Annotated in this window: 51 protein-coding genes and 1 pseudogene (2 of these 52 only partly in view); 33 read left to right on the top strand and 19 right to left on the bottom strand. The window is 71.0% G+C overall.

Annotation, left to right across the window (positions count from 1 at the left end):
• The 3 genes from M2165_RS07520 to M2165_RS07510 form a co-directional block, all read left to right on the top strand.
• Positions 1-51, top strand: partial view of a YraN family protein gene (locus M2165_RS07520; RefSeq protein WP_280814044.1) — the 3' end only. The gene continues 315 nt to the left of window position 1, outside the view; the window shows 51 of its 366 coding nt (coding positions 316-366); its start codon lies beyond the left edge, outside the window; it ends in the stop codon at positions 49-51.
• An 89-nt stretch (positions 52-140) separates the two neighbouring features.
• Positions 141-755, top strand: coding sequence for an SIS domain-containing protein (locus M2165_RS07515; protein WP_280814043.1), 615 nt, complete (start codon positions 141-143; stop codon positions 753-755).
• On the top strand, positions 752-1,522 hold the full coding sequence (locus tag M2165_RS07510) for a BON domain-containing protein (protein WP_280814042.1): 771 nt from the start codon (positions 752-754) through the stop codon (positions 1,520-1,522). The genes M2165_RS07515 and M2165_RS07510 overlap by 4 nt, the downstream gene beginning before the upstream one ends.
• Before the next feature lie 52 nt (positions 1,523-1,574).
• Here the strand turns inward: M2165_RS07510 and M2165_RS07505 are convergent, their stop codons facing one another.
• The 3 genes from M2165_RS07505 to M2165_RS07495 form a co-directional block, all read right to left on the bottom strand.
• Entirely contained in the window at positions 1,575-2,483 is a 909-nt protein-coding gene (locus M2165_RS07505; RefSeq protein ID WP_280814041.1) for an NAD(P)-dependent oxidoreductase, read from the bottom strand.
• A gap of 161 nt (positions 2,484-2,644) precedes the next feature.
• Complete coding sequence (locus tag M2165_RS07500) at positions 2,645-3,781, bottom strand: PilT/PilU family type 4a pilus ATPase (RefSeq protein ID WP_280814040.1); 1,137 nt, start codon at positions 3,779-3,781, stop codon at positions 2,645-2,647.
• Between the two features lie 14 nt (positions 3,782-3,795).
• Positions 3,796-4,839 carry a type IV pilus twitching motility protein PilT gene (locus M2165_RS07495; RefSeq protein ID WP_280814039.1) on the bottom strand — a complete coding sequence of 348 codons (1,044 nt, stop codon included), beginning with the start codon at positions 4,837-4,839 and terminating at the stop codon, positions 3,796-3,798.
• 50 nt (positions 4,840-4,889) lie between these two features.
• Here M2165_RS07495 and M2165_RS07490 point away from each other — a divergent pair, with 50 nt between their 5' ends.
• Positions 4,890-5,576, top strand: coding sequence for a YggS family pyridoxal phosphate-dependent enzyme (locus M2165_RS07490; RefSeq protein WP_280814038.1), 687 nt, complete (start codon positions 4,890-4,892; stop codon positions 5,574-5,576).
• 36 nt (positions 5,577-5,612) lie between these two features.
• Here the strand turns inward: M2165_RS07490 and M2165_RS07485 are convergent, their stop codons facing one another.
• Complete coding sequence (locus M2165_RS07485; protein ID WP_280814037.1) at positions 5,613-6,080, bottom strand: Lrp/AsnC ligand binding domain-containing protein; 468 nt, start codon at positions 6,078-6,080, stop codon at positions 5,613-5,615.
• Positions 6,081-6,168: 88 nt separating this feature from the next.
• On the opposite strand from M2165_RS07485, the gene M2165_RS07480 reads away from it, so the two are divergent.
• The 13 genes from M2165_RS07480 to M2165_RS07420 all read left to right on the top strand — a co-directional run bounded on the left by M2165_RS07480 (position 6,169) and on the right by M2165_RS07420 (position 20,022).
• Entirely contained in the window at positions 6,169-9,144 is a 2,976-nt protein-coding gene (locus tag M2165_RS07480; RefSeq protein WP_280814036.1) for an L-glutamate gamma-semialdehyde dehydrogenase, read from the top strand.
• 113 nt (positions 9,145-9,257) lie between these two features.
• Positions 9,258-10,532: a Glu/Leu/Phe/Val dehydrogenase gene (locus tag M2165_RS07475; protein ID WP_280814035.1), complete on the top strand. Its 1,275-nt coding sequence runs from the start codon at positions 9,258-9,260 to the stop codon at positions 10,530-10,532.
• A gap of 37 nt (positions 10,533-10,569) precedes the next feature.
• Entirely contained in the window at positions 10,570-11,217 is a 648-nt protein-coding gene (locus M2165_RS07470; protein ID WP_280814034.1) for a nucleoside/nucleotide kinase family protein, read from the top strand.
• Between the two features lie 90 nt (positions 11,218-11,307).
• Complete coding sequence (locus M2165_RS07465) at positions 11,308-11,940, top strand: DUF2242 domain-containing protein (RefSeq protein WP_280814033.1); 633 nt, start codon at positions 11,308-11,310, stop codon at positions 11,938-11,940.
• A 91-nt stretch (positions 11,941-12,031) separates the two neighbouring features.
• Positions 12,032-12,547, top strand: a complete 516-nt coding sequence (locus tag M2165_RS07460) for an RDD family protein (protein ID WP_280814032.1) — start codon at positions 12,032-12,034, stop codon at positions 12,545-12,547.
• Positions 12,548-12,567: 20 nt separating this feature from the next.
• A complete protein-coding gene (locus tag M2165_RS07455; protein WP_280814031.1) occupies positions 12,568-13,269 on the top strand; it encodes an RDD family protein in 702 nt (233 codons plus the stop codon).
• Positions 13,266-14,273 (top strand): stage II sporulation protein M, encoded by a 1,008-nt coding sequence (locus tag M2165_RS07450; protein WP_280814030.1) that lies wholly within the window; start codon positions 13,266-13,268, stop codon positions 14,271-14,273. The genes M2165_RS07455 and M2165_RS07450 overlap by 4 nt, the downstream gene beginning before the upstream one ends.
• A complete protein-coding gene (locus M2165_RS07445; protein WP_280814029.1) occupies positions 14,263-14,994 on the top strand; it encodes a hypothetical protein in 732 nt (243 codons plus the stop codon). The genes M2165_RS07450 and M2165_RS07445 overlap by 11 nt, the downstream gene beginning before the upstream one ends.
• A complete protein-coding gene (locus M2165_RS07440; RefSeq protein WP_280814028.1) occupies positions 14,981-15,766 on the top strand; it encodes a DUF4129 domain-containing protein in 786 nt (261 codons plus the stop codon). Before M2165_RS07445 ends, M2165_RS07440 begins: the two co-directional genes overlap by 14 nt.
• On the top strand, positions 15,763-17,052 hold the full coding sequence (locus M2165_RS07435; protein WP_280814027.1) for a DUF4350 domain-containing protein: 1,290 nt from the start codon (positions 15,763-15,765) through the stop codon (positions 17,050-17,052). Before M2165_RS07440 ends, M2165_RS07435 begins: the two co-directional genes overlap by 4 nt.
• A gap of 13 nt (positions 17,053-17,065) precedes the next feature.
• A complete protein-coding gene (locus tag M2165_RS07430) occupies positions 17,066-18,061 on the top strand; it encodes a MoxR family ATPase (protein ID WP_280814026.1) in 996 nt (331 codons plus the stop codon).
• Positions 18,062-18,089: 28 nt separating this feature from the next.
• Positions 18,090-19,454 (top strand): DUF58 domain-containing protein, encoded by a 1,365-nt coding sequence (locus M2165_RS07425; protein ID WP_280814025.1) that lies wholly within the window; start codon positions 18,090-18,092, stop codon positions 19,452-19,454.
• 49 nt (positions 19,455-19,503) lie between these two features.
• Positions 19,504-20,022, top strand: a complete 519-nt coding sequence (locus M2165_RS07420) for a DUF805 domain-containing protein (protein ID WP_280814024.1) — start codon at positions 19,504-19,506, stop codon at positions 20,020-20,022.
• Between the two features lie 9 nt (positions 20,023-20,031).
• On the opposite strand, the gene rocF is transcribed toward M2165_RS07420, so the two are convergent.
• The 4 genes and pseudogenes from rocF to M2165_RS07400 all read right to left on the bottom strand — a co-directional run bounded on the left by rocF (position 20,032) and on the right by M2165_RS07400 (position 25,065).
• Positions 20,032-20,946 carry an arginase gene (rocF, locus tag M2165_RS07415; RefSeq protein ID WP_280814023.1) on the bottom strand — a complete coding sequence of 305 codons (915 nt, stop codon included), beginning with the start codon at positions 20,944-20,946 and terminating at the stop codon, positions 20,032-20,034.
• Positions 20,943-22,997, bottom strand: coding sequence for a prolyl oligopeptidase family serine peptidase (locus M2165_RS07410; RefSeq protein ID WP_280814022.1), 2,055 nt, complete (start codon positions 22,995-22,997; stop codon positions 20,943-20,945). Before M2165_RS07410 ends, rocF begins: the two co-directional genes overlap by 4 nt.
• Positions 22,998-23,055: 58 nt before the next feature.
• Positions 23,056-24,319, bottom strand: a pseudogene (locus M2165_RS07405) (branched-chain amino acid ABC transporter substrate-binding protein).
• 71 nt (positions 24,320-24,390) lie between these two features.
• A complete protein-coding gene (locus M2165_RS07400; protein WP_280814021.1) occupies positions 24,391-25,065 on the bottom strand; it encodes a TetR/AcrR family transcriptional regulator in 675 nt (224 codons plus the stop codon).
• 85 nt (positions 25,066-25,150) lie between these two features.
• Between M2165_RS07400 and M2165_RS07395 the strand changes: the two genes are divergently transcribed.
• From M2165_RS07395 to M2165_RS07380, 4 genes are all read left to right on the top strand, one after another.
• Positions 25,151-26,788, top strand: coding sequence for an AMP-binding protein (locus tag M2165_RS07395; RefSeq protein ID WP_280814020.1), 1,638 nt, complete (start codon positions 25,151-25,153; stop codon positions 26,786-26,788).
• Positions 26,789-26,801: 13 nt separating this feature from the next.
• Positions 26,802-30,104: a carboxyl transferase domain-containing protein gene (locus M2165_RS07390; protein ID WP_280814019.1), complete on the top strand. Its 3,303-nt coding sequence runs from the start codon at positions 26,802-26,804 to the stop codon at positions 30,102-30,104.
• 66 nt (positions 30,105-30,170) lie between these two features.
• Positions 30,171-31,496 carry a GDSL-type esterase/lipase family protein gene (locus M2165_RS07385; protein WP_280814018.1) on the top strand — a complete coding sequence of 442 codons (1,326 nt, stop codon included), beginning with the start codon at positions 30,171-30,173 and terminating at the stop codon, positions 31,494-31,496.
• A gap of 120 nt (positions 31,497-31,616) precedes the next feature.
• Positions 31,617-31,994 (top strand): YXWGXW repeat-containing protein, encoded by a 378-nt coding sequence (locus M2165_RS07380; RefSeq protein WP_280814017.1) that lies wholly within the window; start codon positions 31,617-31,619, stop codon positions 31,992-31,994.
• 152 nt (positions 31,995-32,146) lie between these two features.
• Here the strand turns inward: M2165_RS07380 and M2165_RS07375 are convergent, their stop codons facing one another.
• From M2165_RS07375 to M2165_RS07365, 3 genes are all read right to left on the bottom strand, one after another.
• Positions 32,147-33,097 (bottom strand): DUF2846 domain-containing protein, encoded by a 951-nt coding sequence (locus tag M2165_RS07375; protein WP_280814016.1) that lies wholly within the window; start codon positions 33,095-33,097, stop codon positions 32,147-32,149.
• 153 nt (positions 33,098-33,250) lie between these two features.
• Positions 33,251-34,096 carry a formyltetrahydrofolate deformylase gene (gene purU / locus M2165_RS07370; RefSeq protein ID WP_280814015.1) on the bottom strand — a complete coding sequence of 282 codons (846 nt, stop codon included), beginning with the start codon at positions 34,094-34,096 and terminating at the stop codon, positions 33,251-33,253.
• Positions 34,097-34,144: 48 nt separating this feature from the next.
• Complete coding sequence (locus M2165_RS07365; RefSeq protein WP_280814014.1) at positions 34,145-34,486, bottom strand: LuxR C-terminal-related transcriptional regulator; 342 nt, start codon at positions 34,484-34,486, stop codon at positions 34,145-34,147.
• Between the two features lie 226 nt (positions 34,487-34,712).
• On the opposite strand from M2165_RS07365, the gene M2165_RS07360 reads away from it, so the two are divergent.
• From M2165_RS07360 to M2165_RS07350, 3 genes are all read left to right on the top strand, one after another.
• Positions 34,713-35,189 carry a hypothetical protein gene (locus M2165_RS07360; RefSeq protein ID WP_280814013.1) on the top strand — a complete coding sequence of 159 codons (477 nt, stop codon included), beginning with the start codon at positions 34,713-34,715 and terminating at the stop codon, positions 35,187-35,189.
• Positions 35,190-35,263: 74 nt separating this feature from the next.
• A complete protein-coding gene (locus M2165_RS07355) occupies positions 35,264-37,207 on the top strand; it encodes a YadA-like family protein (RefSeq protein WP_280814012.1) in 1,944 nt (647 codons plus the stop codon).
• A 122-nt stretch (positions 37,208-37,329) separates the two neighbouring features.
• Complete coding sequence (locus M2165_RS07350) at positions 37,330-38,664, top strand: aminotransferase class III-fold pyridoxal phosphate-dependent enzyme (RefSeq protein ID WP_280814011.1); 1,335 nt, start codon at positions 37,330-37,332, stop codon at positions 38,662-38,664.
• On the opposite strand, the gene M2165_RS07345 is transcribed toward M2165_RS07350, so the two are convergent.
• Positions 38,648-39,487: a ChaN family lipoprotein gene (locus M2165_RS07345; protein ID WP_280814010.1), complete on the bottom strand. Its 840-nt coding sequence runs from the start codon at positions 39,485-39,487 to the stop codon at positions 38,648-38,650. The two genes, M2165_RS07350 and M2165_RS07345, sit on opposite strands and share 17 nt — an antisense overlap.
• Before the next feature lie 58 nt (positions 39,488-39,545).
• Here M2165_RS07345 and M2165_RS07340 point away from each other — a divergent pair, with 58 nt between their 5' ends.
• Positions 39,546-40,610 (top strand): AbrB family transcriptional regulator, encoded by a 1,065-nt coding sequence (locus M2165_RS07340; RefSeq protein ID WP_280814009.1) that lies wholly within the window; start codon positions 39,546-39,548, stop codon positions 40,608-40,610.
• A gap of 69 nt (positions 40,611-40,679) precedes the next feature.
• On the opposite strand, the gene M2165_RS07335 is transcribed toward M2165_RS07340, so the two are convergent.
• Together M2165_RS07335 and M2165_RS07330 are read right to left on the bottom strand one after the other, a co-directional pair.
• Entirely contained in the window at positions 40,680-40,991 is a 312-nt protein-coding gene (locus M2165_RS07335; protein ID WP_280814008.1) for a DUF3567 domain-containing protein, read from the bottom strand.
• A 108-nt stretch (positions 40,992-41,099) separates the two neighbouring features.
• Positions 41,100-42,287, bottom strand: coding sequence for a DUF3108 domain-containing protein (locus M2165_RS07330; protein ID WP_280814007.1), 1,188 nt, complete (start codon positions 42,285-42,287; stop codon positions 41,100-41,102).
• 142 nt (positions 42,288-42,429) lie between these two features.
• Here M2165_RS07330 and M2165_RS07325 point away from each other — a divergent pair, with 142 nt between their 5' ends.
• The gene (locus M2165_RS07325) at positions 42,430-43,500 is read left to right on the top strand and encodes a fumarylacetoacetate hydrolase family protein (protein ID WP_280814006.1); all 1,071 of its coding nucleotides are present in this window, start codon (positions 42,430-42,432) and stop codon (positions 43,498-43,500) included.
• Positions 43,501-43,636: 136 nt separating this feature from the next.
• Positions 43,637-44,404 carry a M48 family metallopeptidase gene (locus tag M2165_RS07320; protein ID WP_280814005.1) on the top strand — a complete coding sequence of 256 codons (768 nt, stop codon included), beginning with the start codon at positions 43,637-43,639 and terminating at the stop codon, positions 44,402-44,404.
• Between the two features lie 15 nt (positions 44,405-44,419).
• Here M2165_RS07320 and M2165_RS07315 read toward each other — a convergent pair whose 3' ends face one another.
• Positions 44,420-45,205, bottom strand: coding sequence for a LuxR C-terminal-related transcriptional regulator (locus M2165_RS07315; protein WP_280814004.1), 786 nt, complete (start codon positions 45,203-45,205; stop codon positions 44,420-44,422).
• A 96-nt stretch (positions 45,206-45,301) separates the two neighbouring features.
• Between M2165_RS07315 and M2165_RS07310 the strand changes: the two genes are divergently transcribed.
• From M2165_RS07310 to M2165_RS07300, 3 genes are read left to right on the top strand one after another with little or no spacing between them, the layout of a single operon-like run.
• The gene (locus M2165_RS07310; protein ID WP_280814003.1) at positions 45,302-47,029 is read left to right on the top strand and encodes an FAD-dependent monooxygenase; all 1,728 of its coding nucleotides are present in this window, start codon (positions 45,302-45,304) and stop codon (positions 47,027-47,029) included.
• On the top strand, positions 47,026-47,244 hold the full coding sequence (locus M2165_RS07305; protein ID WP_280814002.1) for a hypothetical protein: 219 nt from the start codon (positions 47,026-47,028) through the stop codon (positions 47,242-47,244). The genes M2165_RS07310 and M2165_RS07305 overlap by 4 nt, the downstream gene beginning before the upstream one ends.
• Before the next feature lie 19 nt (positions 47,245-47,263).
• On the top strand, positions 47,264-48,238 hold the full coding sequence (locus M2165_RS07300; protein ID WP_280814001.1) for a tripartite tricarboxylate transporter substrate binding protein: 975 nt from the start codon (positions 47,264-47,266) through the stop codon (positions 48,236-48,238).
• Between the two features lie 29 nt (positions 48,239-48,267).
• On the opposite strand, the gene M2165_RS07295 is transcribed toward M2165_RS07300, so the two are convergent.
• Entirely contained in the window at positions 48,268-49,494 is a 1,227-nt protein-coding gene (locus M2165_RS07295) for a hypothetical protein (RefSeq protein WP_280814000.1), read from the bottom strand.
• Complete coding sequence (locus M2165_RS07290; RefSeq protein ID WP_280813999.1) at positions 49,491-49,904, bottom strand: VOC family protein; 414 nt, start codon at positions 49,902-49,904, stop codon at positions 49,491-49,493. The genes M2165_RS07295 and M2165_RS07290 overlap by 4 nt, the downstream gene beginning before the upstream one ends.
• A gap of 63 nt (positions 49,905-49,967) precedes the next feature.
• Between M2165_RS07290 and M2165_RS07285 the strand changes: the two genes are divergently transcribed.
• The 3 genes from M2165_RS07285 to M2165_RS26105 all read left to right on the top strand — a co-directional run bounded on the left by M2165_RS07285 (position 49,968) and on the right by M2165_RS26105 (position 52,697).
• A complete protein-coding gene (locus M2165_RS07285) occupies positions 49,968-51,236 on the top strand; it encodes a TraB/GumN family protein (protein WP_280813998.1) in 1,269 nt (422 codons plus the stop codon).
• An 11-nt stretch (positions 51,237-51,247) separates the two neighbouring features.
• Positions 51,248-51,637, top strand: coding sequence for a hypothetical protein (locus M2165_RS07280; protein WP_280813997.1), 390 nt, complete (start codon positions 51,248-51,250; stop codon positions 51,635-51,637).
• A 151-nt stretch (positions 51,638-51,788) separates the two neighbouring features.
• Positions 51,789-52,697 carry a copper chaperone PCu(A)C gene (locus tag M2165_RS26105; protein ID WP_348541046.1) on the top strand — a complete coding sequence of 303 codons (909 nt, stop codon included), beginning with the start codon at positions 51,789-51,791 and terminating at the stop codon, positions 52,695-52,697.
• Between the two features lie 6 nt (positions 52,698-52,703).
• Here M2165_RS26105 and M2165_RS07265 read toward each other — a convergent pair whose 3' ends face one another.
• Together M2165_RS07265 and M2165_RS07260 are read right to left on the bottom strand one after the other, a co-directional pair.
• Positions 52,704-54,458 (bottom strand): phospholipase D family protein, encoded by a 1,755-nt coding sequence (locus tag M2165_RS07265; RefSeq protein WP_280813996.1) that lies wholly within the window; start codon positions 54,456-54,458, stop codon positions 52,704-52,706.
• Between the two features lie 85 nt (positions 54,459-54,543).
• Positions 54,544-56,173 carry the 3' portion of an ATP-binding cassette domain-containing protein gene (locus M2165_RS07260; RefSeq protein ID WP_280813995.1) on the bottom strand. The gene runs 269 nt beyond the window's last position, so the window shows 1,630 of its 1,899 coding nt (coding positions 270-1,899); the start codon falls outside the window, past its right edge — the gene reads right to left on this strand; the stop codon is at positions 54,544-54,546.

Genomic DNA, 56,173 nt, shown 5'->3' with positions numbered 1-56,173 from the left:
CTGGTGGAAGAGCGCATCACCTGGCTGCAGGGCGCCTTCGACGCGGGTTGAAGCGGGGACGCCGCGGGGAACCGAATGCGGTTGCGCGGCTCCACAAGGCGAACGTCTTGTTTCACGGCCCCCCGGTATCATCCCGCCCCATGCTCGAGCAACGGATTCAGCAACATTTCATCGACAGCGCCGACCTCAAGTACCAGGCCGGTCCGGTTCTCAGTAAATCCATTTCGCAGGCGATGCAGGCCATCCTGGCCTGCGTGACCAGCGGCGGCAAGATCCTCGCCTGCGGCGCGGGCGTGTCGGGCCTGCTCGCGGCGCAGTTCGCCGCGCATTTTGTCGGCCGCTTCGAGCGCGAGCGGCCCGAGCTGGGCGCGATCGCGCTGCCCGGCGACAGCCATGATCCGGCGGCCGACACCGCCGGTGCCGTCGACGCAGACCGCTTCGCGCGCCAGGTGCGCGCGCTCGGCCAGGCCGGCGACGTGCTGCTGGTGCTCAGCGCGAGCGGCCAGTCGGCCGCGGTGCTCGCGGCGGTGCTGGCCGCGCACGAGCGCGACATGACGGTGGTGGCGCTGCTCGGCAATGCGGGCGGCGGCGGCACCGGCGGGGCCGTCGGCCGCGCGCTGCGCGAGACCGATGTCCAGATCGGCGTGGCGCACGAGCGTGCGGCGCGCATCCACGAAGTCCACCTGCTCGCACTGCATTGCCTGTGCGACGGCGTGGATGCCCAGTTACTCGGAGAACAGGAAGCTTCCACATGACGACGACGACACCGTTCCAACGCCTTGCCATCGCTTTCGCCGCCGGCGCCGTGCTGACGGCCGGGCTCTCGGCCTGCGTGCCGCTCGTGGTCGGGGGGGCCGCGGCCGTGGGCGTGGGCATGGTGGCGACCGACCGCCGTAGCTCCGGCGCGCAGCTCGACGACCAGGGCATCGAGCTGCGCGCGGCCGCGCGCGTGCGCGAGATCGCCAACGACCAGATGTACGTGAGCGTGACGAGCTACAACCGCCAGGTGCTGCTCACGGGCGCCGTCGGCAGCGAGGCCGACCGCCGCCGCGTCGAGGACGTGGTGGCGCGCGTGGACAACGTGCGCTCGGTGGTCAACGAGCTCACCATCGGCCAGCCCAGCACCTTCCAGGACCGCTCGAACGACGTCTTCATCAGCGGCAAGATCAAGGCCTCGCTGCTCGATGCCAAGGACATCTTCGCCAACTCGTTCAAGGTGGTGACCGAGCGCGGCGTGGTCTACCTGATGGGCATCGCCACGCGGCGCGAGACCGACCGCGCGACCGAGATCGCGCGCGGCATCTCGGGCGTGCAGAAGGTGGTGCGCGTGGTCGAGATCGTGACGGAGACCGAGCTCGCCAATCAGGCGCAGCGCGGCGGCACCGGTTCGGTCCCGCCGCCGTCCTCGTCGTCGGGCTCGCGCGTGCCGCTGCCGCCGATGGAGCCGCTGCAGCCCGCGCAGCAGCCGCCGCAGCAGCAACCCGCCCCGAGCGGCGGCGTGGTGACCTCGCCCGTGCGCTGACGCCGGCCGGTCGCCCCCACGCCACAAAGCCCGCTGTCGCGGGCTTTGTTTTTTACTTGAGCCGCGTGATCAGGCTCGAGGTGTCCCAGCGCCTGCCGCCGGCCTGCTGCACGTCGGCATAGAACTGGTCGACCAGCGCGGTCACGGGCAGGCGTGCGCCGTTGCGCTTGGCTTCGTCGAGCACCAGACCCAGGTCCTTGCGCATCCAGTCGACCGCGAAGCCGTAGTCGAACTTGCCGTCGATCATGGTCTGGCCGCGGTTGTCCATCTGCCAGCTCTGCGCGGCGCCCTTGCCGATGACCTCGAGCACCAGCTTCATGTCCAGCCCCGCGCGCTGGCCGAAGGCGATGGCTTCCGAGAGGCCCTGCACCAGCCCGGCGATGGCGATCTGGTTGACCATCTTCGCGAGCTGGCCGGCGCCGCTCGCGCCGAGGTGCGTGACCGCGCGCGCGAAGGCCGCGACCACCGGCTTGACCTGCTCGAAGCTCTGCTTGTCGCCGCCGCACATCACCGTGAGCGCGCCGTTCTGCGCGCCGGCCTGGCCGCCCGAGACCGGCGCGTCGATGAACTGCGCGCCGATGCCGAGCGCCGCGTTCGACAGCTCGCGCGCCACGTCGGCCGAGGCGGTCGTGTGGTCGACGAACACGGCGCCCTTCTTCATGCCCGCGAAGGCGCCGTTGGGGCCGAGCACCACGGCGCGCAGGTCGTCGTCGTTGCCCACGCAGCAGAACACGATGTCGGCGCCGTCGGCCGCTTCGCGCGGGGTGGCGGCATGGCGGCCCGGCGCGCCGAATTCGGCGACCCAGGCCTCGGCCTTGGCGGGCGTGCGGTTGTAGACCGTGACGGCATGGCCCGCCTTCGCGAGGTGGCCGGCCATGGGCCCGCCCATGACGCCGAGCCCGAGGAAGGCGACGGTCTGCGCGGGGGTGGATTCGTAGGTGCGGGTGTTGATGCTGCTCATGGGCATGAGCTTAAGCGCATTGATGCGCAGGCGAAAGCGCAGAGCCGAACGCAGAGGTCGCGAAGGTTTCGCAGAAGTCGCAGAAGAAACAAAGAAGTCGATCTTCTTTTCTGCGCCTTCTGCGCGCTTTTGTCTTCCTTCTGCGTTCGGCCGTCCGGCTTTCAGACGATCGCGAAGTGCTCGGTGCCCGCCGAGAGGTCGGTCGAGCGCGCGCGCTGGCTGTTGAGCTTGATCTGCAGCCGCAGGTCGTTGGCCGAGTCGGCGTTGCGCAGCGCGTCCTCGAAGCTGATCGAATGGCTCTCGAACAGGTCGAACAGCGCCTGGTCGAAGGTCTGCATGCCGAGGTTGCGGCTCTTCTTCATGATCTCCTTGATCTCGCCCACCTCGCCCTTGAAGATCAGGTCGGAGATCAGCGGCGTGTTCAGCAGCACTTCCACCGCCGCCACGCGGCCCTGGCCGTCCTCGGTCGGGATCAGCCGCTGCGAGACCAGCGAACGCAGGTTCAGCGACAGGTCCATCAGCAGCTGCGCGCGGCGTTCCTCGGGGAAGAAGTTGATGATCCGGTCCAGCGCCTGGTTGGCGCTGTTCGCGTGCAGCGTGGCCATGCAGAGGTGGCCGGTCTCGGCGAAGGCGACCGCATGCTCCATGGTCTCGCGGTCGCGGATTTCGCCCATCAGGATCACGTCGGGCGCCTGGCGCAGCGTGTTCTTGAGCGCGGCTTCCCAGCTGTCGGTGTCGATGCCGACCTCGCGCTGCGTCACCACGCAGTTCTTGTGCGGATGCACGAATTCGACCGGATCCTCCACCGTCACGATGTGGCCGAAGGAATTCTCGTTGCGCCAGTCGATCATCGCCGCGAGCGTGGTCGACTTGCCCGAACCCGTGGCGCCGACCAGGATGCAGAGGCCGCGCTTGGTCATCGACACTTCCTTGAGCACCTGCGGCATGCCCAGGCCGTCGATGGTCGGCAGCTTGGCGGGAATGGTCCGCAGCACCATGCCGACCTTGCCCTGCTGCACGAAGGCGTTCACGCGGAAGCGGCCGATGCCGGTCGGCGAGATCGCGAAGTTGCATTCCTTGGTGCGCTCGAACTCCGCCGTCTGGCGGTCGTTCATGATCGAGCGCGTGAGCGCCAGCGTGTGCTGCGCGCCCAGTGCCTGCTGCGAGACCTTGGTGACCTTGCCGTCGACCTTGATCGCGGGCGGAAAATCGGCGGTGATGAACAAGTCGCTGCCGTTGCGGCTCACCATGAGCTTGAGCAGGTCATTGATGAACTGGCTGGCTTGATCGCGTTCCATGATGAGGGCGCCTGTTATCCGGGGAAGTTCTCGGGGATTTTCGCCTTGCTGCGTGCTTCCGCGGCCGAAATGGCATTGCGGCGGACGAGGTCGGTGAGGTTCTGGTCCAGCGTCTGCATGCCCGAGCCCTGGCCGGTCTGGATCGCCGAATACATCTGCGCCACCTTGGCCTCGCGGATCAGGTTGCGGATGGCCGGCGTGCCGAGCATGATCTCGTGCGCCGCCACGCGGCCCTGGCCGTCCTTGGTCTTGCACAGCGTCTGCGAGATCACGGCCTGCAGCGACTCCGACAGCATCGCGCGAATCATTTCCTTCTCCTCGCCCGGGAACACGTCGATGATCCGGTCGATGGTCTTGGCCGCCGACGAGGTGTGCAGCGTGCCGAACACCAGGTGGCCGGTTTCGGCCGCGGTCATCGCGAGGCGGATGGTCTCCAGGTCGCGCAGCTCGCCCACCAGGATGGCGTCCGGGTCCTCGCGCAGGGCGGAGCGCAGCGCGTTCGAGAACGACAGCGTCATCGGCCCGACCTCGCGCTGGTTGATCAGGCACTTCTTCGACTCGTGCACGAACTCGATCGGGTCCTCCACCGTGAGGATGTGGCCGTACTCGTTTTCGTTCAGGTAGTTGATCATCGCGGCCAGCGTGGTCGACTTGCCCGAACCCGTCGGGCCCGTCACCAGCACCAGGCCGCGCGGCTTGAGCGCCAGATCCGCGAAAATCTTCGGCGCATTGAGCTGCTCGAGCGTGAGGATCTTCGACGGAATCGTCCGGAACACCGCCGCCGCGCCGCGCGCCTGGTTGAAGGCATTCACGCGGAAGCGCGCGAGGCCGTCGATCTCGAACGAGAAGTCGACCTCCAGGAACTCTTCGTAGTGCTTGCGGTGGGTGTCGCTCATGATGTCGTACACCATCGCATGCACCGCCTTGTGGTCGAGCGCGTCGACATTGATGCGCCGCACGTCGCCGTGCACGCGGATCATCGGCGGCAGGCCGGCGGACAGGTGCAGGTCGGAGGCTTTGTTCTTGACGCTGAAGGCCAGCAGTTGGGTGATGTCCACGGGGTCCTCGATCGGGTTCGGTGACGTTTTGATACGATTCTTGGGCGATTATGACGATGATTGGCGACGACCTCCAGCAAGTAAAGAACCGGATCGCAAAGGCCTGCGCCGCCGAGGGGCGCAGCGCTTCCGAAGTCCGGCTGCTGGCGGTGTCGAAGACCTTCGGCCCCGAGGCCGTTCGCGCCGCTTTCGAGGCCGGGCAGCGGGCCTTCGGCGAGAACTACGTGCAGGAGGGGCTCGAGAAGATCGAGGCGCTGGCCGACCTGCGCGACCAGCTCGAATGGCACTGCATCGGCCCTCTGCAGAGCAACAAGACGCGGCCCGTGGCCGCGAATTTCGACTGGGTCCACAGCGTCGACCGGTTGAAGATCGCCGAGCGCCTTTCCGACCAGCGTCCGGCCGGTTTGCCGCCGCTGCAGGTGTGCCTGCAGGTCAACGTCGACGGCGGTGCCAACAAGTCCGGCGTGCCGCCGGAGGAGGCGCTGGCGCTCGCGCGCGCTGTGGCGGCCTTGCCACACCTGACGCTGCGCGGCCTCATGGCCATTCCCGAACCGGCGCCCGATTTCGCCGCGCAGCGCGAGGTCTGCTTGCGCGCGCGCGCCGTGTTCGACCAGATCCGCGCCGCCGGCATCGCGCTCGACACGCTCTCGCTCGGCATGAGCGGCGACCTCGAGGCGGCGGTCAGCGCGGGCAGCACCATGGTGCGCATCGGCACCGCGATCTTCGGTGCGAGATAGGCACGTCCCCGGTCTTCCTGGCGTGCAGGATCCTCATCACACCCCCAGCGGCAACCGCGCGCTGCTCTTGACCTCTTCCATCACCGCGTAGGTCCGCGTCTCGCGCACGCCCGGCAGCTGCCACAGCACCGTGCCCGCGAAATCGCGGTAGGCCGCCATGTCGGCCATGCGGGTCTTGAGCAGGTAGTCGAAGCCGCCCGCGACCATGTGGCATTCCATGATCTCGTCGCGCACCTGCACCGCGGCCTTGAACTGGTCGAACACGTTGGGCGTGGTGCGGTCGAGCAGCACTTCGACGAACACCGTGAAGCCGCGTCCGAGCTTCTGCGGATCGAGCCGCGCCTCGTAACCCTGGATGAAGCCCTCGCGCGTGAGCCGCTGCACCCGCGCCAGCACCGCGGTGGGCGAGAGCGCCACCGCCTCGGCCAGCTTGAGGTTGGTGATGCGGCCGTCCTGCTGAAGAATCTTCAGCAGCCGGAGATCGATGCGGTCCAGGTCGAGCATTGGAGAATTATCCGGTTGGGACTTCGATTTTTGGCAAAAGATTCGTCATATGTCGAAAGACCATAGGGGATACCACCAAGGAGCCGCCATGCATCTGCCCATTCCCTACCGCCCGGAGGCCGAAGTCGTCGCCGACCGCCTCGCATCGCTCGAAGGCGCACTCGACTGGGCCGCCGCCGCGGCCGCCGCCACGCCCTGGGTGGAGGCGGTGCGCCGGCATCCGCCGCCGTTCTGGGCCGTGGAAAGTCTGCTGCGCGAATACCCGATCTCGAGCGCCGAGGGCCTGGCACTGATGCGGCTGGCCGAGGCGCTGCTGCGCGTGCCCGACGCGGCCACCGCGATCGCGCTGACGGCCGACCAGCTCGGCCGCGCCGACTTCGAGGGCTCGGCCGATTCCACGCTCTCGCGGCTGTCCTCGGCCGCGATCGCGATGTCGAAGAAGTTCCTGCCCGAAGGCGACCATCCGCCCGGCCTGATGGCCAAGCTCGGTTCGCGCACCGTGGTGGCGGCCACGCTGCGCGCGGTGCAGTTGCTCGGGCGGCAGTTCGTGCTCGGCCAGACCATCGCCGAGGCGCTGGGCGAGGCCCGCGCCGCGCACCGCAGGCAGCAGGCGCTGCGCTTCAGCTACGACATGCTCGGCGAAGGCGCGCGCACCGACGCCGATGCGCTGCGCTATCTCGAGAGCTACGCGCAGGCCATCGCCGCGATTGCGGCCGGCGCCGACGCGGGCGGCGCGCCCGAGCGCAACGACGGCATCTCCATCAAGCTCAGCGCGCTGCACCCGCGCTACGAGGAGGCGCAGCGCGAGCGCGTGCTCGACGAACTGGTGCCGCGCGTGTGGCGGTTGTGCCAGCTCGCGGCCGCGGCCAACCTCAATCTGACGATCGACGCGGAAGAGGTCGACCGGCTCGAACTCTCGCTCGACGTGTTCGAGGCGCTGGCCGCGCGCGTGGCGGCCGAGGCGCCGCAATGGCGCGGCTTCGGCCTCGCGCTGCAGGCCTACCAGACGCGCGCGCTCGAACTGATCGCGCATGTCACGGCGGTGGCGCGCCGCCATGGGCTGCGGCTGATGTGCCGGCTCGTGAAGGGCGCCTACTGGGATGCCGAGATCAAGCGCGCCCAGGAGATGGGCATGCCCCACTACCCGGTCTTCACGCACAAGCACCACAGCGACGTCAGCTACCTGGCCTGCGCCCGCGCGCTGCTCGTGGCGCCCGATGCCGTTTATCCGCAGTTCGCCACCCACAACGCCGGCACCATCGCCGCGATCCTGCAGATGGCCGAGGCGGCCGGCGCGCCCTTCGAGCTGCAGCGCCTGCACGGCATGGGCGAGGGCGTCTACCGCGAGGTGATGAAGCACACGCGCGCCGCGGTGCGCGTGTACGCCCCGGTGGGCCAGCACCGCGACCTGCTGGCCTACCTGGTGCGGCGCCTGCTGGAGAACGGCGCCAATTCGTCCTTCGTGAACCAGCTCGGCGACGACGCGGTGCCGGTGGGCGAGCTGCTGAGTTCGCCGCTCTGGCTCGAAGCCGACAACCCGGCCCTGCCGCTGCCGCCCGCGCTCTACGGCCCCGCGCCCGCGCGGCCCAACAGCGAGGGCGTCGACCTCGCGGTCGAATCGATGCGCGCGCCGCTCTTCGCCGCGCTGCGGACGGCCGTGGTGCCGCAGGTGGCCGAGGCCGACCCCGTGCGCGCGCCCGAGGCCGTGGCGGCGAGCGCCGCCGCCTTCCGCCGCTGGCGCGAGACGCCCGTGGGCGTGCGCGCCGCGATGCTGCGGCAGGCCGCCGATGCCTTGCAGCACGCGCTGCCGCACTTCTGCGCGCTGCTCGTGAAGGAAGCCTTCAAGACCTGGGGCGACGCCGTCTCCGAAGTGCGCGAGGCGGTCGACTTCCTGCGCTACTACGCCGAAGAGGCCGAGCGCATCATGCAGCTCGTCACGCTGCCCGGCCCCACGGGCGAGCGCAACGAACTGCGCCTCACCGCGCGCGGGCCGTGGGTCTGCATCAGCCCGTGGAACTTTCCGCTCGCGATCTTCATGGGACAGGTGGCGGCCGCGCTCGCCACCGGCAACACGGTGCTCGCCAAGCCGGCCGAGCAGACGCCCGGCGTCGCGCGCGAAGCCGTGGGGCTGCTGCATGCCGCGGGCGTGCCGGTGGACGCGCTGCAGTTGCTGCACGGGCCGGGCGAGACGGTGGGCGCCGCGCTGGTCGGCGCACCGGGCGTGGCGGGCGTGGTGTTCACCGGCTCGACGCAGGTGGCGCGCATCATCCACCGCGCGCTGGCCGCGAAGGACGGCCCCATCGTGCCGCTGATCGCCGAGACCGGCGGCATCAACGCGATGCTGGTCGACTCGAGCGCGCTGCCCGAGCAGGTGGCCGACGCGGTGGTGCAGAGCGCCTTCCGCTCGGCCGGCCAGCGCTGCTCGGCGCTGCGGCTGCTGGTGCTGCACGAAGGCATCGCCGACGCGGTGATCGAGATGATCTGCGGCGCCGCGCGCGAGCTCGCCACGGGCGATCCGGCGCTGCTGTGGACCGACGTGGGCCCGGTCATCGACCGCGAGGCCGCCGACAACATCCGCCGCCATCTCGCGCGCCTGGACGCGGCGGCGAAGCGGCTGCTTCCCGAGGCGGGCGGGGCGGCGCCTGCGGGCAACCTGATCGTGCCGCATGCCTACGAAGTCCCGTCCATCGACGGCGTGACGAGCGAGATCTTCGGCCCGGTGCTGCAGATCGCGCGCTGGGGCAGCGGCGCGCTCGCCGATCCCGCGGCGGTGATCGAGCGCATCAACGCGCTCGGCTACGGCCTCACGCTCGGCATCCAGACCCGCATCGACTCGCGCGCCCAGTCGCTGGCGGCGCGCGCGCACGTGGGCAACGTCTACGTCAACCGCAACATCATCGGCGCGGTCGTCGGCGTGCAGCCCTTCGGGGGCGAGGGGCTGAGCGGCACCGGACCGAAGGCGGGCGGCCCGCACTACCTCTACCGCTTCTGCGCCGAGCAGACGCTCACGGTCAACACCACCGCGGCCGGGGGCAACGCGGCGCTGCTGAGCGCCGTGGCCTGAGGCGGGGGCGCCAAACCTCTCTTGCATAACCGTCTTCGCGGCGTGCATAAGAGATGGCGCGGCGGGCGCGAGGGGTCTATCGTGGCGGGCATCCGTTCAACCAAGGTACTTCCATGAGTGAAAAGCTCTCCTTCGTCAACCCGACCGCCAACAGCCCCTGGGGCACGTACCTCTCGCAGGTCGACCGCGTGGTGCCGTACCTCGGCCCGCTGGCCCGCTGGGTCGAGACGCTCAAGCGTCCCAAGCGCGCGCTGATCGTCGACGTGCCGATCGAGATGGACGACGGCACCATCGCCCACTTCGAGGGCTACCGCGTGCAGCACAACATGAGCCGCGGCCCGGGCAAGGGCGGCATCCGCTTCCACCCCGACGTCACGCTCGAGGAAGTGATGGCGCTGTCGGCCTGGATGACCATCAAGACCGCGGCCGTGAACCTGCCCTACGGCGGCGCCAAGGGCGGCATCCGCGTCGATCCCAAGAAGCTCTCGCAGCAGGAGCTCGAGAAGATCACGCGCCGCTACACCAGCGAGATCGGCATCATCATCGGCCCGCACACCGACATTCCCGCACCCGACGTGAACACCAACGCGCAGATCATGGCGTGGATGATGGACACCTACTCGATGAACGTCGGCGGCACCGCCACCGGCGTGGTCACCGGCAAGCCGCTGCACCTGGGCGGCTCGCTCGGGCGCGTCAAGGCCACGGGCCGCGGCGTGTTCGTCACCGGGCGCGAGGCGGCGCGCCGGCTCGGCCTCGACCTGCGCGGCGCGCGCATCGCGGTGCAGGGCTTCGGCAACGTGGGCTCGGTCGCGGCCGAGCTCTTCGCCGAGGCGGGCGCCAAGATCGTCGCGGTGCAGGACCACACCGGCACCATCGTCAATCCCAACGGCCTCGACCTCTCCAAGCTGGTGCCGATCTCGCGCACCGACGGCGTGGTGGGCTTCAAGGCCGGCGGCGACATCGTGCCCAACGAGGACTTCTGGAGCGTGGCCTGCGACATCCTGATTCCGGCCGCACTCGAAGGCCAGATCACCGCCGAGCGCGCCAAGACCACCACCGCCAGGCTGGTGCTCGAAGGCGCCAATGGCCCCACCGTGCCGACGGCCGACGACATCCTCGCCGAGCGCGGCGTGCTGGTGGTGCCCGACGTGATCTGCAACGCCGGCGGCGTGACCGTGAGCTACTTCGAATGGGTGCAGGACTTCTCGTCTTTCTTCTGGGACGAGGACGAGATCAACGTGCGCCTCGACCGCATCATGATGAACGCGCTCAACCAGATCTGGGACACGGCCGACAAGCACAAGATCACGCTGCGCACCGCCACCTACGCGGTGGCCTGCGAGCGCATCCTCATGGCGCGCCAGGAACGCGGCCTCTACCCCTGAGCCCGCAGCCCCGACGCGGCTTGGTACGCTCGGGGCGATGCATTCCGCTCTTCCCGCCCTTCCTCTTCCGGCCGACAGCCGCGCGCGCCTGCAGGCCTTGATGGCCGGCGGCGGGCGCCGGCTGCTCGGGCTCGTCGGCGCACCGGGCGCGGGCAAGTCGACGCTCGCGGCCGCGCTGCTGCAGGCGGTGGGCGCCGAGCGCGCGCAGGTCGTGCCGATGGACGGCTTCCACCTTGCCAACGTCGAGCTGCAGCGGCTCGGCCGCGCCGCGCGCAAGGGTGCGCCCGACACCTTCGATGCCGCGGGCTACGTGGCGCTGCTCGCGCGGCTGCGCGCGCAGCAGGAGGGCGACCCGATCGTCTACGCGCCCGAGTTCCGCCGCGAGATCGAGGAGCCGATCGCCGGCGCGATCGCGGTGCTGCCGCAGACGCGCCTGGTCATCACCGAAGGCAACTACCTGCTGCACGACGAAGGCGCCTGGGCCGGCGCGGCCGCGCTGCTCGACGAGGTCTGGTACGTGGACATCGACGACGCGCTGCGCGAGGCGCGCCTGGTCGCGCGCCACCAGCAGTTCGGCCGCAGCGCCGAGGCGGCGCGCGAGTGGGTGGCGCGCACCGACGCGCCCAATGCGCGGCTGATCGCCGCCACGCGGCACCGCGCGCACCACGTGCTGCGCTGGGCCTGAGAAAAATCGCGGGCGCGCCGGGAACGCGGACCGCACCGCCACGCTCGAAGGCTCGCCGGCGCCCGAGCGCCGGTTAGGATTCGCCGCGCCATGCCGACCATGCTCTCCCGCCATTCCCTTCTCGTGCTCTGTCTTTCTTCCGTGCTGCTGCTCGCCGCCTGCGGCAGCGCCTCGCGCCGCGTGGCGTACGACACGGAAGAATTCGACTCCACCACCACCCACACCCGCACCTATGCGGCCACCGAGGCCCAGACCTGCGAGGCCGCGCGCCGCGCGCTGCTGAGCCAGGGCTACATGGTCAACGCGGCCAACGCCGACCTCGTGACCGGCCGCAAGAACTTCCAGCCTGCGCCCGAGGTGCATGTGGAGGTCGAGTTCCGCGTGGTCTGCGCCGGCGAGGGCGGCCGCTCCGGCCGCAAGAGCACCGTGGCCTTCGCGACCGCGCTGCAGGACCGCTACGGCATCAAGAAGGTCAACAACTCGGCGAGCCTGGGCGTGGGCGCGATCGGCTCGCTCTCGCTGCCGTTCGCGGGCAGCGACGACGCGATGGTCAAGGTGGCGAGCGAAACCCTGACCGACGAGCGCTTCTACGACCGCTTCTTCACCCTGCTCGACCGCTTCCTGCAGGGCGGCGGACCCGACGCGCCGCCCGACGTGCCGGCCGAGGCGCCGCCCGGCCCGGCCACCAGCTTTCCGGTGCCGCCCTCGCCGAACCGCGGCTGAGGCGGCCGCGCAACGGGCGCGCGCGGTGTCCCCGAAATTGAAAACGCCCCCACTAGAATGATCGAAAACCAAACGATCCGGAAGAGGGGCCATGCAAGGGCAATCGGAGGACGCGCGCTATGCGCCGCCGCAATCTCGCGTCGAGGATGTGGTGCAGCCGGGCGGGCAGCCCGTTGAACTCGCATCGCGCGGCAAGCGCTTTCTGGCGGCCATGCTCGATGGCGGCATCGCCGTCGGCGTGATCTGGCTGCTCTCGGTGTTCACGCCGCTCGATCTCTGGGCGGACGACGGCCGCAGCCTCTGGGCGCCCCAGGTCGAAGGAGCCCTGGCGGGCTTCCTCATCTACCTCGCGCTGCACGGCTACCTGCTGGCCACCCGCGGCCAGACCCTCGGCAAGGCGGTCTTCCGCATCCGCATCGCGCGGCCCGACGGCACCAGGCCCTCGCTCGGCCGCATCCTCGGCCTGCGCGAGAGCCTGCAGTTCCTGACCGCCGCGATCCCCGCCGTGGGGCAGATCTTCGTGCTGGTCGACTGCCTCTTCATCTTCCGTGCATCGCGCCGCTGCCTGCACGACGACATCGCCGACACCGTGGTGCTGCGGGCCTGAGAAGGCCGGCGACCTGCCTCGTGCGTCTCGACACGCTCCACACCGCCGAAACGCCCGAGGGCATCGCGCTCTCGCTGCGCCCGGCCGGGCTGGTGGCGCGCGGGCTCGCCTACCTGATCGACTTCGGCATCCGGCTCGGCATCTTCATGGCGATCTCGATCACCGTCGGCCTGCTCGGCAAGATGGGCGCCGGCATCCTGCTCATCAGCTACTTCTGCCTCGAGTGGTTCTACCCGGTGCTGTTCGAGCTCACGCGCGCGGCGGCCACGCCCGGCAAGCGGGTGATGGGGCTGCGCGTGGTCATGGATTCCGGCCTGCCGGTCACGCCCGCGGCCTCGCTCACGCGCAACCTGCTGCGCGCGGCCGATTTCGTGCCGGCCTTCTACGGCGCCGGCATCGTGTCGATGCTCTGGCGGCGCGACAGCAAGCGGCTCGGCGACCTGGCGGCCGGCACGCTGGTGGTGTTCAGCGACCAGGTGAGCCTGCACGGCGAGGTGCCGGTGGCCGAGCCGCAGGCGCCCGCGCGCGCGCTGTCGGCGCGCGAGCAGGCGGCCGTGGTGTCCTGGGCCGGCCGTGCGCGGCGGCTCACGCCCGAGCGGCTGGACGAGCTCGCGCGCCTGGCCGAACCGGTGCTCGGGCCCGGCGTGCACGGCGCCAGCGCCTCGCAGCGGCTGCTCGGCGTGGCGCAATGGGTGCTCGGCCGCCGCGGAGGCGCGCGATGACGCCGCTCGATTTCGAGGCCGCCTACGCGCCGCTCTGGGCCGAGCTCGAAGCCGTGGTCGCCGCGGCCGAGACCCGGCGCAGGTTCGACGGCGCCCGCCTGGCGACCCTTTACCGCCGCGTGTGCGAGCACCTCGCGCTGGCGCAGGCCCGCGCCTATCCGATCCACCTGACGCAGCGGCTCGAAGGCCTGACGCAGAGCGCCCACCGGCTCATCTACCGCCGCCACGACTACGGCCTCGCGCGCCTCGGCCGGCTCGTGCTGGTCGACTTCCCGCAGGCGGTGCGCGCCCACCGCGGCTACCTGCTCGCGGCGGCGCTGCTGTTCCTGGTGCCGCTGCTCGCGGCCGGCTGGGCGGCCTGGCGCGACCCGGGCTTCATCCTGCACCTGCTCGACGCCGGCGAGGTGCAGCAGTTCGACGGCATGTACGGCGACCGCAGCGAGGCCCTCGGCCGCACGCGCGACGCCGGCGACGACTGGCAGATGTTCGGCTTCTACGTGATGCACAACATCGGCATCGGCTTCCGCTGCTTCGCGGCCGGGCTTTTCGCGGGCGTCGGCAGCGCCTTCGTGCTGGTGTTCAACGGCACGCAGATCGGCGCGGTCGGCGGCTACCTGATCGGCGCCGGGCATGCGCGCAACTTCCTGTCCTTCGTCGTCACCCATTCGGCCTTCGAGCTCACCGCCATCGTGCTCGCCGGCGCCGCGGGCCTGCGGCTCGGCCATTCCTGGCTCGCGCCCGGACGCCACACCCGGCTGGAGGCGCTGCGGCTGGCCGCGCGGCATGCGGTGGTGGTGGTCTACGGCGTGGTCGGGCTGCTGCTGGTGGCCGCGGCGGTCGAGGCCTTCTGGTCCTCCGCGCGCTGGATCACGCCGGCCGTGAAGTACGGCGTTGGCGGCGCCTGCTGGGCGCTGGTGCTGGCCTACCTCGGCTGGCAGGGCCGGCCGCGCGCGGCGGCCGATGCCGCCGCAAGGCCCGCCGCCGGGGGGCGCCATGCAGGTTGACGGCCTCGCGATCGTGCTGCGTCCACGGCCGATGGCCGAGGCGGCGGACCTGGGCGCCACGCTGGTGCGCCGCCATGCGCGCTCGGTCTGGGGCACCTACCTGCCGGTGCATGCCGTGGTGGTGGCGCTCGCGCTCTGCACCGTCGAGATCGCCGGCTGGCTGCCCGGGCTCGTGATCTTCTGGCTCAAGCCGTGGCTGGACCGCAGCCTGCTTTTCGTGCTGTCGCGCGCGGTGTTCGGCGAAGGCACGCGCTGGCGCGACCTGTGGGCGCGGCGGCGGCAGGTCTGGGGCGGCCAGTGGCTGCGCACGCTGCTGTGGCGCCGCTTCTCGCCCTGGCGCTCGTTCACGCAGGCGATCGACCAGCTCGAAGGCCAGCGCGGCAGCGCACGCCGCAAGCGCCGCGCGCAGCTGCTGCACGGCCGGCGCGGCGCGGCCGGCTGCATGCAGCTGGTGTTCGCGCATGTGGAAATGGCGCTCTACCTCTGCGTGATGTCGCTGCTCGTCTGGTTCGCGCCCGAGGGCGATGCGCGCGAGGTCATGAACTGGCTGCTGGCGTCCGAAGGCACGGTGGAGAGCCTGCTCGTCGCCACGGCGTACGCTCTGGTGGTCGGCCTGCTCGAGCCGTTCTACGTGGCGGCCGGCTTCGCGATGTACCTGAACCGGCGCGTGGAGCTCGAGGCCTGGGACATCGAGCAGGAGTTCCGGCATGGCTTCCGCTGACCTCCGGCGGCGCCTGGGCGCCGTCGTGCTCGCCGCGCTGTGCGCATGCGGCGCAGCGGCGGCCGCCGCGGCCGCGCCCGATCCGCTGCCCACGCGCGAGCAGGTGCGCGCCGCGGCCGAGCGCCTTCGTGCCGATCCGCACATGCCCGGCACCAGGACCGAGAAGAGCCTGCGCTTCAAGCCGCGCGACGAGGACGAGGACAAGAAGAAGGCCGACAGCGACGCCGGCAGCCTCGACTGGCTGCGCGACTTCGCGAAGACCGTCGCCGAAGGCGCGCGCTGGCTCATCTGGGGGCTGGCCGCGCTGGCCTTCGCCTGGATCGTGGTGCGCATCCACCGCTGGATGCGGGTGCGCGCCACCGGCGGCAGGCCGCGCGGCGAAGCCCTGCCGAGCCACGTCGGCAGCCTGGACATCCGGCCCGAAACCCTGCCCGACGACATCGGCAATGCGGCCGCCACGCTCTGGCAGCGCGGCCAGCATCGCGCGGCGCTGTCGCTGCTGTACCGCGGCGCGCTGTCGCGCATCGTGCACCTGCACGGCGTGCCGGTGCGCGCCGCGAGCACCGAGGACGAATGCGTGGCGCTCGCCGCGCCGCGCCTGGCGCCGGGGCCGCAGGCCTTTCTCGCGCGGCTGGTCGGCGCCTGGCAGCTCGCGGCCTACGGCGGCCGGCTGCCGGCCACCGCCGACGTGCTGGCGCTGTGCGCCGGGTTCGCGCAGAACCTCGGCGCGCCGGCCGAGGCTCCCCCCGCGGCAGACGGGGTGCCCGCGTGAACGCCTGGGTGGTCCGCATCGCGGTGGTGCTGGCGCTGGGGCTCGCCGGCGCCTGGCTGGTGTCGGCCACCGAGTGGGCCGATACCGAGGTGCCCACGCCCGCGAGCGGCGAAGCGCGCACCAATCTGCTGTACGGCGTGCAGGGCCTGCTGCGCGAGCTGGGCGCGAAGGTGGTCAAGCGCCAGAGCCTGGACGCGATGCCGCCGCCCGATGCACGGCTGGTGCTCGCGTCGCGGCACTGGGACATGTTCCCGGAGCGCGCCGGGCGCCTGCGCGCCTGGGTCGAGGAGGAGGGCGGCCACCTCGTGATGCCCGCCCATCTGCTCGACGACGACATGCTCGACAGCTGGGTGCCGCTGGCCGAGGTCGACTGGACGCGCGTCGGCAGGAAGAACAGGAAGGGCGACGACGCGGATGACGAGGCGCCGCAGGACGAGGCCGACGAAGCCGACGACACCCCCGCGCCGCCGAAGACGCCGCAGGCCCTGCGCGGCAAGCGCGAGAAGGACGGCGACTGCCACGAGGTCGTCGAACCCTATGCGCTGCCCGCGAGCTTTGCGGGCGGCCGCGTGTTCCGCCTCTGCGCCGCGTACACCACCCGGCAGTACCTGCCCGCGGACGAGGACGAACTGCCGCTGTGGGCGGTGGAGGCGCCGCGGGGCATCGAGGCCATCCGCGTGCGCGTCGGCCGCGGCTCGGTCACGGTCATGCCCTGGGGCGTGCTCCACAACCGGAACCTGCTGCGCGGCGACAACGCGCTGTTCGCCGCGGCCGCGCTGCAGGCCCGCGCCGGCAGCGAGGTCTGGTTCGTCACCGAGGAAGCGCGCGAACCCTTCCTGAAGTGGCTCTGGCACCAGGGCTGGGTCGCGATCGTCGCGGGCCTGCTCGCGCTGGTGGCGGCGCTCTGGCGCGGGGCCGTGCGCTTCGGGCCGCTGGCGCCCTCGGCCGGCACGCACCGGCGCTCGATGGCCGAGCAGGTGCGCGGCACCTCGGCCTTCCTGAACGTCCACGGCAACGGCGCGCTGCATGCCGCGCAGGTGCGCGCGCTGAACGAAGCGGCCGCGCGCCATCTGCGGCATCACGCGCAGCGCAATGCCGGGGCACGCGCAGCCGCGATCGCGCAGGCCACGGGGCTGCAGGCGGCCGCGCTGGAGCGCGCGCTCGCCACGCGCGCGCGCAGCCCCGAGGCGATGGCGGTCGACCTCGAACTGCTCGAGACCGCGCGCCGCCGGCTCGAGGCCGGTGGCCGCGCACCGTCGTCGCCTTCTTCTTCCTCCTCATCCTGAACCGAGAGAACCCATGCAAGCCATCTCCCCCGAAGAACTGACACGCGCCTCCCAGTGGCTGCAGGCGCTTCGCGCCGAAGTCGGCCGGGCCGTGGTCGGCCAGCTCGAAGCGGTCGACCAGACGCTGGTGGCGCTGGTCGCCTCCGGCCACGTGCTGATCGAAGGCGTGCCGGGGCTCGGCAAGACGCTGCTCGCCCGTGCGCTCGCGCAGGCGATGACGCTGCGCTACGCGCGGGTGCAGTTCACGCCCGACCTCATGCCCTCGGACATCACGGGCCATTCGGTGCTCGATCCCTCGCAGCGCGGCGACGGCGGCATCGGCACGCTGCGCGTGCACCAGGGGCCGGTCTTCACCAACCTGCTGCTGGCCGACGAGATCAACCGCGCGCCGGCCAAGACCCAGAGCGCGCTGCTCGAAGTGATGCAGGAATACCAGGTCACGCTCGAAGGCCGGGCGCTGCCGCTGCCGCGGCCCTTCATGGTGATGGCCACGCAGAACCCGATCGACACCGAAGGCACCTACCCGCTGCCCGAGGCGCAGCTCGACCGCTTCCTGCTGAAGATCGACATCGGCTTTCCGAGCCATGCGGAAGAGAACGCGATCGTGCAGCTCACCACGCTGCAGCGCGCGGGCAACCAGTTCCCGCTCGAAGCGGTCACGCCCTGCCTGGACGAGGCGCAGGTGGTCGAGCTGCAGCGGCTCGCCTGCCTGGTGACGGCCGACGCGCGCGTGATCGACTATGCCGTGCGCATCGCGCGCGCCACGCGCGACTGGCCGGGGCTCTCCTCGGGCGCCGGCCCGCGCGGCACCATGGCGCTGGTGCGCGCCGCGCGCGCCGCCGCGCTGATGGCCGGGCGCGACTTCATCACGCCCGACGACGTCGCGCGCCAGGCGCTGCCGGCGCTGCGGCACCGCGTGATGATCTCGCCCGATGCGCAGCTCGAGGGCGCGAGCGTCGACGGCCTGCTGCGCGCCGCGCGCGACAGCGTCGAAGCGCCGAGGCTATGAGCCCGCCGATGAAGGGAGCGCGCCTTCGATGACGCGCGTCGTTCCCGTCCCCTCGCGCGCGCTGGTGTGGGTGCTGGCGGGCGCGGCCGTGGCCGCCGTCGCCGCGCTGCTGCTGGGCGTGCCGGTGGAACGGGTGGCGCAGGCGGCCGGGGTGGCGCTGGTGCTCGGGCTCGCGGGCGCGGGCTTCGATCTCTGGCGCAGCTGGCGGCTCTGGCGCGCGGCGCCGCTGCGCGTCGAGCGCACGCTGCCGGGCGCCTTCTCGATCGGCGTGCCGACGGTGCTGACGCTGGCGCTCGTCAACGAGGGCGCGCATGGCTGGGAGGTGTCGGTGTTCGACGGACTCGATGCGCACTTCGCGTTCGAGGGCCTGCCGCAGACGGTGACGGTGCCGCCGGCCTCGCGGCGCGTGCTGCAGTACACCGCGACCGCCACGCTGCGCGGCGTGGCGCAGTTCGACGCCACGCAGATCCGCTGGCGCACGCGCGCGGGCTGCTTCGAGCTGCGGCAGACGCTCGGTGCGCCGCGGCGCGTGCGGGTGTATCCCAACTTCGCGGCGCTCGCGCGCTATGCGTGGCTCTCGGGCGACCGGCGCCTCGCGCAGATCGGCATCAAGACCTATGCGCAGCGCGGCCTGGGCACCGACTTCCGCCAGCTCGCCGACTACCGCACCGGCGATTCGCTGCGGCACATCGACTGGAAGGCCACGCTGCGCCATCGCCGCCCGATCGTGCGCGAGTACCAGGACGACCGCGACCAGTGCGTGTTCTTCCTGCTCGACTGCGGCCGCCGCATGCGCGCCGACGAGACCGGCACCGCCGAACAGGCCGGCAGCCATTTCGACGAAGCGCTCAACGCGCTGATGCTGCTGAGCTACGTGGCGCTGAAGGAGGGCGACGAGGTCGGCGCCATGACCTTCGGCTGCCCGCTCGCCGAACGGCGCGACTTCGCGCCGCGCAAGGGCACGGCCACGCTCAACGCGCTGATGAACCGGCTGCACGACATCCAGCCCGGTGCCACGCATTCGGACTACCTGCTCGCGGCGCAGCGGCTGCTGCAGGTGCAGCGGCGCCGTGCGCTGGTGATCGTGCTGACCAACTTCCGCGACGAGGATGCGGCCGAGCTGCGCCCCGCGGTCAAGCTGCTGCGCCGCAACCACCTCGTGCTGGTCGCGAGCCTGCGCGAGCGCGTGCTCGGGCGCATCGCGCGCCAGCCGCTCGCGCAGGCGAGCGATGCCGTCGAGGTCGCGGCGGCCCATCTGTTCGAGCAGTCGCGCCGCGACGCCTTCGCGCGCGTGGTCGGCAACGATCCGCTGTCGGTCGACGTCGAGCCCGCCGGCCTGGCGGTGGCGTTGGTGAACCGCTACCACGCCGTCAAGCGGGCTGGCCTTCTTTGAGTCGCACTGTTCAAATCCCTTCCCATAACCAACCCCGAGGAGTGAGCCCATGTCATCAGAGCAAGCAATCAATCCCTACGCCGCGCCCGGCGCCACCGTGGCCGACGTCTACGAAGACAGCGCGGGCGTGCAGCCCGTGAAGCTGTGGTCCGCCAAGGGGCGGATCGGGCGGGTGCGCTTTCTGGCGTACATGTTCTATTCGTACGCGCTGTTCATGCTGGCGGCCATGGTGCTGGGCGGCGTGATCGGCTTCACCGGTTTCAAGGGCGGCGAGGCGGCGATCAGCATCATCACCCTGGTGCTCGCGATCCCGTACCTCGTGTTCTACGTGCTGACCGGCATCCAGCGCTCGCACGACATGGACTGGTCGGGCTGGACGCTGCTGCTGGCGCTGATTCCGCTGGTCGCGCTGATCTGGATCTTCAAGCCGGGCACGCAGGGCAGCAACCGCTTCGGCGCGCCGCCGCCGCCGAACACGCTCAGCGTGATCATCGGCGCATGGCTGCTGCCGGCCATCGCCATCGTCGGCATCATCGCCGCGATCGCGCTGCCGGCGATGCAGCGCTGAGGCCCGTCTTCAGCGCACCAGCGTCGACTTGCCGAACAGGCTCTCGATCAGCTCGACGGCCACCTCGGCCGTCTGGTTGCGCACGTCGAGCGCCGGATTGAGCTCCACCACGTCCACCGAGCCGAGGCGGCCGGTGTCGGCGATCATCTCCATGCACAGCTGCATCTCGCGGTAGGTCGGCCCGCCGCGCACGCCGGTGCCCACGCCGGGCGCGATGCCGGGGTCGAGGCAGTCGAGGTCGAAGCTCACGTGCAGGTGCGTGTCCTCGTCCACGTCCTGCAGCGCCTCGGTCATGGTGGTGCGCATGCCGTGCTCGTCGATGTGGCGCATGTCGAACACATGCAGCCCGAGCGTGCGGATCGCCTCCTTCTCGTCGGCATCGACGCTGCGGATGCCGATGAAGCGGATCGCGTCGTGCTCGATCGCGGCGCGCTCGCCGCTCCAGCCGGTGAGCACCGCGGGGCCATGGCCCAGCAGGCACGACACCGGCATGCCGTGCAGGTTGCCGCTCGGGCTCGTGGTCTCGGTGTTGACGTCGGAGTGCGCATCGAGCCACAGCACGCGCAGCTTGCGGCCGCGCCGGCGCGCATGCCAGGCCACGGCGCTGATCGAGCCGATCGCGAGGCAGTGGTCGCCGCCCATCATCAGCGGCAGGTGGCCGGTGCCGAGTGCGCTGTCGACCGCGGCATAGACCGCGCGGTTCCAGGCGATCACCTCGTCGAGATGGCGCAGGCCGTTGGCCGGCAGCGTCCACGGCGTGGCCGGCCCGGCGAGGTTGCCGCGGTCGATCACCTGATAGCCCTGCGCCGCCAGCGCGTCCGGCAGGCCCGCCACGCGCAGCGCGTCGGGCCCCATGCCGGCGCCGCGCACGCTGGCGCCCACGTCGGTGGGCGCGCCGATCAGTTCGAGGGTGGTGCCGTTCATGCCGTTCGCCCGATGTGCTGCCAGAGGTACATGTAGCCCAGCGCATCCATGAAGGCCGCGGCCTTGTTGTCGGCCGCCGCGCTGTGGCCGCCTTCCATGTTCTCGTAGAACGCGACGTCATGGCCCATGGCCGCGAGCTTCGCGTACATCTTGCGCGCATGCACCGGCCCCACGCGGTCGTCGCGCGTGGAGGTGGTGAAGAGCGCGGGCGGATAGGCCTGCCCGGGCTTCGCGTTCTCGTAGGGCGAGAAGGCCTGGATCCAGGCCCATTCCTCGGCCACCTCCGGGTCGCCGTATTCGGCGATCCACGAGGCGCCGGCCGACAGCTGCGTGTAGCGCCGCATGTCGAGCAGCGCCACCTCGCTCACGATCGCGCCGTAGAGCTGCGGATAGAGCGTGAGCATGTTGCCCATCAGCAGGCCGCCGTTGCTGCCACCCATCGCGCCCAGGTGCCGGGGCGAGGTGATGTTGCGGGCGAACAGGTGCTCGGACACGGCCGCGAAGTCCTCGCAGGTGCGCAGGCGGTTCTGCTGCAGCGCGGCCTGGTGCCAGCGCGGGCCGTACTCGCCGCCGCCGCGGATGTTGGCGACCACGTAGACGCCGCCCTGATCGAGCCAGGCGCGGCCGATGCTGCCGCTGTAGCTCGGCTGCAGCGAGACCTCGAAGCCGCCGTAGGCGTACTGCAGCGTCGGGTTGCGGCCGTCGGCCCGCAGGTCCTTGGGCGCGATCTCGAAATAGGGCACGCGCGTGCCGTCCTTCGAGGTCGCGAAATGCTGGCTCACGCGGTAGCGCGAGGCATCGAAGAAGGCCGGGCTGTCCTTGAGCGGCTCGGGCTCGCCGCGCCCGATGGTGCCGATGTAGAGCGTGGTCGGCTGGAGAAAGCCGCTCACCGTGAGGAAGTAGTCGTCGTTCTCGTCCTCGTCGATGCCGCCGGCCGCGATGGTCGAGAGCGCGGGCGCGCCGCCCAGGCGCTCGCGCTTCCACGGCTGCTGGCCGGGCTGCGGCGTGAGCACTTCGAGTTCGTTCACCACGTCGCGCATCACGTTCAGGATCAGGTGGTGGCGGGTCCACGAATGGCTGTCGAGCGCGGTGGTGTCGCCGGGCTCGAACAGCACCGTCAACTCGCGCCGGCCGGCCATGTAGTCGTCGAAGCGGGTGGCCACCAGCGAGCCCGGCGCGTAGGTGGCGCCGCCCACGGTCCAGGGGCTGCGCGGCTCGACGAGCATCCACTCGCGCGTGATGTCGATGTTCGCATCGTCGGGCACGTCGACCTTCGCCAGCCGGCCGTCCGGCGCGCGCAGCCAGGTCTCGCTGTCGTAGAAGTCCATCTGGCGCGAGACGAAGTCGCGCTCGAAGCCCGGCGTGGTGTCGCGCCATGCGCTGGCCATCATGTCGTCGGCGCCGGCCTCGTACACCGTCGCCGCGCTCTCGAGCGGCGTGCCGCGCCGCCATTCCTTCACGATGCGCGGATAGCTCGAGGTGGTCATCGAGCCGGGGCCGAAGTCGGTGGCCACGTAGAGATGGTCGATGTCCTTCCATGCCACGCTGCTCTTGGCCTCGGGCAGCGCGAAGCCGTCGGCCACGAACTGCCTGTGTTCGAGGTCGAACTCGCGCACCACTTCCGCATCGGCACCGCCGCGCGAGAGCGAGACCAGGCAGCGCTTGTACGCGGGCTGCAGGCACTGGGCGCCGTGCCAGACCCAGTTCTCGCCTTCGGCCTCGGCGAGCGCATCGAGATCGATCACGCATTCCCATTCGGGCTGCGGCTTGCGGTATTCGGCCAGCGTGGTGCGCCGCCACAGGCCCTTCGGGTTCTTCCTGTCGCGCCAGAAGTTGTAGAAGAACGGCCCGATCTTGCGCACCATCGGAATGCGGTCGTCCGCGTCGAGCACTTCGAGGATGCCCTCGGCCATGCGCTCGAAGGCGGGCGACTGCGCATAGCGCTGCACGGTCTTGGCGTTGTGCGCGCGCGCCCAGGCGAGCGGCTCGTCGCCGTCGATGTCCTCGAGCCAGAGGTACGGGTCGGACGGTGTGGAAGCGTTGGCGGTCATGCGCCCAGTGTACGAAGCCTGGGCGAAGACGGCATGACCACCCGGGTCCGCGCCGTGGTCAGCCGCCCGGCCGCTGCATCTTGCAGTCCGTGCCCTGGGCGAGCTCGTTGCCGGTGTAGACCGCGTCGGTGCGGAAGCCGTAGTCGGTGCCTTCCCAGCCCGTCCTGACCGCCTTGCCATCGACCGGCGCGATGGTGTTGACCACCTGCGGCAGCAGCAGCTGGTGGTCCTCGGCGCGCATGCGCACCGGGCCCACCACCGAGTCGAAGCGCATGTCCTCCAGCGCATGCGCCACCTTGACCGTGTCGGTGCTGCCGGCTTTGTCGATCGCGGCGGCCAGCATGCGCGGCGTGAGGTCGATGCGCGGCGCGAGGAAGTCCTTGCCGGTCTTGGCCTTGTAGGCCTTGGCGAGCGCATCCGCGCGCGGCGTGCCGGCCTGGCCCGGATGCCATTCGGCGACCCAGGTGAGCTGCCCCGTCTTGGCCTGCGACACCGCGAGCACCGTGCCGGGCACCGAGCCCGCGCTGTGGTTGAAGTAGCGCAGGTTGTGGCCCGCATCGCCCGCGGCCTTGAGCAGCAGCGTCATGTCCTGGCCCCAGTTGCCGGTGATCACCGAGTCGGCGCCGCTCTGGCGGATGTTCGCGATGTAGGGCGAGAAGTCCTTCACGCGGCCGATCGGATGCAGCGTCTCGCCGACGAACTGCACGTCCGGCCGCGCCAGGCCCACGAGCTGCCGGCCGTAGCTGGCCCACTGCTTGCCGTGCGCATAGTCCTGGTTCAGCAGGTAGACCTTCTTCACGTCGGGCGTCTTCTTGATGTAGTTGGCCAGCGCCTTCATCTTCATCGCGGTGTTGGCCTCGGTCTGGAAGTGCCAGAAGCTGCAGCCCTTGCCGGTCATCTCGGGATCGATCGACGAGTGGTTCAGAACGATCAGCTCCTTGCCCGGGTTGCGCTGGTTCCAGCGCGCGACCGACTGCACGAGCGCGGTCACCACCGACGAGCCCGAACCGCCCGTGACGATGGCCTTCGCGCCCTGGTCGATCGCCGCCTGCAGCGCGCTCTGGCTCTCCTGCGCCGAAAGCTTGCTGTCGAACTGCAGCAGCTGCAGCTTCGTGCCGCCGAGCACGCCGCCCTTCGCGTTGATCTCCTCGATCGCGAACTGCGTGTGCATCAGCATCAGCTCGCCCACGCTTGGCGAAGGGGCCCGAGAGCGGATCGATGTAGGCCACCTTGTAGGTGGCCTGCTGGGCCTGTGCGGTGGCCGCAAGGCCGAGCAGGGCGGTGAGGGCGAGGGGCGCGAGGCGCGCGGTCTTCGGTGTCATGTCTGTCCGTCTCCGATGTCGTTGTGAAAACTTTCGCGACAGCGCCGCCGCACGCGCGGCTTCTCTTCGCTTCAGCGCGCCGCCGGCACGCGCAGGCCGATCACGCGGCTCGCGAGCCTGGTGAGCTCGGCCACCACCTCGTCGGGCGAAAGCCGCCCGCCCGGCTGGTACCAGCTGAAGAGGAAGCCCGGCAGGCTGCAGGCGGCGAGCGCGGTGATCTTGGTCTCGTTGAAATCGAGGTCGCCGTCGCGGCGCGCCTCCTCGAGCAGCGGACAGAGCAGGTCGTAGAAGTGGTGCGCGAGCTTCTTCTGCGCCGCGATGTATTCGGGCCGGTAGACCTGCGGCTCGCGGTAGGGAAAGAAGGCCGCGGGATGGTGCGTGATGGTGGCGCGGATCAGGCGCTCGATGCCTTCGAGCACCTTCTCGCTCGCGCGGCGCGGATCGCCGGCCGCGAAGTCGAGCGCGGTGAAGCAGTCGACCGCGGGCCGCCACGAGAGCACCTCAAAGATCTCCTGCTTGTCGCGGAAGTAGTAGTAGACGAAGGGCTTGGTCACGCCGAGCGCGCGCACGATCTGCGCCATCGTGGTGTTGGCGTAGCCCTGCGCCGCGAACAGCTGCGTGGCCGCCTGCAGGATGCGCTCGCGCTGCACGTCGGTGCCCTGCGTGGCGGTGCGCTGGCGGCCGGTGCCCTGGGGCATGTCGCTGCGCGCAGAGGGTTTGTGCCGTGTCGCCGAAGTTATACCCATGGGTAGGATTGTTCGTGCACCATGCACCGTTGGCAAGCGCCTGCCATGCGCGGGCCGCTATCGATAACCCTGAGGAAGTGACGCCATGGAGACAACCGCAACGGCTCGCCTGAACGAGCTGCCGCCCCGTCCGCAGCAGCCGCTGCACGCCTACCTGCGCGCGCATGCGCGAGAGCGCGGCGACCGCGCCGCCTGCATCTGGTACGGGCAGGCCATGAGCTGGGCCGAGCTCGACCGCGCGAGCGATGCCTTCGCGGCGCGGCTGCAGGCCCTGGGCGTGCAGAAGGGCGAACCCGTGGTGCTGTTCCTCAACAACTGCCCGCAGTATTTGGTGGCGCACTTCGGCATCCAGAAGATCGGCGCCATCGTCTGCCCGAGCGGTCCGCTCAACAAGGAGCACGAGCTCGCCTACCAGGTCAACGATCTGAAGGCGCGCGTGATCGTCGCGGCCGCGCCGCTCCTGCCGGTGGTGCGCAAGGTGCAGGCCGAGAGCGCGCTCGAACATGTGTTCGTGGTGCACTACGCCGACCTGCTGCCGGCCGAGCCCGCGCTCGCGCTGCCGGCCGAGCTGCTCGCCGAACGCGAGGCCGCGCGCAGCGTGCCCGCCGGCTGCGAAGACTTTCTCGCCGTGATGCGAAGCGGCGCGGCACCGCAGGCGGTGGCGGTCGACCTCGACGACGTGGCGCTCATGACCTACACCTCCGGCACCACCGGCCTGCCCAAGGGCGCGATGCTGAGCTACGGCAACGCGCTCTTCAAGACGCGCGCTGCGGCCGACTGCAACGGCGTCACCGGCGACGACGTGCTGCTCTCGATCGCGCCGCTCTATCACATCGCGGGCATGCTGATGGGCGTGAACGTGCCGGTGCTCACGGGGGCGGCCTCGGTGCTGCTGCACCGCTTCGATCCGCGTGCCGCGCTGCAGGCGATCGAGGCCTGGAAGGTGAGCTGGTGGTACAGCATCGCGCCGATGAACGTGGCCTGCATGCAGGTGCCCGAGATCGCGCAGTTCGATCTGTCGAGCCTGCGCCGCAACCCGGTCACCAGCTTCGGCATCACCTTCACCGAGCCGCTGGCCGCGCAGTGGCGCACGCATGCGCCGCGCTGCACTTCGTTCGAGGCCGCCTACGGCCTGAGCGAAACCCACACCTGCGACACCTACACGCCGCAGCATGCGCCGCGCTGGGGCACGCAGGGCGTCGCCGTGCCTGGCGTGACCATCCGCATCGTCGACCCCGAGACCCAGGCCGACCTGCCCGCCGGCGAAGTCGGCGAGATCGTGCTGGCCAGCCCCGGCACCTTCAAGGGCTACTGGAACAAGCCCGAAGCGACGGCCGCCACCCTGCGCGACGGCTGGGTGCACACGGGCGACATGGGCAGGCTCGACGCCGACGGCTACCTCAGCTTCATCGGCCGCTTCAAGGAGATGATCAAGGTCTCGGGCTACAGCGTGTTCCCCGAGGAGGTCGAGACCATCCTCATCAAGCATCCCGCGGTGGCGCAGGCGGCGGTCATCGCCGAGCCCGATGCCGAGAAGGGCGAGGTGGTGAAGGCCTTCATCGTGCGCAAGCCCGGCGCGGCGCTCGAGGCCGAGGCGCTCATCGCCTGGGCGCGCGACAACATGGCGAGCTACAAGGCGCCGCGCACCGTGCGCTTCATCGATGCGCTGCCGACCACCGGTGCCGGCAAGGTGCTGCGGCGCCTGCTCAAAGACCCAGCCTGAAAGGTCCGTTCCCGTGTTCTCCAGAGTCCTGATTGCCAACCGCGGCGAGATCGCCGTGCGACTGGTGCGCGCACTGCGCGACCTCGGCATCGCCAGCGTGGCGGTGCATGCGCGCGACGATGCGCAGGCCCTGCACGTGCAATTGGCCGATGCGGCCGTGGCGCTCGATGCGACCGGGCCCGCGGCCTACCTCGACATCGCGGCGCTGGTCGCGGTCGCACGCGCGCAGGGCTGCGATGCGGTGCATCCCGGCTACGGCTTCCTCAGCGAGCGCGCCGATTTCGCCGAGGCCTGCGCCGCGGCCGGGCTGGTGTTCATCGGCCCGACGCCGGCGCAGCTCGCGCTCTTCGGCGACAAGGCGCGCGCGCGTGCGCTCGCCACGCAATGCGATGTGCCCGTGATGCCCGGCAGCGCCGGCGCGGTGACGCTGGCGCAGGCACAGGCCTTCTTCGCCGCGCAGCAGGCCGAGGGCGCGGGCGTGATGATCAAGGCGATCGGCGGCGGCGGCGGGCGCGGCATGCGCGCGGTGCTGCAGGCCGATGCGCTGGCCGAGGCGCATGCGCGCTGCATGTCGGAAGCGAAGGCGGCCTTCGGCGTCGAGGGCGTGTACGTCGAGCGGCTGATGCGCGACGCGCGCCACATCGAGGTGCAGGTGCTCGGCGACGGCGAGGCCGTGGCGAGCCTCGGCGAGCGCGAGTGCACGCTGCAGCGGCGCTTCCAGAAGCTCGTGGAGATCGCGCCCAGCCCCGCGCTCGCCGAGCCGCTGCGCGCGGCCGTCACCCAGGCCGCGCTGCGCATGGCGAAGGCGGTGGGCTACCGCGGCCTCGGCACCTTCGAGTTCCTCGTCGATGCCGCATCGGCCACGCTGCCCTTCGTCTTCATCGAGGCCAACCCCCGGCTGCAGGTGGAACACACCGTGACCGAGGCCGTGACCGGCCTCGACCTGGTGCAGCTTCAGATTGCGGTGGCCGCGGGCCAGCGGCTCGACGCGCTAGGCGTGGCGGCCGGCCGCACCGCGCCGCAGCGCGGCTTTGCGCTGCAGTGGCGCATCAATGCCGAGACGCTCGATGCCGAGGGCAACGCGCGGCCCTCGGGCGGCACGCTCGCGCGCTTCGAACTGCCGGCGGGGCCGGGCGTGCGCATCGACACCCACGGCTATGCGGGGCTCGCGCCTTCGCCGCACTACGACACGCTGCTCGCGAAGCTGATCGTGCATTCGCCCTCCGCGCATTTCGCCGATGCGCTGCGGCGTTCGCTGCGCGCGCTCGATGAATGCCACATCGAGGGCATCGCCACCAACCTGCCGCTCTTGCGCGCGATCGCGGCGCGGCCCGAGTTCGCCAGCCAGGCGGTGCACACGCGCTTCGTCGAGGCGCACCTGGGCGACCTGCTGGCCGCCGCCGCTGCGTTCGAGAAGAACGACGCACGGCGCCCGCCGCGCACGCCCGCCGCGCCCGATGCGCCGGCCGCGCTGCAGGCGCCCGACGACGGCATGACCGTGAAGGCGCCGATGCCCGCGAAGCTGGTGCAGTTCGAGGTCGCGGTGGGCGACGTGCTGCCGGCCGGCGCGCAGCTCGGCGTGCTCGAGGCGATGAAGATGGAGCACCTGCTGCATGCGCCCGCGGCCGGCCGCGTGGTCGCGCTGCTCGCGGCGCCGGGCGACTACCTCGTCGAAGGCCAGTCGCTGGTGCGGCTGGCGCCGGTCGATGCCGGCGCCGTGAGCGCCGAGGCGCGCGAGGAACGCGACCTCGACGCCATCCGCCCCGATCTGCAGAAGGTGATCGACCGCCACGCCTTCACGCTCGACGCGAACCGCGGCATGGCCGTGGCGAAGCGCCACGCGCAGGGCGGGCGCACCGCGCGCGAGAACATCGCCGACCTCTGCGACACGGCCGACGATCCGTCGAATTTCATCGAGTACGGCGCGCTCGCGGTGGCCGCGCAGACGCGGCGCCGCACGCTCGAGGACCTGATCGCCAACACGCCGGCCGACGGCATGGTGACCGGCATCGGCAGCGTCAACGCGAAGCAGTTCGGCCCCGAGCGCTCGCGCTGCGCGGTGCTGGCCTATGACTACACGGTGCTCGCGGGCACGCAGGGCCTGCGCAACCACCAGAAGACCGACCGCATGCTCGCGGTGGCGCACCAGCTCGGGCTGCCGGTGGTGCTGTTCGCCGAAGGGGGCGGCGGCCGTCCGGGCGACACCGACATGCCGATCGTCGCGGGCCTCAACAACCACACCTTCAGCCAGTTCGCCGCGCTCTCGGGCAAGGTGCCGGTGGTCGGCATCGTGCACGGCCGCTGCTTCGCGGGCAATGCGGCGCTCCTGGGCTGCGCCGACGTGATCATCGCCACGCGCGCGAGCAACATCGGCATGAGCGGCCCCGCGATGATCGAGGGCGGCGGGCTCGGCAGCTTCGCGCCCGAGCAGATCGGGCCGAGCAGCGTGCAGTCGCGCAACGGCGTGATCGACATCCTCGTGGAGGACGAGGCCGCGGCCGTGGCAGCCGCGAAGCAGTACCTCTCGTACTTCCAGGGGCCGGTGGCCGACTGGCAGTGCGCCGATGCGCGCCTGCTGCGCCACGTGGTGCCCGAGAACCGGCTGCGCGTGTACGACGTGCGCGCCGCGATGCGCGGCGTGGCCGACAGCGGCTCGCTGCTGGAGCTGCGCGCGGGCTTCGGCGCGGGCATCGTCACCGCGCTCGCGCGCATCGAGGGCCGGCCCGTCGGGCTGATGGCCAACAACCCGCACCACCTCGGCGGCGCGATCGACGTGGAGGCGGCCGACAAGGCCGCGCGCTTCATGCAGCTGTGCAATGCGCACGGGCTGCCGATCGTCTCGCTCTGCGACACGCCCGGCTTCATGGTCGGGCCCGAGATCGAGGCCCAGGCGCAGGTGCGCCATGTGTGCCGCATGTTCATGGTGGCCTCGCACCTGCGCGTGCCCTTCTTCGCGGTGGTGCTGCGCAAGGGCTACGGCCTCGGCGCGCAGGCGATGACCGCCGGCGGCTTCGATGCGCCGGTCTTCACGGTGGCCTGGCCCACGGGCGAGTTCGGCGCCATGGGGCTCGAGGGCGCGGTGCGGCTGGGCTATCGCAAGGAACTCGCGGCCGTGCCCGAAGGCGCCGAGCGCGAGGCGCTGTTCGGCAAGCTGGTGGCCGAGCAGTATGCGAACGGCGAAGCGATCCACATGGCGCAGACGCTGGAGATCGACGCAGTGATCGATCCCGCCGAAACGCGCACCTGGCTGGTGCGCGGCCTGGCGTCGGCGCGCACGCCGGCGGCAGCGCCGAAGCCCTACGTCGACACTTGGTAACCAATGCGCGAGACCTCGTGACATGCGGGGGCAAGGCGGCTCCGTACACTGGGCCGCTTTGCGCGCATGAATCCCGTTTCGCTTCGCCTCTCCGCACTCCGACGCGCCTTTCTGCGGCACTGGATGGCCGCGGTCGGCGTGCTGCTGTTCGCCGTGGCGGTGGCGGTGCAGGCGGTCCAGCCCGCACCGGCGAAGCAGCCGGCCGAGGCGCATTGGGTCGGCGCCTGGGCCGTGGCACCGGTGGATTTCCGCGAGCTCAGCGCCAATCCGCTGCTGCAGGCGGCGGCGCCGCGTCCCGGCGGTGATGCCTTCCGCGGCGAGACGCTGCGGCAGCAGTTCGAATCGGCGCTTTCGGGCGAGCGCGTGCGCGTGCGTTTCTCCAACCGCTTCGGCAAGACGCCGCTGCGCATTGCCGCGGCGAGCGTGGCGCATGGCACCGGCGGCGGCGCGGTGTCGCCGGCATCGCTGCGCATGCTGCGCTTCGGCGGACGCAGCGGCACGGTGATCGCACCGGGGGCGGAAGCCTGGAGCGACGGCGTCGCGCTCAAGGTCGCCGCCGGACAGGCGGTGGCGGTGAGCCTCTTCCTCGAGCATCCCGCGCCCTTCGCGACGGTGCACCTGCAGGCGTCCGACGCGAGCTGGGTGGCCGGCGGCAACGCCGTGGCCGCGGCCCGGCCGCACGAGGTGAAACCGCTGCCGCTGAACCACATCGTCACGGGCCTCGACGTGATGAGCGCCCAGCCCGTGCGCGTGGTGGTGGCCTTCGGCGATTCGATCACCGCCGGCGGCGGCGAGGCCGGCGACGGCGCCTACCCCGACATGCTGGCCACGCGGCTGCGCGGCAGCCCTGCGGCCGCGGCGCCGGTCTCGGTGCTCAACATGGGCATCGGCGGCAACCGGCTGCTGGTCGACGGCGTCGGGCCCAACGGCCTCTCGCGCTTCGCGCGCGATGCGCTGGGCCAGAACGGCGTGACGCACGTGATCGTGCTGCTCGGCACCAACGACATCGGCCGCAGCGTGTTCCCCGGCGCGCCGGGCAGGCCGACGCCGCCCCACGAGGTCGCAACCGCGGAGCGCATCACCGACGGCTTGGCGCAACTGATCAAGCAGGCCCGCGCCAAGGGCGTGAAGGTGCTGATCGGCACCGTGCCGCCGTTCAGGAACACGCCTTATTGGACCGAGCCGACCGAGGCCATGCGCGCCGAAGTGAACCGCTGGATCCGCAGCCGCCAGGACGTGGACGGCGTGGTCGATTTCGATGCCGTGCTGCGCGACCCGAACGACCCGATGGCGCTGAACCCCGCCTATGACAACGGCGACCACCTGCATCCGAACCGCGCCGGCCACGCCGCCATGGCCGCAGCCGTCGATCTTCGCGAATTGCAAGAGTAAGCGCTAACAAAAGGCCTACTTTCCGCGAAACACCTCTACACAAGGTCCCGCGCAGCGCTTACAGGCGGTTCACATGGGCCCGGCAGCATGAAGGCTCCAACAACTTCATGAGGTCTCCCCATGAAAAAACTCGCAATCAGCTTTTCGCTCGCCGCCGCTTCCCTGCTTTCCGCGGGCGGCGCGATGATGATCCCGACCGCCGCCGAGGCGCAGCCGATCGTCACGATCCAGACGGCGCCCCCGCCGCCGCGCTACGAGCGCGTGCCGCCACCGCGCCGCGGCTATGTCTGGGCGCCGGGTCATTACGAGTGGCGCGGGGGGCGCCATGTGTGGGTCCGCGGCATGTACGTGCGCGCGCGCCCGGGCTATGCCTACCGTCCGCCGGAGTGGCGCGAACGGGACGGCCGCTGGGAATACAGCCGCGGCCGCTGGGACCGCGACGGCGACGGCGTGCCCAACCGCTACGACCGCCGGCCGAACAATCCGAACCGCAACTGATCGCGGTTGGATGTGAAGGCGGGGCCGTCCGAAGGGGCGGCCCCGCCTTTTTTTTGCTTGCGAGGCTTGCCGTTGCCTAACGCAAGCTCACGAGTTCAAGGGTCTCGTTGACCTGGAACGCGCCGCTCATCGACCCGCCGCGCGTCTTGGCTTCAAAGCGGACCACACGGCCGAGTTCCGGTGAGAACCATACTCTCGGCGCGATACGGACCGTGCTGGTTGCCGGCCACGGCGCCAGCATTCGGGAAGCGCTCGGTAAAACCACGGTACTCGATGCGCACGACCTTGACCTCCCGGCCACCTACATTCAGCGTGCTGTCTTCCATGACTGCAGCGGAAAGATCCATGTTGATGCGGGTCGCGCCGAGCGTGGAGGTGTAGCGGGTTTTCCAGGCACCTTGTTCCCTGAGATTGGGCTTCGCCCAGCCACCCGGCGGCATGGCGATGTCGAACTCCCCCGCGACGGAGCTCGTGATGCTGACCACCTCCCCGGCGGGCTTTTCCACCCAGCCGCCGCCATTGAAGCTCAAAGGCTCGTCGTCCAACACGGCGTCGGCGCGATAGATCACCTTGCGGCGGATGTTGGTCAGGCGATCGTGCAGCTCGTATTCCACCAGTCGAGGCCGTGGGGCGGAGAAGGATGCTGCCGGCGCAGTTGTCGAGGGTATGTCCCCCGCCGCCGCCGCCGTTGCCGTTTGGCGAGGGGCCGGTCCCGGTGGGGCGGCCGTAGCGCTTAGCCCTCGCTGCGGCAACGGCATCTTTCCGCCATATGCCAACGACGGAAGGGCGTCGCGACCTTCCGCTTCCGCGACGCGCTCGAACGCAGGGCGGCCGATGAGCAGGCCCATGCTGATGCTCATCTCGACGTAGGCTGTCTGGCGAGCCCGCAGCACGATGTCGATGCTGCCTTCGGCCTCGGTGCGCGCGGTCGCCTTGTAGGTTCCGGGCGGCCGGTCGATGAAGAAGAAGCTGCCGGGCTGCGACTTGCCGATCACTTCGCCATTGACCGACACCTCAGGCTGGACCGCCGCGCCCATGATCGAGTTGCGATAGAAGTAGATCCGACCCTCGTTCTCACCGAGCGAAGGCAGGCTATCCGCCATCTCCGAAAACCGGGGTCCCGTGGCGGAACACCCGACCAAGCCGGCTGCAAGAACAGCCAGAAACCACATGCTTGTCCAACGCCGCATCGCGCCTTCTCCTCTTTTTGGCGCGGGATGCTACACCCGCTTGCATCCGCGGGTGCCGCGTGACGATCAACGAAACACGACCGTCCGGTGCCCGTTCAGCAGCACCCGGTGCTCGCTGTGCCACTTCACCGCGCGCGCCAGCACCTGGCTCTCGGTGTCGCGGCCGCGGGCCGTGAGGTCTTCGACGGTGTCGGTGTGGTCGGCGCGTGCCACGTCCTGCTCGATGATCGGGCCCTCGTCGAGGTCGGCGGTCACGTAGTGGGCGGTGGCGCCGATGAGCTTCACGCCGCGGTCGTGCGCCTGGTAGTAGGGCTTGGCGCCCTTGAAGCTCGGCAGGAACGAGTGGTGGATGTTGATCGCGCGGCCCGCGAGGCTCTTGCACAGGTCGTTGCTGAGGATCTGCATGTAGCGCGCCAGCACCACGAGCTCGGCGCCCTCGGCCTCGATGATCTCCAGCTGCTTGGCCTCGGCCTGGGCCTTGGTGGCGGCCGTCACCGGAATGTGGTGGAAGGGCACGTTGTAGCTGGCCGCGAGCTGGTAGAAGTCGCGGTGGTTCGAGATGATGGCGCGCACGTCGATGGCCAGCAGGCCGCTCTTCCAGCGGAACAGCAGGTCGTTGAGGCAGTGGCCTTCCTTGCTGACCAGGATCACGGCCTTCATCGGCTCGGTGGCGGCATGCAGCTGCAGGCTCATGCCGAAGCCGGCGCCGAAGCCCGCGAGCTGCTCGCGCAGCGCGGCCTCGGAGTGGTCGCTGCAGGCGAAGCGCACGCGCATGAAGAACAGGCCGGTGTCGTGGTCGTTGTACTGGGCGGCTTCCTCGATGTTGCCGCCGCGCTCCAGCAGGAAGCCCGAGACGGCATGCACGATGCCCACGCGGTCCGGGCAGGAAAGGGTCAGGATGTATGCACTCATGAGGGCCCGATTGTCGCAGCGCGCGCCGCGGGCGGCGCCGGCCCGCGCTCAAAGCCCCAGCGCGTCCCGCAGGCTGCTGCGGCTCGCGACGCCGAGCTTCGAGTAGGTCTCGCGCAGATGCACGCGCACGGTCGCGGGCGAGACGCCGAGCCGGGTGGCGATGTCCTTGCCCGAGTAGCCGGCGCAATAGAGCCGGCTGATCTCCGCCTGGCGCGGCGTGAGCGTGGTGCCGCTGGGGCTGCGGCGCAGCGCCACGCGCAGGCCGCCGTGCGCGGGCCGCACTTCGCACTGCCATCCGGCGGCATGCAGCCTTCGGATCGCGCCGCGTTCGCCCTGGAGCCACGCCTTCGGCAGCCGCGGCTCCGACACCTGCGCGATCTCCGCGAGCACCGGCCAGGCGCGGCAGAAGTCGCCGTTGGGAAACAGGACCCAGCCTGCGTCGTCGGTGATGGCGAGCGGATGCGCGCCGCTGCCCGTGTCTTCGAGGCCCTGGCGCGCACCGCCGTAGAGCCGGCTGACGAGCAGTGCCTCGCCGATGCCCGGCGCGAGCGCGTTCAGCGCCTCGATCTCGGCCGCGCCGTAGGGCGCCGACGGACGGGCCGCGGTTCAGATAGCAGTGCGCGATGGTTTCGCTGCCCTCGAACGGCACGGCCACGCCGAGCTGATGGTGGATGCCGTGGCGCGCCTGGAAGCCGCGCCAGGCCGGATCGCTGTGCTGCCAGCGCGGATCGTCGGCGTTGACGCAGACCGCGCGCAGCGGCTGGGCATGCATGGCCGGGGTGGTGAAGTCGAGTTCGGCGCCGTTGATCGCGTACCAGTCGGCGCTCATCGCCGGCAGGTCGTAGCCGATGCCGACCGAGGCGACGAAGCTGCGCGGATGCCAGATGTTGATCGCGCCGTGGTCCGCCGCCACCAGGGCGACGAGGCGCTCGAGCAGCTTCAGCGGGAACTGCTCGCAGGCGGTCGTGCGCGCCAGGCGCAGCAGGGCGAGCGCCGCGGCGTCCGGATCGGAGAGCGAGAACAGGGACCTGGGCGCCATCGGGCAGGGCTTGTCGTCACGCGAAGCGGCGCAGGCTACCACATCGGATGGTAGGCGGCGGCGCGCGCCGCGGCGGACGATTCCGGCTTTCCGGGACGGGACCCCGACACAGACGAGGAGAAGAATCCATGCGCTTTCAAAGCAGGCGCCGGCCAGGTGCCGGCCTGGGCTCGGCCGCGGGCCTCGTGGCGCTCGCATGCTGGGCCGCCGCGCCAGCCGGTGCGCAGGTGCTCAATCCGAACACCTGCCCGGGCGGCACCATCTACAGCAGCACCGACGAGGGCGCCTACTCGGGCTTCAGCTCGCGGCGCAACATCGTGCAGGCGGACTGCCAGAGCAACATCGCCGGCGGCTCGGGCGCGCAGGCGGGCATCGATCTGACGAGCGCCAACCTCGCATTCGGGCGCGATGCGCAGGCGAGCGGCGGCCAGGCCACCGCGGTCGGGCGCGGCAGCCATGCCGAAGCCGTGAGCGCGTCGGCCTACGGCGTGAGCAGCACCGCCAGCGGCAACGCGTCCACGGCGATCGGCGCGAGCAGCAGCGCGACGGCCAATTCCGCGACCGCGATCGGCTCGAACACGGTGGCGTCGAGCGGCTCGGCGACCGCGGTGGGGAACGTGGCGAATGCCACGGGCGAATCGTCGTCCGCGGTGGGCTATCGCGCGCTGGCCTCCGGCGCTGGCGCGGCTGCCTTCGGCCGCGAGAGCGAGGCGAGCGGCGAGAGCAGCACGGCGCTCGGCGATCTCGCCACGGCCTCGGGGCGCAGTTCGGTGGCGCTCGGGCGCCAGGCGAGCGCCACGAGCGACTTCGCGCTCGCACTCGGCACGGGCGCCCGGGCCCTCGCCAACAACGCGCTCGCCTTCGGCTCGGCCACCGTGGCCTCGGGCTTCTACAGCATGGCGCTCGGCAGCGGCAGCAGCGCGAGCGGCGCGGGCTCGGTGGCGATCGGCAGCGGCAGCACCGACGAGGGGCGCGAGAACGTGGTCTCGTTCGGCAACGAGTTCAACCGCCGCAGCCTGATCCACATCGACGGCATCAGCGCGGCGGGCCGCGTGGACGCAGGCAGCCTCGGCGTGAGCGGCAATGCCACGGTCGACGGCCGGCTGACCAGCAGCGGCATCGACAACCGCGGCGGCGGCATCGCGAACGCGGGGCTGATCACGGGCGTGACGGCCGGCGCCGTCACGGCGACCTCGACCGATGCGGTCAACGGCAGCCAGCTCTATGCCGTGCGGAACACGGCCGAGCAGGCGCTCAACCTCGCGAGCCAGCAGGGCACGCAGGTGCAGCAGATCACCAACCAGGTCACGCAGAACACGCAGCAGATCAACCAGCACACCGAGCAGATCACCCAGCACACCGAGCAACTCGCGCAGCACACCGAACAGATCACGCAGAACACGCAGCAGATCGCGCAGCAGGCGGTGCAGATCCAGGCCATGGTCAACGGCCAGCTCGGCGTCTGCACGGTCAACGGCAGCGCGCTGCAATGCTCGGTGCACGGCCAGGCGGCCGCGCGTGCCGAGGGCGCTGGCGCGGCGGCCGTCGGCAACGGTGCGCAGGCCATCGGCCAGGGCGCAGTGGCCATGGGCCGGAACGCCAAGGCACTGGCCGCGGGCGCGATGGCGCTCGGCGACGGCAGCACGGCCAGCGCGCGCAACGCGGTGGCGCTGGGCCAGGGGTCGGTGGCCGACAGGCCCGACACGGTGAGCGTGGGCAATGCGGCCACCGGCTACCAGCGGCAGATCACCAACGTGGCGCCGGGCGTGGCCGCGAGCGATGCGGTCAACCTCGCGCAGATGGAACGCGCGGTGGCGGTGTCCTACGGCCAGGCGCGCGAGTTCGCGGCGCGCGGCGTGGCGCAGGCGATGGCGATGCCGTCGATCCCGCTGCTCGCGCCGGGGCGCAAGTGGCTCGGTGCGGCGGTGGGCCACTACGCCGGGCAGTCGGCGCTCGGCGTGGCCTTCGCCTACCAGGTCGACGAGCGCTGGAGCGTGGGCGCGGGCCTGACCGCGTCGGCGGGCAACAGCGCGCAGATGGGCGGCCGGCTGCAGGCCGGCTACCAGTGGTGAGCGCCGGCTGAGCGCCGGCCGGCCGCGGCAAGGCGGGCCCGGGTCAAAAGTGCAAGAATGCCGCGGACGGCCGCCGCCGGGCGGCCCGCATCCACCGAGACCGCAGAGACAAGGACGCACGCATGGCCTACCAGGACTTCAACATGGGCAACCAGTGGTTGCCCTTCACGCCCAACCGCCACTTCCAGAAGGACCCGCGCGTCTTCGTGGCGGCCGATGGCATGGAATTCACCACGCACGACGGCAAGAAGGTGATCGACGGCATCTCGTCGCTCTGGTGCGTGGGTGCCGGCCACAACAGGAAGCCGATCAACGAGGCGATCAAGAAGCAGCTCGACACGCTCGACTACGCGACCGCCTTCCAGGTCAGCAACGACCGCGCGTTCCAGGCGGCCGAGAGGATCGCCTCGCTCGCGCCGGGCGACCTCAACAAGGTGCTGTTCTGCAATTCGGGCTCGGAGGCGGCCGACACCTCGATGAAGGTGGCGCTGGCCTACCACCGCGCGCGCGGCGAGGGCCACCGCAACGTGTTCATCGGCCGCGAGCGCGGCTACCACGGCGTGGGCTTCGGTGGCATGTCGGTGGGCGGCATTCCGGGCAACCGCAAGGTGTTCGGCTCGGCCTTCCTGCCGCGCGTGGACCACATGCGCTTCATCCACGATCCGGTGAACAACGCCTACATCCACAACCAGGAGCCGGTGTGGTCCGAGGATCCGCTGGTCGAGCTCGAAACGCGCATCCTGCCGCTGCACGACCCGAGCAACGTGGCCGCGATCATCGTCGAGCCGGTGGCCGGTTCGGCCGGCTGGTACCTGCCGCCCCAGGGCTACCTGAAGCGGCTGCGCGAGATCTGCGACAAGCACGGCATCCTCCTGATCTTCGACGAGGTCATCACCGGCTTCGGCCGCATGGGCACCAACTTCGCGTCGGACTATTTCGGCGTGGTGCCCGACATGCTGAACTTCGCCAAGTGCGTGACCAATGGCGTGATCCCGCTCGGCGGCGTGATCTGCCGCGACAAGCTCTACGACGCGATGATGAAGACCGACGCGCCCGAGCACGTGGTCGAGTTCTTCCACGGCTACACCTACTCGGGCCATCCGGTGGCCTGCGCGGCCGCCGTCGCGACGCTCGACCTGTTCAAGGAAGAGAAGCTCTTCGCGCGCGCCGGCGAGATGGGCAAGGTGCTCGGCGATGCCTTCCACAGCGCCTTCAAGGGCCTGCCGAACGTGATCGGCATCCGCAGCCTCGGCCTGGCCGCGGCGGTGGAACTCGCGCCGATGGCGGGGGCGCCGGGCAAGCGCGCCTACGAGATCTTCCTCGACTGCTTCCACAAGGGCGCGCTGGTGCGCCCCGCGGGCGACGTGCTGGTGATCGCGCCGCCCTACATCGTCGAGAAGCAGCACATCGACACGCTGGTCAACACGCTGGCGGACTCGATCAGGAAGTTCGCCTGAGCGTCGCGCAGTAGTCCGTCGGCGGCAGCGCGGGGGTCTGCCAGACGGCGTCGTAGGCCGCCGCGAGGCTCGCCCGGTCCTCGGCCGGAGCTTCGCCGGCCTGCAGCCGCACGGTCTTGACCGTCACGTCGGTCGGCAGGTGCTGCGGCACGCCGAGCCGCTTGGTGGCGTGGCCGCCGCCCGTGACCAGCAGCACCGTCTTGCCCGGCTGGCGCGCCTTGACCACGGCCTGCGCCATCGCGCGGTCGCGCGCCACCTGGATGCGCGTCATCGGCACGATCTGCGCCTCGGGCAGCAGCTTGCAGTGGCCTTCGCGCACCGCGTCCTGCTGGGCGGCGTAGGCGTCGGCGGCGAGCTGCGCGTCGAGCGAGACGTCGGCCATCGCGTTCTTCATCTTCGCGCGCGGCAGATTGCCGCCGATCACCGGCACGCCCGCGCGCACCGCGGCCATCACCACCGGCCCGTAGCGCTGCCAGGGCCAGGCCTTGTCGTTCCAGGCCAGCGAATCGCGCACCTGCGTCTCGCTGGCGGCAGCGCCGAGCAGCACGGCGCCGGTGCCTTCGTCGGCCATTTCGAGCACCAGTGCGGCCAGCTGGCCCCGGCTGGCGAGCGCCTCGACGGTCTCGCGCTCGATGGCGTGGTGCTCGGGCGCGTCGTGCTGCTCGCCGAGGATCAGCGCGTCCACGGGCAGCAGCGCGTCGACGCGGCGCGCGATGGGCGCGTCGGCGCCGTTCTGGAGCGCGGCGCAGGCCGCGAGCAGCAGGGCCGCGAGCGGCACGGCGAGGCGGCCGGCAGCCCGGGCGGAGGAGGGGAGGCGTTGCATCGCGCCATACTATGCGGCGGCGCGCGCATGCCGTGCCATCCAATTCCGTCTTTTTCCCGTGCCTTCCTTCCGTTTCCTGGTCCGCGTGCTGGCCACGCTGCTGCTTGCATTCGCCGCCGCCGAAGCCTGCCTCGCGCTGCACACGCCCCTGCCCTGGATGATCGGCCCGCTGCTCGCGGTGTCGCTGGCCTCGATCGCCGGCGCGCCGACGGCCAGCCTCACGCCGCTGCGCAACGCCGGCCAGTGGACCATCGGCACGGCACTGGGCCTCTATTTCACGCCGCAGGTGCTCGGGCTGGTCGCCGGCATCTGGTGGGCGATCGCGCTGGCGATCGCCTGGGCGCTGCTGCTCGGCTGGGGCTTCGGGCGCTGGCTGCATGGGCTCCATGCCGCGCGGATGCCGCATGTGCCGCCGAATTCGATGAGAGCCACCACTTACTTTGCCGGCGCGATCGGCGGCGCGTCGGAGATGACGCTGCTGTCGGAGGCCAGCGGCGCGCGCACCGACCTCGTGGCGGCCGCGCACAGCCTGCGGCTGGTGGTGGTGACGGTCACGATCCCGTTCGCGATGCAGTGGAGCGGCCTGCACGGGCTCGAGATCAACCCGAGCGCGGTGCGCCAGGTGAATGCCGGCGGCCTGGCGCTGCTGGCCCTCGCCACGGGTGTCGGCGGGCTCGCGATGCGGGCGCTGGGCCGGACCAATCCCTGGTTCATGGGCGCGCTGCTGGTGGCGATGGGGCTCACCGTCGCCGGCCAGTCGCTCTCGGCCGTGCCGACGTGGATGTCGAACGCCGCGCAGCTCGTGATCGCAGTGAGCCTGGGCGTCCGCTTCAGCCGCGAGTTCCTCCACACGGCGCCGCGCTGGCTGGGCTCGGTGGCGCTGGGCACCCTCGGCATGCTGGTGCTCTGCGCCGGGGCCGCGTGGCTGCTGGCGTGGGCGACGGGGCTGCATCCGGCCACGATGATCCTGAGCACCTCGCCCGGCGGCATCGCCGAGATGTCGATCACGGCCAAGGTGCTGCAGCTCGGCGTGCCGGTGGTCACCGCCTTCCAGGTCTGCCGGCTGGTGGCGGTGCTGCTGCTGGTCGGGCCGATGTACCGGTGGATCTACGCGCGGAACTAGCGCCTAGCGCCCGCTTGAATGAAAAAAAGCGCCCCGTTGGGCGCTTTTCTGCGTGGCCGCGGGACGGGCTCAGTGCACCAGCACCGGGGTGTGCGCCAGCTCGGCGTAGCCTTCGAGCGTGTCCTCGACTTCTTCCTGCGTCGGCGTGTTGAGCTGCCAGGCGGCGATCTGCTGCTGGAACAGTTCGGCCCAGGAGCCGTCGAGGTAGACCTCCTTGCCGGAACGCTTGTCCACGATCTCGAAGCCGTGGCGTTCCAGGACCGGCCCGTCGGGAAGCGCCGGTGCGTCGCTTTCGTTCGGCTGCACGTGCACGACGACGAAAGACTCCGAGTCATAGAGCATGTTCATTGCGGGGCCTGTGAGGATGTCGATGGCGTTCATGGGGCTTACATAGCAATCAACGCGCCAGTTTCAAGGCAGGTTGTCCGCCGGGCGGCATTGGCGCATTAATTCCTAGGTTCCTGTTTTTGAGATGCCTTCACCATGGCGTCAGTTCGTCTGCCCGGCCGGAAGGGATTCGCGCAACTGCATGTCGGCGAAATCGCCGTTGGCCTGTGTCTGTTTCATCCGCACCGGCAGGTAGCCCAGGGCCGGCGCGAGCCAGATTTCGATCTTGTCGTCGAACTCGCGCCGCGGGCTGCGCGTGAGCTTGCGCACCGCGTAGTCGCCGGCCGGCACGCTCATCTGCTCCTCGCCTTCGACGTTGAAGACCCAGACGCCGGCGTCGCGCGGGCCCACGGTCTGCACGGCGATCCGGCTGCCGGCCGGGTAGCGCGCCGGGTCGCCGGCCAGCATGCCGCCGAGCTGCATGACCACGCTGAGCCGGTCCTGGGCGCCGGGCTGCAGCGGCACGGGCGGCGCGTTGTTGCTGAACATCACCTGCCCCTGGTCGCGCAGGAAGTGCGAGGCCACCTCGCCCTTGCGGCTTTCCGAGAAACGCGCCGGCTCGATGCCCGTGGGGCCGATCCGGCCGGTGCTGTGCTGGCTGCGGATGGTGCGGAACAGGAATTTGAGCGACAGGCGCGCGTCGTAGCTGCTGCCGTCCTGCAGCCAGACCAGGTCGCCGAAGACGCCCTGCATCGGCGAGGCGCCCTGCTGGCCGGTGACCGCGAAGGCCAGCTTCACCGAGCCGGGGATGCGCAGCGACTCCGAGCCGACCACCTGGCCCTGGTTGGTGCTGCCGGCGCCTGCAGCACCGTCCGCCGGACCGTTGCCGCCGCCCGCGGCCGCCGCGGTGGGGGCCGGGGATGCGGGCGCGCTCGCCGCCGGCTCGGGTGCTGTTGCTCCTGAGTCGATAGCAACCTGCGCGATCGGGTCCGCCGTTTCGGGCAGCGGCTGTGAAAGCGCGGGGGCCGGCGCCGGCGCCGGTGCCACGGCCGGCCGGGGCCTGGGCGGGCTGGCTTCGCGCGGGCGCCGCGGCTTGGGCGGTGGCGCGGGGCTGGCCGCAGCCGGTGCGGCCGCGGCGGGCGGCGGCGCGGCCGGGGGCGCGATCACGATGGTCCGCGTGATGAACTTGCCGGCCAGCGGCGAGGGCTCCGGCCCCAGGGCGGTGGGCGCGAGGTCGAGCAGCAGCACATGCGCGAGCGCCACCGCCAGCGTCAGCCCCGCGAGCGCGCGCCACGACGGGCGCGCGGGCGGCAGGGCGATCGGCAAGGCGGGAGCGGCGAGCGTCGGCATCGGGTGTGGAGTGGTCGGCAGCGCGGAGGTTCACCGGGAGCACCTCGGTACACTGCCGCCCGTTTAACCAGTTTAGTAGCGGCGCGGCGCCGGCAGCCGCCGTTGTTCGTGCCGCGTCCCTGCTCCTCACGCATTCGTCACCATGAAACTCGCCACCCTGAAGGACGGCTCGCGCGACGGCCAGCTCGTCGTCGTCTCGCGCGACCTCACGCTCGCCCACTACGCCACCGGCATCGCGAGCCGGATGCAGCAGGTGCTGGACGACTGGGGCTTCATGAGCCCGCAGCTGCAGGACCTCTATGACGCCGTCAACACCGGCCGGGCGCGCCATGCCTTTCCGTTCGATCCCTCGATGTGCATGGCGCCGCTGCCGCGCGCTTACCAGTGGGCCGACGGCTCGGCCTACCTGAACCACGTCGAGCTGGTGCGCAAGGCGCGCAATGCCGAAGTGCCCGAGAGCTTCTACCAGGACCCGCTGATGTACCAGGGCGGCAGCGACGACTTCCTCGGGCCGACCGACGACGTGGTGGTGCCCAGCGAAGCCATGGGCATCGACTTCGAGGCCGAGATCGCGGTGGTCACCGGCGACGTGAGGATGGGCGCCACGCCCGAGCAGGCGCTCGACGGCATCCGGCTCGTGATGCTCGCCAATGACGTGAGCCTGCGCAACCTGATCCCGGCCGAACTCGCCAAGGGCTTCGGCTTCTTCCAGAGCAAGCCCGCCACCGCGTTCAGCCCGGTGGCCGTGACGCTCGACGAACTCGGCGAGGCCTGGCAGGACGGCCGCGTGCACCTGCAGCTGCAGAGCAGCTGGAACGGCCGCAAGGTCGGCATGTGCGACGCCGGCCCCGAGATGACCTTCCACTTCGGCCAGCTCGTCGCCCACATCGCCAAGACGCGCAACGTGCGCGCCGGCAGCATCGTGGGCAGCGGCACCGTGAGCAACAAGGGCGTCGAGAAGAACGGCCGCATGGAATGGCCCAAGGGCTATTCCTGCATCGCCGAGAAGCGCTGCATCGAGACCATCCAGGACGGCGCCCCCTCGACCGAGTTCATGAAGTTCGGCGACACCATCCGCATCGAGATGAAGGGGCTCGACGGGCGCTCGGTCTTCGGCGCGATCGACCAGGAGATCGTCTCGACGGCGGGGCGGCCGAAGGAGGCGCCGGTGTCGCTCGTGCGCCCGAGCGCCGAGGACGAGGCCGAGGACTGAAGAAGACGACAGGGGCCGGCCGCCTCGACCCATCCGCATTCGACGCGGCAGGGACGCACACCGTGCGCACCCGGCCGCGCATTTCCGGGGTGCCCGCACCCCTTCGTTCACCACCGAGAAGAAAAAGGAACTTTCCATGCGTTACCTGCCAGTTGCCGCCGCCGTGCTCGCGGCCTCCGCGCTCGTCGGCTGCGAGACCCTCAAGAACGCCGACACCGGCGCGCTCACCCAGGCCGGCGGCTCCGCCTTCAAGGCGATGTCGCTGACCGACAGCGAGATCGCCACCATGTCCGACCAGTCCTGCGCGGCCATGGACCAGAAGAACCAGATCGCACCCGCCAACAGCCGCTATGCCACGCGGCTGGCCCAGGTGGTGAAGCAGATGCCGACCACCGTGAACGGCAAGACCGCCAACTACAAGGTCTACATGACGAAGGACGTGAACGCCTGGGCCATGGCCAACGGCTGCATCCGCGTCTACAGCGGCCTGATGGACCTGATGAACGACGACGAGCTGCGCGGCGTGATCGGCCACGAGATCGGCCATGTGGCGCTGGGCCATTCGAAGTCGCGCATGCAGACCGCCTACGCTGCCTCGGCGGTGCGCGGGCTGGCGAGCGCGGCGGGCGGCGTGGCGGCGCAGCTGTCGCAGTCGCAGGCCGGCGAACTGGGCGAGAAGTTCATCAATGCCCAGTTCTCGCAGGCCAACGAAAGCGCCGCCGACAACTATTCCTTCGACCTGCTCACCGAGCGCAAGCTCGAGCGCAAGGGCCTGGTCACGGCCTTCGACAAGCTCGCGAAGCTCAGCGGCGGCAGCAGCAGCGGCAGCTCGCTGATGAGCACGCATCCGCCGTCGGCCGAGCGCTCGGCGCGCATGCAGAAGCGGCTCGACGCGGCCAAGTGATCGCCCGGCGGGCGCTCACTGCGGCGCCGTCGCCTGCAGCAGCAGCTCCTTGTGCGAGCGGATGCCCAGCCGCCGGAAGGCGCGGTACTGGTGGGTGCGCACGGTGGTGAGCGCCACGCCGAGTTCGCGCGCCGCTTCCTTGGCGGTGCGCCCGGCCATCAGGTGGCCGATGACCTCGCGCTCGCGCAGGCTCAGGGTCAGCAGGCGCGAGGTGAAGACCGGCGCCACCGCCTCGCGCGCCGCCACCATGCTGCGGCCGTGCGCCACCGTGGCCTCGGCCAGCAGCGTGGCGTGGCACGCGATGGCCGCGAAATCCGCCGCGCCGAACTCGGCCTGCGCGAGGCTGCGGTAGAAGCTCACCGCCACGCGCTGGCCCGCCGGCGTGAGCAGCAGCACCGAGGCCCGCTCGCGGATGCCGACGTCGCCGTAGCAGGCGGCGCGGTAGGCCGGGTCGGCCACCTCGTCGGCATGCTGGTGGCCGCACCAGAGCTGCGCGCGGCGCGGCAGCTTGCGCGTGGCGAGCCATGCCATGTTGGCATCGAGCAGGTCGAAGCGCTGCGCCACGTAGCGTTCGGCCGTGCGCTCGGCCGTGGTGCCGTAGCTGCTGGCGGCAGAGACCGCCTCGATGCGGCCGGTGACGTCGACCGCGAACACGGTGCAGAAGGTGACGGGCATCACGCGCTGCATGGCCGAGAGGCAACTGCCCGCGAGATGCGGCGTGCCGATGCCCGCGAGCACGTCGCCGACGATGGCGGCGGCGATCGCGTGGTCGGCCGCGGGATGGATGCGCCAGCGCTTCATGGACAACTGGACGGCAACGGGGCCGTCGGCTAGGGTAACTCCGTCGTACGAAGTTATGACATCGGCCGCCGGCAGGCATCGGGACAATCCCGCTGCATGACGAACCCGCACACCGAACTCCCGCCCGCCGTGGGCGCCTTCCGCTACACGCGCCATGCGGCGCGGACGCCCACGCTCGGCCCCGGGCGCCTCGAGGCGGGCCGCCATCCGGTGGTGATCGCCGGCGGCGGCCCGGTGGGCATGGCGCTCGCGCTGGGGCTTGCGAACCACGGCGTGCGCAGCGTGATCCTCGAAGCCGACGACACCGTCTGCGTCGGCAGCCGCGCGGCCTGCATCTCGCGCCGCAGCCTGGAGATCATGGAGCGGCTCGGCGTGCTGCCGGCCTTCCTGGCCAAGGGCCTGCCATGGACCGGCGGGCGCAGCTTCTACAGGACCGAGGAGGTGTTCCGCTTCGAGATGCCGCACGACGCGCGGCAGAAGCTGCCGCCGATGATCAACCTCGAGCAGTACTACATCGAGCAGTACCTGCTCGACGAGATCGAGCGCCGCAACGCGGCGTCGCCCGGGCTGGTGGACCTGCGCTGGGGCACCGAGCTCACCGGCCTCGCGCAGGACGGCGACGGCGTGACGCTCGACGTGCGCAACGCCGCGGGCGACTACCGGCTGCAGACGCAGTGGCTCGCCGCCTGCGACGGCGGCCAGAGCTTCGTGCGCAAGGCGCTGGGGCTCGCGCTCGAGGGCACGGCGTACGAAGGCCGCTACGTGATCATCGACATCGAGCTGCACAGCAGCCATCCGACCGAGCGGCGCGCCTGGTTCGATCCGCCGTGGAACCCGGGCTCCACCGTGCTGATGCATCGCCAGCCCGACGACATCTGGCGCATCGACTACCAGCTGCGCGCCGGGCAGAGCACCGAAGAGGCGTTGCAGCCCGCCGCGGTGGCGGCGTTCGTGCAGCGCCACCTCGACGCCATCGGCGAGGGCCACCTGCCGTGGAAGACGGTCTGGACCTCGGTCTACCGTGCCGGCGCGATGACGCTCGACAGCTACAGGCACGGCCGCGTGCTGTTCGCGGGCAACGCGGCGCATGCGATGCCGATCTTCGGCGTGCGCGGCCTCAACTCGGGCTTCGACGATGCGGACAACCTGGCGTGGAAGCTTGCCTTCGTGGCGCGCGGGCTGTCCGACGCGGCGCTGCTCGATGCGTACTCGCACGAGCGCATCGCGGCCTTCCACGTCAATGCCGAGAACGCGATGCGCAGCACCGAGTTCATGTCGCCGCCGTCGCGCGGCTTCGACCTGCTGCGCGAGGCGGCGCTGTCGCTGTCGCAGCGGCACCGCGGCATCGCGCAGCTGATCAATCCGCGCCAGACGCAGGCGGTGCGCTATGCCGATTCGCCGCTGTCGAGCGAAGGCGATGCGCTCCCGGCCGGCCCGCTGCCCGGCGAGGCGATGCCCGAGCAGCCGCTCGCAGAGGGCCACCTGAGCGACTGGATCGCCCCCGCATTCACGCTGCTGGTGCTGCAGCCGGGCGGCGAGGCCGCAGCACCTGCCGACGAAGAACTGGCACGGGCCCGCCGCGGCGCCGTGCCGTTCGTGGTCCGCACCATCGCAGCCCCCGGCGCCGGCGCAGCCGATGCGCGGGCCGAGCCTGCGGTGTTCGAGGCGCTCGGCGCGCGCGATGGCGCGGTCTACCTGCTGCGCCCCGACGGCCACGTGGCCGCGCGCTGGCGCCGCGTGCCGCCCGGTGCGCTGCCGCGGGCGCTCGCGCGCGCCGCCGTCGCCAGCGCCAACACCACCGCTTTCGAGGAGACCGCCGCATGACGACCACCGTTTCGCTTCCCCCGGAGGCGCGCGACCGGCTCTACGCCGAATGCGCGCGTGCGATCAGCGAGGCCGGCGCCGAGCGCGAGTCGCTGTTCCTCGCGCGCCTGGCGCTGCTGCTGTTCGAGCAGGTCGGCGACGAAGCGCGCTGCCGCGCCGCGCTCGCCGATGCGCTGGACGCGCTGCCCGTACCATCGCTGTCCGCAACCGAATAACACACTGGAGATGAGTTTCATGGACCGCCGCACCCTTCTCGCCACGCTCGCCTCGGGCGCCGCCGTGGCCGCCGCGCCCTTCGCCCGCGCGCAGGACTATCCCTCGCAACTGATCCGCTGGGTCGTGCCCTATCCCGCGGGCGGCGGCACCGACGTGATCGCGCGCTCGCTGGCCGAGGCCATGCGCCAGGCGCTGGGCCAGCAGATCGTCGTCGACAACCGGCCCGGCGCCTCGACCAACATCGGCGCCGACCTCGTCGCCAAGAGCAAGCCCGACGGCTACACCGTGCTGTCGGCCGACAACGCCGTGCTGGCCTTCAACGAACACCTGTTCGGCAAGCTGCCGTTCAATCCCGAAAAGGACTTCAGCTACATCGGCGCCATCGGCAAGTTCCCGCTCGCGCTCGTGGTGCATCCCGACTTCCCGGCGAAGAACTTCAAGGAGTTCCTGGCCTACGTGAAGGCCAACCCGGGCAAGGTCAACTACGCCTCGCCCGGCAACGGCTCGCCGCACCACCTCGCGATGGAGATGTTCAAGGTGCGCACCGGCACCTTCATCACCCACATTCCCTACCGTGGCGCCGCGCCGGCCATGGCCGACGTGATGGGTGGCCAGGTGCCCTGCATGTTCCTCGACTTGGCCTCGGGCCTGCCGATCATGAAGGGCAACAAGGTGCGCGTGCTGGCCATCGGCTCGGGCGCGCGCAGCAGGCAACTGCCCGAGGTGCCGACGCTCGCCGAGGTGGGCGTGTCGAATTCGGAGGTGTTCGCGTTCCAGGGCGTGCTCGGCCCGGCCGGCATGCCGCCCGCGGTCGTGGCCCGGCTCAACGGCGAACTCAACCGCGCCTTCGGCAACCCGCAGGTGCAGAAGCGCTTCGAGGACTTCGGCATGGAGGCGATGCCCGGCACGCCCGAGCAGTTCGCGGCGCTCTCGCGCGCGGAATCGCGCCGCTGGGGGCCGATCATCAAGCAGACCGGCATCAAGCTGGACTGATCAGGCCGCGGCCGGACCGGCCGCCCAGGTCATTGCACGAAGGCCTTGCGCGAGCCGTCCTCGAAGACCTCGTCGTCGCTCAGGAGCTCGCCGTTCTCGTCCCAGCTGCGCTCGCGGGTGATGCGGCCGTTGGCGTCGAAGATCGATTCCGCCAGCAGCGTGCCTTTTTCGCTGAAGCGCTGGTGGGTGCCGATCGGCACCTGCCGGCCGCGCACGGCGGCCTTGAAGCGTCCCTTGGCGGCGCGTTCGCCGCTGTCGTAGAACTCGGTGATCTCGACCGTGCGCGCTTCGCCGCTGCCGCTGTAGGCCGACTTGGCGCGGGGCTGGCCGTTGAGGTAGTAGCTGTCGTCGCCGATCGGCATGCCGGCGCTGTTCCAGCGCTGGTCGCGGATCAGCGTGCCCCGTTCGGAGAATTCCTGCTCGCGCTGCTTGACCGCGCTGCGCTCGAGCAGCAGCCACACGGTTTCGCGCCGCTTCACGCCTTCGGAGGAGAAATGGCGCTCGGTGCGCTGGTTGCCGGCGATCTCGTCCTGCACCGAGGGCTTGCCGTTGTCGTAGAAGCTCTGCGAACGCACGCGCTTGCCCGCGAGGTACGACAGCCGCGAGCGCAGGATGCCGCGCGCATCGAAAAGCTCCACCTGCGAGGGCCCGCCGACGAAGCCGCAGAGCTTGGCGTCGTCGACCGCGGGCGCGAGCATCGGGGCCTCGCCGCAGCGCAGGCCCGACAGCTGCCCGCGCTCGGTGAATTCGACGAAGGGCCGGTCGGTGCCGAGGGCCGGATAGAAGGTCGCGCGCCGCAGCTGGCCGCCGGGATAGAAGCTGCGCACTAGGCCGCGCTCCTGCCCGTCGTCGTAGACCGCCTCGCGCACCACGCGGCCGTTGGGGGCGAACTCGCGCGCGGGGCCGTGGATGTTGCCGGCGGCATTGACGATGTGCTCGCGCGCCAGCTTGCCCTTCTCGTAGAAGCGCACCAGCCCCATGAAGACGCCGTTCTGCAGTTGCTGCTCGCGCTGCAGCTCGCCGGTGTCGCGGTGCCTGCAGCGCATCAGGCCGGTCTTGCCGGCGGTGCTGCCGCCGTCCGACGGGTTCACGCTGCGGCCGTTGAGTTCGCAATCGAGCACGGCCGCCTGGACCGCGCCGGGCGCCAAGAGCCAGAGCCCGGCGGCAAGCGCGGCCGCGGCCATGCGGGACGCGGCGCCGCCCGCCCCCGCCGGGGCGGCGGGGCGCTGGCGGGCGGCCCGGTGCGGGAGGGTCATTTGTCGTAGAGCGCGGCGAGCGAGCGGAAGCCCTTGACCTCTATCGGGTTGCCGAAGGGATCGCAGAAGAACATCGTCCACTGCTCGCCGGGCTGGCCCTCGAAGCGCACCTGCGGCTCGAGCACGAAGGCGGTGTTCGCGGCCTGCAGCCGCGCGGCCAGCGCCTGCCAGTCGGGCAGTTCGAGCACGATGCCGAAATGCGGCATCGGCACCAGCGCGCTGCCCACCTGGCCGGTGCGCGTGGTGGCGAAGGGTTCGCCGAGATGCAGCGAGATCTGGTGGCCGAAGAAGTCGAAGTCGACCCAGGTGTCGGTGCTGCGGCCTTCGGCGCAGCCGAGCACGTCGCCGTAGAAGCGGCGGGCCGCGTCGAGATCGCGGACGTGGAAGGCAAGATGGAAGATGCTTTGCATGTTCCGGATTATGGAGAGCGGTGCTGTGAGAATGCCGGACTTTCTTTCATCATGGAGCAAGCCTTGCGGATACTCCGGATCCTGGTTGCGCCGAAGCGCGACGTCGGTGCGAAGGCGCGCACGCGCCCCTCTTTTCTTCTTCTTCGTCTGCCGCGCCTCGTCGTGGCGGGCGTCTGTTCCGTCTTCGCGCTGGCGGTGCACGCCGCCTGCCCGCCGTCGGCCATCGCGAGCCTGGGCAAGCCCGGAGCGGCGGTGGGCCAGTGGAACGCGGTGGACCGCGGGCTGCTCTGGCGCGCCGAGCGCGACGGCCGCACCTCCTGGCTCTACGGCACCATCCACGTCGGCCGCGCCGAATGGGTCCGTCCCGGCCCGACGGTGCAGAACGCGCTCGAGCAGAGCGATGCGCTGGCGCTCGAACTGGACGTGCGCGACCAGGCCGCGATGCGCCCGCTGACGCAGCCCGCCGATCCCGCGGTGGTGGCGCGCCTCCTCAGCGGCGAGCGCGCGCGGCGCCTCGCGCGCCAGAACGAAGCCGCCTGCGTGGAGCCCGGCAAGGCGAACGGGCTGCAGCCGATCCTGCAGGTGATGGCGCTGGCGGGGCTGGTGGCGCGCGCCGACGGCCTGTATCCGGAGTTCGGCGCCGACGAATCGATGGCCGTGGCCGCGCGCAACAGCGGCAAGCCGGTGTTCGCGCTCGAGACCGCCGCTGCGCAGCTGCAGATGCTGACCGGCGGCTCCGAAGCCGAGGAGGCGGAGCAGATCGACGCGACGCTCAGCGAACTCGAGTCGGGCCAGCTGCGCACGCAGATGAAGGAGCTCGCCCACATCTGGGCACGCGGCGACGTGGACAAACTGGCCCGCTACCCCGAATGGTGCAACTGCCTCCAAACGCCCGCCGAGCAGCGGCTCATGAAGCGCCTGCTGGACGACCGCAACCCGGGGCTCGCGGACGGCATCGAGCGCATGCACGCCGGCGGCAAGCGCGTGTTCGCGGCCGTCGGCGCGCTGCACATGGTCGGGCCGCAGGGCCTGCCGGCGATCCTCGCGGCGCGCGGATTCAAGGTGGCGGCGGTGCCGCTGGTGGCGCAACCCGCCGCCGCCCTGCCGGCCGCGCCGCCACCGGCCGCGGCCTCGCGCGCGGCCCCGGCCGGGCGGAGCGCGAAGGGCGGCCGCGCGGCGCCGTCGACGGCGCGGAATGCGCGCGGTGCCAAGGCTTCCACCACCGCCCGGCCGTCCGGCGCGAAGGCCGCGGCGAAGACCGGCAGCCGGCCGGCGGCGAGCGCCAAGCCTGCGGCGCGCACCACGGCATCGAAGAGCAAACAGCGCCGATAATCGCCAACGCCATGCATCTGCCGCGAAACCACACCCGCTTGCCCGGCCTGTTCGGCCGCTGGGTGCTGCTGTGGTTCGTGCTGTCGATCGGCGCGGCGGCGGCCTCGCCGATCGTGCATCCGCAGGCCGTGGAGCTGGTGTGCGCCAGCGCCGGTGCGGTCAAGGTCGTGGTTCAGACCGACGACGGCCTGGAGGAGCTGGGCGCCTCGCATCTCGATTGCCCGCTGTGCCTGCTGACCGGGGCGCCGCCGCCCGCGCCGGCCGCGTCTTCCTTCGAACATCCCCTGCCGACGGGCCGCGTGGCCCGGCCCATCCCGGCCGTGCACTTCGCCACGGCCAGCGCGGCACCGCTGCCGGCGCGCGGGCCTCCGGCCTTGTTCCGGGCCGTGCGCCCCGTCTGAGGACGGCGGCGCCGTCCCCGGCTCCGCTTTTCTAGACGCAAGACCGGCGCGGGCCCTCCGCCCCGGCGCGCGACGACCCCACCTGCGCGCCCGACCGCAGGTGAACCCGATTCCGATCTTTTTGCTTCCGCTTTTCCCTCGAGGAGTTCCCATGAGCCCACTGCACACCACCTTCAAGACGGCCGCGGCCTCCGTCCTGCTTGCCGGCACCGCGGCCGCCTGCGCCCACGTCAGCTTGCCGCGCGGCGGCGTCACCGTCGGCAGCGACTATGACGCCGCCTTCCGCGTGGGCCACGCCTGCGAGGGCGCGAAGGCCACCACCGGGCTGGCCGTGCGGCTGCCCAAGGGCTTCATCCTGAGCGACGCGCAGGCGCGCAAGGGCTGGAAGCTCGATGTCCAGAAGAACGCCGGCGACGGCGAGGTGCGCTGGACGGCCGAAAGCCCGCAGACGGCGCTGCCCGCCGGCGAGCGCGCCGAGTTCGTGCTGCGCGGCAAGGTCCCGAGCACGCCGGGAACGCTGTGGTTCAAGGTGCAGCAGGACTGCGACGTGGGCCGCGTCGACTGGGCCGAAGTGCCGGCGACGGGCAATTCGACCGCCGGCCTCAAGACGCCGGCGGCGCGGCTCGACGTGGTGGCGCAGGGCGTGGCCACGGTCGACGTGCGCGACGCCTGGGTCCGCCCGTCGGTGCCGGGCCAGAGCGGCACCGGTGCCTTCATGAAGCTGACCGCGCCCACCGGCGGCAAGCTGGTCGGCATCTCGACGCCGGCCGCGGGCGTGGCCGAGATCCACGAGATGAAGATGGAGGGCGACACCATGCGGATGCGCGAGCTGCCGCGCGGCCTCGACCTGCCGGCCGGACAGACCGTGGAACTCAAGCCGGGCGGCTACCACGTGATGATGATGGACCTGAAGCAGGCGCTCACCAAGGGCGCGACGGTGCCGGTCACGCTCAGCTTCGAGGACGCGAAGGGCCGGAAGACCTCGCTCGACCTGAAGCTGCCGGTGGGCGCGCCGGACGGCGGCGACGCGGCCGCGCCGGCCCACCAGCACAAGCACTGAGGGCGCCTAGAGCAGCTGGTCCGGCGCCAGCGGCCCGAACAGCCGCAGCAGCAGGCGCAGCGTGAGGCTGGCGTCGGGCTCGGTGCCGGTGTCCTGGAGATTGCTGCCTTCGGGCGCGCGCCAGACCAGCGAGCGCTTCTTCTTGTCGAGTTCCACGCGCCACGAGCCCTCGCGCATGCCGCGCTCGATCTGCGCGGATGCCGCGCGGGAGAGTTCGCCGCTGCGCACGAGCAGCGCGATCTCGGTGTTCTGCAGCTGCGAACGCAGGTCGAGGTTCATCGAGCCGACCACCAGCAGCCGGCCGTCCATCACCAGCACTTTCGAATGCAGCATCGAGCGCGACGCGCCCACGTCGCCGCTGCCCGTCGAGCCGAAGGCATTGCCGACGGTGGCCTGCTCGCTGCGCAGCTCGTAAAGCTCGACGCCGATCCGCAGCAGTTCCTCGCGGTGGCGGGCATAGCCCACGTGCGCCACCGGCGCATCGTTGGACGCGAGCGAATTGGTCAGCACACGGATGCGCACCCCGCGGCGCTTGGCCGTCGCGAAGGCCAGCTTCATGTCCGGGCCGGGCACGAAATAGGGCGAGATGATGAGCAGGTCGCTGCGCGCCTGGGCGATCAGCTGCAGCAATCCCTCGACCACGGTCTCGCTGCCGGCGGCGATGTCGGAGCTCACCTGCAGCGCCGCCGCGCGCGGCGACGATTCCGCGGCATCGCCGGGCTGGCTCACCACCAGGCCCGGCGCCTTGGTCTTCTCCGGGCCCCTGTCGGCCGGGATCTTTCCGGGCTGGTCGGCAAGCATCACCGCGGGCGCCCAGACGAAGCGGGCGGTGCGCAGATCGAGCGGCTTCTCGTCCCAGGCGCGTGCCAGTTGCGCCGGTGTCGGCGCGGCGCCGGCCTTCTGCTCGCCGTCGGCCGTCGTGGATGGCGGGGGCCCGGGCGGGGCGTTCTGTGCGCGAGCGGCTTCGTCGGTCAGTTCCTGGTCGGCCTTGCGGGCGCGTTCGCGGATCTCCTGCAGTTCCTGGGGCTTGAGCAGCGACTGCACGGGATAGGCGCGCTCGTTGTTCCAGTAGCTGTCGAAGCTGCGCGAGAGGTCGCGCACGATCGGGCCGGCCGCGAGGATGTCGACGTCGATGAAGTTGCCCTTGGGCGCGTTGCCGAAATAGGCGTCGCCGAGATTCCGGCCGCCGGTCACGCCGAGCACGTTGTCGGCGAGGAAGAGCTTGTTGTGCATCCGCTGCTGGATGCGCGAGGCGTCGCCGATCGAATTGATCATGCGCGCGAGCGAGGAGTCGCGGTTGCCGGCCAGCGGGTTGAACAGCCGCATCTCGACGTTCGGCACGAAGGCGAGCGCGAGGACCATGGTGTCGCGGCCGGTGGTGTGGAAGTCGTCCAGCAGGATGCGCACGCGGACGCCGCGCTCGGCCGCCGCCCGGATGCCGCGCAGCAGCCGGGCGGTGCTGGCGTCGGCATGGATGGTGTAGTACTGCAGGTCCAGGGTCTTCTGCGCACCCTCGATCAGCGCGAGCCGGCTTCCATAGGCCGCCGGAGGGCCGCCGAGCAGCAAGAAACCCGACTCGAAACGCGCGCCGTCGGCCCTGCGCCGCTGCTGGATCAAGGCCTCGAGCGCCGTGCCGCCCGGTGCGGCGATGGCGGTGGAGACCGGCCGGTCCACATGCTGCGGCAGTTCCGCGCAGGCGCCTTGCAGCACGAGGGCCAGCAGCGCCACGGAGCGGCCGAAGAACGCGTAGATCGATGACATGCTGCTTCCCAGAGCTTGGAAGCCGCCTGTATAGCCTAGTCGGCGCTGTCCGCGCGTCAGACAGCGGGATGGATGGAATGTAGAACTAAGGCCTGACCTGCAGCGCTTCCTGGCGTTCCAGCGCAGCCAGCAGCTCGTCGTCGATCTGGGCGTGGCGCTGGCTCAGTTCGGCGGCGCGGGACGCGTCGGTGGCGTAGATCGCACCGCCGTCGAGCTCGAGCATCTCGCCGATGCGCTTCTGCTCGGCTTCGAGGGCCTCGATCAGCGCCGGCAGGGCGTCGAGTTCGCGCTGCTCCTTGTAGCTGAGCTTCTTCCGCGCGGCGCCGGCGGGCGCGGCGGCGACGGGGGCCGGGGCCGCCGCGGGCGCTGCCGGCGGCGGCGCGCTCGCGGCCTGGCGCTGCTCGGCGATCTCGCGGGCGCGCTTGGACTGGATCAGCCAGTCCTGCACGCTGCCTTCGTACTCGCGCCAGTGGCCGTCGCCCTCGAAGGCGATCGTGCCGGTCACCACGTTGTCCAGGAAGGTGCGGTCGTGGCTGACCAGGAAGACGGTGCCGTCGTAATCCTGCAGGAGCGATTCGAGCAGTTCCAGGGTGTCGATGTCGAGGTCGTTGGTCGGCTCGTCGAGCACCAGCACGTTGGCCGGCCGCGCGAACAGGCGGGCCAGCAGCAGCCGGTTGCGTTCGCCGCCGCTGAGCGAGCGGACCGGCGAGTTGGCGCGCGCGGGCGAGAAGAGGAAGTCGGAAAGGTAGCTCTTCACATGCTTGCGCTGGCTGCCGATCTCGATCCATTCGCTGCCGGGGCTGATGAAGTCCTCCAGCGTGGCGTCGAGGTCCAGCTTGTCGCGCATCTGGTCGAAATACGCCACCTGCAGGTTGGTGCCGCGGCGGATCTTGCCGCTGTCCGGCTCGATCTCGCCGAGGATCAGCTTGAGCAGCGTGGTCTTGCCCGCGCCGTTCGGGCCCAGCAGGCCGATCTTGTCGCCGCGCAGGATGGTGCCCGTGAACTTGCGGATCACCGTCTTCTCGCCGAAGGACTTGCTCGCCTCGGTGAGCTCGGCCACGATCTTGCCGCTCGACTGCCCCGCGGCGACGTCCATGTTGACGCTGCCCTGCACCTCGCGCCGGGACGCACGGCTGGCGCGCAGCGCTTCGAGGCGGCTGATGCGGCTCTGGCTGCGCGTGCGCCGCGCTTCCACGCCCTTGCGGATCCAGATCTCTTCCTGGGCCAGCAGCTTGTCGGCCTTGGCGTTGATCACCGCCTCCTGGGCGAGCTGCTCTTCCTTCTGCACCAGATACTGTTCGAAGTTGCCGGGGTAGGAGTTCAACTTGCCGCGGTCGAGCTCCACGATCCGGGTGGCGACGCGGTTCAGGAAGCTCCGGTCGTGGGTGACGGTGACCACGCTGCCCTTGAAATCGATCAGCAACTGCTCCAGCCACTCGATCGAGTCCAGGTCCAGGTGGTTGGTGGGCTCGTCCAGCAAGAGAACGTCCGGTGCGGCCACCAGCGCCTGGGCCAGTGCCACGCGCTTGCGCGTCCCGCCCGAAAGCGAGCCGACGCGGGCGTTGCGGTCGAGGTGGAGCCGGTGCAGCGTCTCCTCCACCCGTTGCTCCCAGTTCCAGGCGTCGAAAGCTTCGATCTGGGACTGAAGGGCGTCGAGATCCAGCCCCTCCGCGCCCGACAGATACAGGTCACGCAGCGCGATGACCGGGGCCAGT

Origin of the sequence: Variovorax sp. TBS-050B (assembly GCF_029893635.1) — a bacterium.
Classification (GTDB): Bacteria; Pseudomonadota; Gammaproteobacteria; order Burkholderiales; family Burkholderiaceae_C; genus Variovorax.
The sequence above is the reverse complement of the archived record's forward strand: the minus strand, read 5'-3'. Positions and strand labels throughout refer to the sequence as shown.

Coding starts and splice junctions, on each gene's coding strand:
- M2165_RS07490 (WP_280814038.1), top strand. CDS start 4,890: ATGACGATGATTGGCGACGACCTCCAGCAAGTAAAGAACCGGATCGCA.
- M2165_RS07295 (WP_280814000.1), bottom strand. CDS start 49,494: ATGACCCTCCCGCACCGGGCCGCCCGCCAGCGCCCCGCCGCCCCGGCG.
- M2165_RS07465 (WP_280814033.1), top strand. CDS start 11,308: ATGCCGACCATGCTCTCCCGCCATTCCCTTCTCGTGCTCTGTCTTTCT.
- M2165_RS07485 (WP_280814037.1), bottom strand. CDS start 6,080: ATGCTCGACCTGGACCGCATCGATCTCCGGCTGCTGAAGATTCTTCAG.
- M2165_RS07500 (WP_280814040.1), bottom strand. CDS start 3,781: ATGGAACGCGATCAAGCCAGCCAGTTCATCAATGACCTGCTCAAGCTC.
- M2165_RS07505 (WP_280814041.1), bottom strand. CDS start 2,483: ATGAGCAGCATCAACACCCGCACCTACGAATCCACCCCCGCGCAGACC.
- M2165_RS07320 (WP_280814005.1), top strand. CDS start 43,637: ATGCGTTACCTGCCAGTTGCCGCCGCCGTGCTCGCGGCCTCCGCGCTC.
- M2165_RS07480 (WP_280814036.1), top strand. CDS start 6,169: ATGCATCTGCCCATTCCCTACCGCCCGGAGGCCGAAGTCGTCGCCGAC.
- M2165_RS26105 (WP_348541046.1), top strand. CDS start 51,789: ATGAGCCCACTGCACACCACCTTCAAGACGGCCGCGGCCTCCGTCCTG.
- M2165_RS07375 (WP_280814016.1), bottom strand. CDS start 33,097: ATGGCGGATAGCCTGCCTTCGCTCGGTGAGAACGAGGGTCGGATCTAC.
- M2165_RS07510 (WP_280814042.1), top strand. CDS start 752: ATGACGACGACGACACCGTTCCAACGCCTTGCCATCGCTTTCGCCGCC.
- M2165_RS07395 (WP_280814020.1), top strand. CDS start 25,151: ATGGAGACAACCGCAACGGCTCGCCTGAACGAGCTGCCGCCCCGTCCG.
- M2165_RS07475 (WP_280814035.1), top strand. CDS start 9,258: ATGAGTGAAAAGCTCTCCTTCGTCAACCCGACCGCCAACAGCCCCTGG.
- M2165_RS07385 (WP_280814018.1), top strand. CDS start 30,171: ATGAATCCCGTTTCGCTTCGCCTCTCCGCACTCCGACGCGCCTTTCTG.
- M2165_RS07315 (WP_280814004.1), bottom strand. CDS start 45,205: ATGAAGCGCTGGCGCATCCATCCCGCGGCCGACCACGCGATCGCCGCC.
- M2165_RS07350 (WP_280814011.1), top strand. CDS start 37,330: ATGGCCTACCAGGACTTCAACATGGGCAACCAGTGGTTGCCCTTCACG.
- M2165_RS07400 (WP_280814021.1), bottom strand. CDS start 25,065: ATGGGTATAACTTCGGCGACACGGCACAAACCCTCTGCGCGCAGCGAC.
- M2165_RS07470 (WP_280814034.1), top strand. CDS start 10,570: ATGCATTCCGCTCTTCCCGCCCTTCCTCTTCCGGCCGACAGCCGCGCG.
- M2165_RS07330 (WP_280814007.1), bottom strand. CDS start 42,287: ATGCCGACGCTCGCCGCTCCCGCCTTGCCGATCGCCCTGCCGCCCGCG.
- M2165_RS07305 (WP_280814002.1), top strand. CDS start 47,026: ATGACGACCACCGTTTCGCTTCCCCCGGAGGCGCGCGACCGGCTCTAC.
- M2165_RS07420 (WP_280814024.1), top strand. CDS start 19,504: ATGTCATCAGAGCAAGCAATCAATCCCTACGCCGCGCCCGGCGCCACC.
- M2165_RS07300 (WP_280814001.1), top strand. CDS start 47,264: ATGGACCGCCGCACCCTTCTCGCCACGCTCGCCTCGGGCGCCGCCGTG.
- M2165_RS07425 (WP_280814025.1), top strand. CDS start 18,090: ATGACGCGCGTCGTTCCCGTCCCCTCGCGCGCGCTGGTGTGGGTGCTG.
- M2165_RS07325 (WP_280814006.1), top strand. CDS start 42,430: ATGAAACTCGCCACCCTGAAGGACGGCTCGCGCGACGGCCAGCTCGTC.
- M2165_RS07445 (WP_280814029.1), top strand. CDS start 14,263: ATGCAGGTTGACGGCCTCGCGATCGTGCTGCGTCCACGGCCGATGGCC.
- M2165_RS07440 (WP_280814028.1), top strand. CDS start 14,981: ATGGCTTCCGCTGACCTCCGGCGGCGCCTGGGCGCCGTCGTGCTCGCC.
- M2165_RS07280 (WP_280813997.1), top strand. CDS start 51,248: ATGCATCTGCCGCGAAACCACACCCGCTTGCCCGGCCTGTTCGGCCGC.
- M2165_RS07310 (WP_280814003.1), top strand. CDS start 45,302: ATGACGAACCCGCACACCGAACTCCCGCCCGCCGTGGGCGCCTTCCGC.
- M2165_RS07460 (WP_280814032.1), top strand. CDS start 12,032: ATGCAAGGGCAATCGGAGGACGCGCGCTATGCGCCGCCGCAATCTCGC.
- M2165_RS07265 (WP_280813996.1), bottom strand. CDS start 54,458: ATGTCATCGATCTACGCGTTCTTCGGCCGCTCCGTGGCGCTGCTGGCC.
- M2165_RS07410 (WP_280814022.1), bottom strand. CDS start 22,997: ATGACCGCCAACGCTTCCACACCGTCCGACCCGTACCTCTGGCTCGAG.
- purU (WP_280814015.1), bottom strand. CDS start 34,096: ATGAGTGCATACATCCTGACCCTTTCCTGCCCGGACCGCGTGGGCATC.
- M2165_RS07515 (WP_280814043.1), top strand. CDS start 141: ATGCTCGAGCAACGGATTCAGCAACATTTCATCGACAGCGCCGACCTC.
- M2165_RS07450 (WP_280814030.1), top strand. CDS start 13,266: ATGACGCCGCTCGATTTCGAGGCCGCCTACGCGCCGCTCTGGGCCGAG.
- M2165_RS07430 (WP_280814026.1), top strand. CDS start 17,066: ATGCAAGCCATCTCCCCCGAAGAACTGACACGCGCCTCCCAGTGGCTG.
- M2165_RS07380 (WP_280814017.1), top strand. CDS start 31,617: ATGAAAAAACTCGCAATCAGCTTTTCGCTCGCCGCCGCTTCCCTGCTT.
- M2165_RS07345 (WP_280814010.1), bottom strand. CDS start 39,487: ATGCAACGCCTCCCCTCCTCCGCCCGGGCTGCCGGCCGCCTCGCCGTG.
- M2165_RS07335 (WP_280814008.1), bottom strand. CDS start 40,991: ATGAACGCCATCGACATCCTCACAGGCCCCGCAATGAACATGCTCTAT.
- rocF (WP_280814023.1), bottom strand. CDS start 20,946: ATGAACGGCACCACCCTCGAACTGATCGGCGCGCCCACCGACGTGGGC.
- M2165_RS07355 (WP_280814012.1), top strand. CDS start 35,264: ATGCGCTTTCAAAGCAGGCGCCGGCCAGGTGCCGGCCTGGGCTCGGCC.
- M2165_RS07290 (WP_280813999.1), bottom strand. CDS start 49,904: ATGCAAAGCATCTTCCATCTTGCCTTCCACGTCCGCGATCTCGACGCG.